General features: G+C 70.5%; 50 protein-coding genes (1 of these 50 cut by a window edge). 38 read left to right on the top strand and 12 right to left on the bottom strand.

What is annotated here, in order from left to right; translation table 11 throughout:
- Positions 1 to 803, bottom strand: partial view of an aldo/keto reductase gene (locus ACZ4XD_RS13110; protein ID WP_468041408.1) — the 5' portion only. 181 nt of this gene lie to the left of the window's left edge; the window shows 803 of its 984 coding nt (coding positions 1-803); it begins with the start codon at positions 801 to 803; its stop codon lies off the left edge, out of view.
- A gap of 127 nt (positions 804 to 930) precedes the next feature.
- Between ACZ4XD_RS13110 and ACZ4XD_RS13105 the strand changes: the two genes are divergently transcribed.
- A complete protein-coding gene (locus tag ACZ4XD_RS13105; RefSeq protein ID WP_468041407.1) occupies positions 931 to 1,986 on the top strand; it encodes an LLM class F420-dependent oxidoreductase in 1,056 nt (351 codons plus the stop codon).
- A gap of 270 nt (positions 1,987 to 2,256) precedes the next feature.
- Positions 2,257 to 3,045 (top strand): ferritin-like domain-containing protein, encoded by a 789-nt coding sequence (locus tag ACZ4XD_RS13100; protein WP_468041406.1) that lies wholly within the window; start codon positions 2,257 to 2,259, stop codon positions 3,043 to 3,045.
- 33 nt (positions 3,046 to 3,078) lie between these two features.
- Here the strand turns inward: ACZ4XD_RS13100 and corA are convergent, their stop codons facing one another.
- Positions 3,079 to 4,065: a magnesium/cobalt transporter CorA gene (gene corA, locus ACZ4XD_RS13095; RefSeq protein WP_468041405.1), complete on the bottom strand. Its 987-nt coding sequence runs from the start codon at positions 4,063 to 4,065 to the stop codon at positions 3,079 to 3,081.
- A gap of 137 nt (positions 4,066 to 4,202) precedes the next feature.
- On the opposite strand from corA, the gene ACZ4XD_RS13090 reads away from it, so the two are divergent.
- The 4 genes from ACZ4XD_RS13090 (at position 4,203) to mshC (ending at position 7,858) form a co-directional block, all read left to right on the top strand.
- The gene (locus ACZ4XD_RS13090) at positions 4,203 to 4,901 is read left to right on the top strand and encodes a histidine phosphatase family protein (RefSeq protein ID WP_042157581.1); all 699 of its coding nucleotides are present in this window, start codon (positions 4,203 to 4,205) and stop codon (positions 4,899 to 4,901) included.
- Positions 4,902 to 5,021: 120 nt separating this feature from the next.
- The gene (locus tag ACZ4XD_RS13085) at positions 5,022 to 5,612 is read left to right on the top strand and encodes a DUF3090 domain-containing protein (protein ID WP_078885892.1); all 591 of its coding nucleotides are present in this window, start codon (positions 5,022 to 5,024) and stop codon (positions 5,610 to 5,612) included.
- A gap of 5 nt (positions 5,613 to 5,617) precedes the next feature.
- Positions 5,618 to 6,502, top strand: a complete 885-nt coding sequence (locus ACZ4XD_RS13080; RefSeq protein ID WP_468041404.1) for an SCO1664 family protein — start codon at positions 5,618 to 5,620, stop codon at positions 6,500 to 6,502.
- 126 nt (positions 6,503 to 6,628) lie between these two features.
- Positions 6,629 to 7,858 carry a cysteine--1-D-myo-inosityl 2-amino-2-deoxy-alpha-D-glucopyranoside ligase gene (mshC, locus tag ACZ4XD_RS13075; RefSeq protein ID WP_468041403.1) on the top strand — a complete coding sequence of 410 codons (1,230 nt, stop codon included), beginning with the start codon at positions 6,629 to 6,631 and terminating at the stop codon, positions 7,856 to 7,858.
- A 186-nt stretch (positions 7,859 to 8,044) separates the two neighbouring features.
- Here the strand turns inward: mshC and ACZ4XD_RS13070 are convergent, their stop codons facing one another.
- Positions 8,045 to 9,163: a PAC2 family protein gene (locus ACZ4XD_RS13070; RefSeq protein ID WP_468041402.1), complete on the bottom strand. Its 1,119-nt coding sequence runs from the start codon at positions 9,161 to 9,163 to the stop codon at positions 8,045 to 8,047.
- A 261-nt stretch (positions 9,164 to 9,424) separates the two neighbouring features.
- Here ACZ4XD_RS13070 and ACZ4XD_RS13065 point away from each other — a divergent pair, with 261 nt between their 5' ends.
- The 8 genes from ACZ4XD_RS13065 (at position 9,425) to ACZ4XD_RS13030 (ending at position 18,125) form a co-directional block, all read left to right on the top strand.
- Positions 9,425 to 10,768, top strand: coding sequence for an enolase C-terminal domain-like protein (locus tag ACZ4XD_RS13065; protein ID WP_468041487.1), 1,344 nt, complete (start codon positions 9,425 to 9,427; stop codon positions 10,766 to 10,768).
- Entirely contained in the window at positions 10,765 to 11,562 is a 798-nt protein-coding gene (locus ACZ4XD_RS13060; RefSeq protein WP_468041401.1) for an SDR family NAD(P)-dependent oxidoreductase, read from the top strand. The genes ACZ4XD_RS13065 and ACZ4XD_RS13060 overlap by 4 nt, the downstream gene beginning before the upstream one ends.
- A gap of 59 nt (positions 11,563 to 11,621) precedes the next feature.
- On the top strand, positions 11,622 to 12,653 hold the full coding sequence (locus ACZ4XD_RS13055; protein WP_468041400.1) for a sugar ABC transporter substrate-binding protein: 1,032 nt from the start codon (positions 11,622 to 11,624) through the stop codon (positions 12,651 to 12,653).
- A gap of 4 nt (positions 12,654 to 12,657) precedes the next feature.
- The gene (locus tag ACZ4XD_RS13050; RefSeq protein WP_468041399.1) at positions 12,658 to 14,223 is read left to right on the top strand and encodes a sugar ABC transporter ATP-binding protein; all 1,566 of its coding nucleotides are present in this window, start codon (positions 12,658 to 12,660) and stop codon (positions 14,221 to 14,223) included.
- Positions 14,220 to 15,254 carry an ABC transporter permease gene (locus ACZ4XD_RS13045; protein ID WP_468041398.1) on the top strand — a complete coding sequence of 345 codons (1,035 nt, stop codon included), beginning with the start codon at positions 14,220 to 14,222 and terminating at the stop codon, positions 15,252 to 15,254. Before ACZ4XD_RS13050 ends, ACZ4XD_RS13045 begins: the two co-directional genes overlap by 4 nt.
- 9 nt (positions 15,255 to 15,263) lie before the next feature.
- A complete protein-coding gene (locus ACZ4XD_RS13040) occupies positions 15,264 to 16,265 on the top strand; it encodes an aldo/keto reductase (protein ID WP_468041397.1) in 1,002 nt (333 codons plus the stop codon).
- Positions 16,266 to 16,287: 22 nt separating this feature from the next.
- Positions 16,288 to 17,181, top strand: a complete 894-nt coding sequence (locus ACZ4XD_RS13035) for an amidohydrolase family protein (protein WP_468041396.1) — start codon at positions 16,288 to 16,290, stop codon at positions 17,179 to 17,181.
- Positions 17,182 to 17,339: 158 nt separating this feature from the next.
- The gene (locus ACZ4XD_RS13030; protein ID WP_468041395.1) at positions 17,340 to 18,125 is read left to right on the top strand and encodes a 3-oxoacyl-ACP reductase family protein; all 786 of its coding nucleotides are present in this window, start codon (positions 17,340 to 17,342) and stop codon (positions 18,123 to 18,125) included.
- A gap of 99 nt (positions 18,126 to 18,224) precedes the next feature.
- On the opposite strand, the gene ACZ4XD_RS13025 is transcribed toward ACZ4XD_RS13030, so the two are convergent.
- From ACZ4XD_RS13025 to ACZ4XD_RS13005, 5 genes are all read right to left on the bottom strand, one after another.
- Positions 18,225 to 18,896: a FadR/GntR family transcriptional regulator gene (locus tag ACZ4XD_RS13025; protein WP_085927015.1), complete on the bottom strand. Its 672-nt coding sequence runs from the start codon at positions 18,894 to 18,896 to the stop codon at positions 18,225 to 18,227.
- A 217-nt stretch (positions 18,897 to 19,113) separates the two neighbouring features.
- A complete protein-coding gene (locus ACZ4XD_RS13020; RefSeq protein ID WP_468041394.1) occupies positions 19,114 to 20,718 on the bottom strand; it encodes a glycerol-3-phosphate dehydrogenase/oxidase in 1,605 nt (534 codons plus the stop codon).
- A gap of 2 nt (positions 20,719 to 20,720) precedes the next feature.
- Positions 20,721 to 22,262, bottom strand: coding sequence for a glycerol kinase GlpK (gene glpK / locus ACZ4XD_RS13015; RefSeq protein ID WP_468041393.1), 1,542 nt, complete (start codon positions 22,260 to 22,262; stop codon positions 20,721 to 20,723).
- Between the two features lie 49 nt (positions 22,263 to 22,311).
- Positions 22,312 to 23,100, bottom strand: coding sequence for an MIP/aquaporin family protein (locus ACZ4XD_RS13010; protein ID WP_468041392.1), 789 nt, complete (start codon positions 23,098 to 23,100; stop codon positions 22,312 to 22,314).
- Positions 23,101 to 23,329: 229 nt separating this feature from the next.
- Positions 23,330 to 24,094 carry an IclR family transcriptional regulator gene (locus ACZ4XD_RS13005; RefSeq protein WP_042157171.1) on the bottom strand — a complete coding sequence of 255 codons (765 nt, stop codon included), beginning with the start codon at positions 24,092 to 24,094 and terminating at the stop codon, positions 23,330 to 23,332.
- A 261-nt stretch (positions 24,095 to 24,355) separates the two neighbouring features.
- On the opposite strand from ACZ4XD_RS13005, the gene metH reads away from it, so the two are divergent.
- The 4 genes from metH (at position 24,356) to ACZ4XD_RS12985 (ending at position 32,495) form a co-directional block, all read left to right on the top strand.
- The gene (gene metH, locus ACZ4XD_RS13000) at positions 24,356 to 27,865 is read left to right on the top strand and encodes a methionine synthase (protein ID WP_468041391.1); all 3,510 of its coding nucleotides are present in this window, start codon (positions 24,356 to 24,358) and stop codon (positions 27,863 to 27,865) included.
- A 258-nt stretch (positions 27,866 to 28,123) separates the two neighbouring features.
- Complete coding sequence (locus ACZ4XD_RS12995; protein WP_468041390.1) at positions 28,124 to 28,837, top strand: HAD family hydrolase; 714 nt, start codon at positions 28,124 to 28,126, stop codon at positions 28,835 to 28,837.
- 362 nt (positions 28,838 to 29,199) lie between these two features.
- A complete protein-coding gene (locus tag ACZ4XD_RS12990) occupies positions 29,200 to 30,807 on the top strand; it encodes an ABC transporter substrate-binding protein (RefSeq protein ID WP_468041389.1) in 1,608 nt (535 codons plus the stop codon).
- 89 nt (positions 30,808 to 30,896) lie between these two features.
- Complete coding sequence (locus tag ACZ4XD_RS12985; protein ID WP_468041388.1) at positions 30,897 to 32,495, top strand: ABC transporter substrate-binding protein; 1,599 nt, start codon at positions 30,897 to 30,899, stop codon at positions 32,493 to 32,495.
- A gap of 131 nt (positions 32,496 to 32,626) precedes the next feature.
- On the opposite strand, the gene ACZ4XD_RS12980 is transcribed toward ACZ4XD_RS12985, so the two are convergent.
- Together ACZ4XD_RS12980 and ACZ4XD_RS12975 are read right to left on the bottom strand one after the other, a co-directional pair.
- Positions 32,627 to 33,298 carry a response regulator gene (locus tag ACZ4XD_RS12980; RefSeq protein ID WP_018087782.1) on the bottom strand — a complete coding sequence of 224 codons (672 nt, stop codon included), beginning with the start codon at positions 33,296 to 33,298 and terminating at the stop codon, positions 32,627 to 32,629.
- Positions 33,299 to 33,311: 13 nt separating this feature from the next.
- Entirely contained in the window at positions 33,312 to 34,268 is a 957-nt protein-coding gene (locus ACZ4XD_RS12975; protein ID WP_468041387.1) for a RecB family exonuclease, read from the bottom strand.
- Between the two features lie 187 nt (positions 34,269 to 34,455).
- Here ACZ4XD_RS12975 and ACZ4XD_RS12970 point away from each other — a divergent pair, with 187 nt between their 5' ends.
- The 3 genes from ACZ4XD_RS12970 to ACZ4XD_RS12960 all read left to right on the top strand — a co-directional run bounded on the left by ACZ4XD_RS12970 (position 34,456) and on the right by ACZ4XD_RS12960 (position 37,501).
- Positions 34,456 to 35,721, top strand: a complete 1,266-nt coding sequence (locus ACZ4XD_RS12970) for a site-2 protease family protein (RefSeq protein WP_468041386.1) — start codon at positions 34,456 to 34,458, stop codon at positions 35,719 to 35,721.
- A 75-nt stretch (positions 35,722 to 35,796) separates the two neighbouring features.
- On the top strand, positions 35,797 to 36,723 hold the full coding sequence (locus tag ACZ4XD_RS12965) for a tRNA (adenine-N1)-methyltransferase (protein WP_042157160.1): 927 nt from the start codon (positions 35,797 to 35,799) through the stop codon (positions 36,721 to 36,723).
- Positions 36,724 to 36,925: 202 nt separating this feature from the next.
- Entirely contained in the window at positions 36,926 to 37,501 is a 576-nt protein-coding gene (locus tag ACZ4XD_RS12960; protein ID WP_468041485.1) for a hypothetical protein, read from the top strand.
- 46 nt (positions 37,502 to 37,547) lie between these two features.
- On the opposite strand, the gene ACZ4XD_RS12955 is transcribed toward ACZ4XD_RS12960, so the two are convergent.
- Positions 37,548 to 37,841 (bottom strand): ferredoxin, encoded by a 294-nt coding sequence (locus tag ACZ4XD_RS12955; RefSeq protein ID WP_042157156.1) that lies wholly within the window; start codon positions 37,839 to 37,841, stop codon positions 37,548 to 37,550.
- A gap of 249 nt (positions 37,842 to 38,090) precedes the next feature.
- Here ACZ4XD_RS12955 and arc point away from each other — a divergent pair, with 249 nt between their 5' ends.
- From arc to prcA, 6 genes are all read left to right on the top strand, one after another.
- A complete protein-coding gene (gene arc / locus ACZ4XD_RS12950) occupies positions 38,091 to 39,857 on the top strand; it encodes a proteasome ATPase (protein ID WP_042157154.1) in 1,767 nt (588 codons plus the stop codon).
- A gap of 276 nt (positions 39,858 to 40,133) precedes the next feature.
- The gene (gene dop / locus ACZ4XD_RS12945; RefSeq protein ID WP_468041385.1) at positions 40,134 to 41,645 is read left to right on the top strand and encodes a depupylase/deamidase Dop; all 1,512 of its coding nucleotides are present in this window, start codon (positions 40,134 to 40,136) and stop codon (positions 41,643 to 41,645) included.
- Between the two features lie 189 nt (positions 41,646 to 41,834).
- Positions 41,835 to 42,053, top strand: a complete 219-nt coding sequence (locus tag ACZ4XD_RS12940) for a ubiquitin-like protein Pup (RefSeq protein ID WP_042157149.1) — start codon at positions 41,835 to 41,837, stop codon at positions 42,051 to 42,053.
- A gap of 212 nt (positions 42,054 to 42,265) precedes the next feature.
- Entirely contained in the window at positions 42,266 to 42,523 is a 258-nt protein-coding gene (locus tag ACZ4XD_RS12935) for an endonuclease domain-containing protein (protein ID WP_328546396.1), read from the top strand.
- Positions 42,475 to 43,320, top strand: coding sequence for a proteasome subunit beta (gene prcB / locus ACZ4XD_RS12930; RefSeq protein ID WP_235467352.1), 846 nt, complete (start codon positions 42,475 to 42,477; stop codon positions 43,318 to 43,320). The genes ACZ4XD_RS12935 and prcB overlap by 49 nt, the downstream gene beginning before the upstream one ends.
- 91 nt (positions 43,321 to 43,411) lie before the next feature.
- Positions 43,412 to 44,248, top strand: coding sequence for a proteasome subunit alpha (gene prcA, locus ACZ4XD_RS12925; RefSeq protein ID WP_468041384.1), 837 nt, complete (start codon positions 43,412 to 43,414; stop codon positions 44,246 to 44,248).
- Positions 44,249 to 44,290: 42 nt separating this feature from the next.
- Here prcA and ACZ4XD_RS12920 read toward each other — a convergent pair whose 3' ends face one another.
- Entirely contained in the window at positions 44,291 to 45,397 is a 1,107-nt protein-coding gene (locus ACZ4XD_RS12920; protein WP_468041383.1) for a LacI family DNA-binding transcriptional regulator, read from the bottom strand.
- Positions 45,398 to 45,518: 121 nt separating this feature from the next.
- Between ACZ4XD_RS12920 and ACZ4XD_RS12915 the strand changes: the two genes are divergently transcribed.
- From ACZ4XD_RS12915 to ACZ4XD_RS12865, 11 genes are all read left to right on the top strand, one after another.
- On the top strand, positions 45,519 to 46,778 hold the full coding sequence (locus ACZ4XD_RS12915) for an MFS transporter (RefSeq protein WP_468041382.1): 1,260 nt from the start codon (positions 45,519 to 45,521) through the stop codon (positions 46,776 to 46,778).
- 9 nt (positions 46,779 to 46,787) lie between these two features.
- Complete coding sequence (gene pafA / locus ACZ4XD_RS12910) at positions 46,788 to 48,149, top strand: Pup--protein ligase (RefSeq protein WP_042157138.1); 1,362 nt, start codon at positions 46,788 to 46,790, stop codon at positions 48,147 to 48,149.
- A gap of 231 nt (positions 48,150 to 48,380) precedes the next feature.
- Positions 48,381 to 49,289 (top strand): FKBP-type peptidyl-prolyl cis-trans isomerase, encoded by a 909-nt coding sequence (locus ACZ4XD_RS12905; protein WP_468041381.1) that lies wholly within the window; start codon positions 48,381 to 48,383, stop codon positions 49,287 to 49,289.
- 57 nt (positions 49,290 to 49,346) lie between these two features.
- Positions 49,347 to 49,721 carry an FKBP-type peptidyl-prolyl cis-trans isomerase gene (locus ACZ4XD_RS12900; protein WP_042157134.1) on the top strand — a complete coding sequence of 125 codons (375 nt, stop codon included), beginning with the start codon at positions 49,347 to 49,349 and terminating at the stop codon, positions 49,719 to 49,721.
- 145 nt (positions 49,722 to 49,866) lie between these two features.
- On the top strand, positions 49,867 to 50,835 hold the full coding sequence (locus ACZ4XD_RS12895) for a helix-turn-helix transcriptional regulator (protein ID WP_423605968.1): 969 nt from the start codon (positions 49,867 to 49,869) through the stop codon (positions 50,833 to 50,835).
- Positions 50,836 to 50,851: 16 nt separating this feature from the next.
- Entirely contained in the window at positions 50,852 to 51,802 is a 951-nt protein-coding gene (locus ACZ4XD_RS12890) for a helix-turn-helix transcriptional regulator (RefSeq protein WP_468041380.1), read from the top strand.
- A 55-nt stretch (positions 51,803 to 51,857) separates the two neighbouring features.
- Positions 51,858 to 52,112 (top strand): hypothetical protein, encoded by a 255-nt coding sequence (locus tag ACZ4XD_RS12885; RefSeq protein ID WP_042157128.1) that lies wholly within the window; start codon positions 51,858 to 51,860, stop codon positions 52,110 to 52,112.
- Positions 52,113 to 52,128: 16 nt separating this feature from the next.
- The gene (locus ACZ4XD_RS12880; RefSeq protein WP_386689637.1) at positions 52,129 to 52,332 is read left to right on the top strand and encodes a hypothetical protein; all 204 of its coding nucleotides are present in this window, start codon (positions 52,129 to 52,131) and stop codon (positions 52,330 to 52,332) included.
- A 226-nt stretch (positions 52,333 to 52,558) separates the two neighbouring features.
- On the top strand, positions 52,559 to 52,858 hold the full coding sequence (gene tatA / locus ACZ4XD_RS12875) for a Sec-independent protein translocase subunit TatA (protein WP_468041379.1): 300 nt from the start codon (positions 52,559 to 52,561) through the stop codon (positions 52,856 to 52,858).
- A 63-nt stretch (positions 52,859 to 52,921) separates the two neighbouring features.
- On the top strand, positions 52,922 to 53,881 hold the full coding sequence (tatC, locus tag ACZ4XD_RS12870) for a twin-arginine translocase subunit TatC (protein ID WP_468041378.1): 960 nt from the start codon (positions 52,922 to 52,924) through the stop codon (positions 53,879 to 53,881).
- Positions 53,882 to 54,533: 652 nt separating this feature from the next.
- A complete protein-coding gene (locus ACZ4XD_RS12865) occupies positions 54,534 to 57,350 on the top strand; it encodes a DEAD/DEAH box helicase (RefSeq protein ID WP_468041377.1) in 2,817 nt (938 codons plus the stop codon).
- The last annotated feature ends 125 nt before the right edge of the window (positions 57,351 to 57,475 follow it).

Genomic DNA, 57,475 nt, shown 5'->3' with positions numbered 1-57,475 from the left:
AGCGCGACCTGGAGCGGGGTGACGGCCAGTCCGTCAGCGGCGGTGGTGACCGCTTCGACGACCCGGCTCGCGGTCTCGTCGAGATAGGGCGCGACGAACGCCGCCAGATGCTCCGAGGCACCACGGGAGTCCGCCGGTGTCCCATGGCGGTACTTGCCCGTCAGCACCCCCCGGCCGAGCGGCGACGACGGCAGCAGGCCGATGCCGAGGTCGAGGGCCGCGGGCAGCACCTCCCGCTCGACGCCGCGCTGAAGGAGGGAGTACTCCATCTGGGCGCTCGCGAGACGGTGGCGTACACCGGGCGCCGCGAGCTGCCAGGTGCCGGCCCGGGCGAGCTGCCAGCCGGAGAAGTTCGCCAGCCCCACATAGCGCGCCCGGCCGCTGGCGACGGCGAGGTCGAGGGCCTGGAGCGTCTCCTCCAGCGGGGTGTGCGGATCGAAGGCGTGCAACTGCCACAGGTCGACGTAGTCCGTCCCCAGCCGCTCCAGGGAGGCGTCCAGGGCGGCGAGAAGATGGCGCCGGGAGCCGTCGACCCGGCGGTCCGCCGCCAGGACGCTGCCCGCCTTGGTGGCGATCACCAGATCCTCGCGCGGAACGAGCTCTTCCGTCAGCCGGCCGAGGAGGTATTCGGCGCCGCCGTCGGCGTAGATGTCGGCGGTGTCCACGAGGCTTCCGCCGGCCTCCCAGAACGCCTTGAGCTGGTCGGCGGCTTCCTGCTCGTCCGTGTCACGCGCCCAGTTCAGGGTGCCGAGCCCCAGGCGGGTCACGCGCAGGCCCGTACGGCCGAGGTGCCTTTGCTCCATGGGCCTTGAGATTACTGGGCGGAAGCCGGCATCAGGGGACCTGTGGACAACCCGCCGATGACAGCCGGCGCGGCCGGCGGCTACAGTCCCCGGAACAGCGACGTTACTGATGGGTAAGGGGAGCGGCATGAGGCTTGGCATCAACCTCGGCTACTGGGGCGCCGGGATGGACTCCGACAATCTCGCGGTGGCGCAGGAGGCCGATCGCCTCGGCTACTCCGTCTGCTGGGCGGCGGAGGCCTACGGCTCCGACGCCGCCACCGTGCTCTCCTGGGTCGCGGCGCAGACCGAGCGGATCGACATCGGTTCGGCGATCTTCCAGATCCCGGCGCGTACGCCCGCGATGACCGCGATGACGGCTGCGACCCTGGACTCCCTCTCCGGGGGCCGGTTCCGCCTGGGCCTCGGCGTCTCGGGGCCGCAGGTCTCCGAGGGCTGGTACGGCGTCAAGTTCGACAAGCCGCTGGCCCGCACCCGCGAGTACGTGGACATCGTCCGTAAGGCGATGTCGCGCGAGCGGCTGTCCTACGAGGGCGAGCACTGGACGCTGCCGCTGCCGGGCGGTCCGGGCAAGCCGCTGAAGCTCACGGTGCACCCGCAGCGCGAGTACATCCCGCTCTACATCGCCGCGATCGGCCCCAAGAACCTCCAGCAGACCGGTGAGATCGCCGATGGCGCGCTGCTGATCTTCCCCTCGGCCGACCACCTGGAGGAGACCGCGGTCGCGCACCTCCGGGCCGGCCGCGAGAAGGCGGGCAAGACGCTGGACGGCTTCGACGTCTGCCCGACGCTGCCGCTGGCCGTCGGCGCGGACAAGGACGTCAGCGCGCTGGCCGACATGTTCCGCCCGTACACCGCGCTCTACGTCGGCGGCATGGGCAGCCCAAAGCAGAACTTCTACAACCAGCTCGCTCAGCGCATGGGCTACGGGAAGGAAGCCGCCGCGATCCAGGAGAAGTACCTGTCCGGCGACAAGGAAGGCGCCGCCGCCGCGATCCCGGAGCGGCTGATCGACCAGACCACGCTGCTCGGCTCCGTCGAGCGGATCGCCGACCGGATGCAGGCCTACGCGGCGGCCGGCGTGACCACTCTGACGCTCGCCCCGGCGGGCTTCTCCCTGGAGGACCGGCTGGCGTCGCTGCGGGCCGGTACCGAGGCCCTGGAGCGCGCCGGGCTGGCGTAACCCCCACCGGGGCGCCGGGCCCCTCGGCCCCGCACCCGGCCCGGCGCCCGGAGCGCCGGGCCGGCGAGGCCCCGCGGCCGTGGTGGGGGCTCGGGGGTCTTCCCCACCACGGCCGTCAGCAGCACAACGCGGCCACGGGCACGCTGGTTACGCCCGCGACGGGGACACCTCTCGCCCGAACGGCCGAACGGGCCGCCGCTCCGGTTGCCGCCCATGGAGCACCCCCATTGACTCTTCCTTTACGGGTGTGTCCGTTCGGAGGTGGCAAAGATGCTCTCGGCCCGAAGCCTGTTCCAGGAGATCGTCGACAACGACGACTCCTTCCGTTTGTTCTGTTCCATCGCGGCCAGCGGCGAGGCGCAGGGCGGCTGGGAGAACGGCCGGATCGCCGCGCTGCTCCCCGCGTCCCTGCGGGAGCTGGCGCCCAAGGTCACCCGGCACGGCGCCGACGAGGACAAGCACGGCCGGATCTTCCAGGCCCTGATGCGCCGGCGCGGACTGACACCGACCGACGTCCCCGTGGAGACCGACTACACCGCACTGCTGGAGCGGCGGGGCATCGGCCTGACGCACGACAAGCTGCGCCGCGACCAGCCGCTCACCGAGCGCGACATCGTCGTCTACCTCTCCCACAGCCGGGTCACCGAACAGCGCGCCGCCGACCAGATGGTGATGCTCACCAAGCACTTCGGCGACCACCCCGAGCTGGGCAAAGCGGTCCGGATGATCTCCGGCGACGAGACCAACCACCTCGCGTACTGCCATGAGGAGCTGCTGCGGCTGGCCCGCGCCGGGCACGGCCGCGTCATCCAGCGGACCCTGCGGGAGTGCGCCCATGCCGAGATCGTCGTCTACCGGGAGGTCAGCCTGGCGGTGATGGCCCACATGGGCCGCATCCTGGAGTGGCCGGCGGCGAAGTCCGCCGCGCTCGCCGCCGGGATCCGGGCGGTGTACGGCTATGAGCGGCTGGCCGGCTGGCGGCGGATGGTCAGCCTCCGGATGCCCGAGCGGCGGAACGCGCTGGGCGGACCGGCCACCTCCGCACCGGAATTCGCCTGAACGGACCGGCCCCACGGCCCGCGGAACCCGCCGTCAGAGCCAGCCGCGGCGCTTGAACAGCCGGTACAGCGACACCTCGATGATGATCATCACTCCCAGGATCACCGGGTACCCCAGATCCCACTTCAGCTCCGGCATGGTGTCGAAGTTCATGCCGTAGACACCCGCGATCAGGGTGGGGACGGCCGCCAGCGCCGCCCAGGCCGAGATCTTGCGCATGTCGTCGTTCTGCCGTACGCCCATCTGTGCGAGGTGGGCGGAGAGAATGTCCGACAACAGCCGGTCCAGGCCCTCCACCGACTCGTTGGCGCGGGTGAGATGGTCGTCGACATCGCGGAAGAACGGCCGGGCGTGCGCGTGCACGAACGGCACCCCGGGGTTCTGGAGCCGGGTCATCGGCTCCGCCAACGGGCCGGTCGCCCGGCGGAATTCGAGCACCTCGCGCTTGAACGCATAGATCTCGGCGGCGGTGTTCCGGGTGTCCCGGCCGCGCACCGGAGCGAATACCTCCGCCTCCAACTCCTCCAGATCCAGCTGGAGTTCGGCGGCCACATCGATGTAGTGGTCCACCACCGCGTCACTGACCGCGTACAGCACCGCCCCCGGGCCGTGCCGCAGGATCTCCGGGTGCTCCTCCAGCCGGTGCCGCACCGCCGCCAGCGGGCTGGCCTCACCGTGCCGGACGGTGACGACGAAGGCGTCGCCCACGAACACCATCAGCTCGGACGCGGTCACCGTGTCCGCCTGGTCGTCGTAGGTGACCGGTTTCAGCACCATGAACAGCGAGTCGTCGTAGACCTCCAGCTTGGGGCGCTGATGCGCCTTGAGCGCGTCCTCGACGGCCAGCGGGTGCAGCGCGAATTCCGACCGGACGCGCGCGAACTCCTCCTCCGTCGGCTCGTACATCCCCAGCCACAGGAAGGAGTGCCCCTCGGCCCGCGCCTCTTCCAGGGCGTGCGAGAAGTCGGTCGTGCACTCGGTGCGACGGCCCTCCCGGTAGATGGCGCTGTCGACGATCACACCGGCATTCTCGCGCGTTGCCCGGCCGCCTGCCAGGAAGGCACCCGGCCACTTGCCGGGCAGCCGCCCGTCCACTCGCCGGGAAGCCCGCCCGACCACCTGCCGGGAAGGCGTACGGGGAACGTAGGGTGGCGGTCATGCCCACGCTGATCCTGGTGCGGCACGGCCGCTCCACCGCCAATACCGCCGGGGTGCTCGCCGGGCGGGCGCCCGGAGTCGCGCTCGACGAGCGCGGCGCGGCCCAGTCCGCCGAGCTGCCCGCACGGCTGGCGCAGGTGCCGCTGACCGCCGTCGTCTCCAGCCCGCTCCAGCGCTGCCGGGAGACCCTGGCGCCGCTGCTGGACGCCCGGCCGTGGCTCACGCTGCACCTCGACGACCGGATCAGCGAATGCGACTACGGCGAGTGGTCGGGCCGGAAACTCGCCGAACTGAGCGACGAGCCGCTGATGGAGATCGTCCAGCAGCACCCCTCCGCGGCCGCCTTCCCCGGCGGAGAGTCGATGCGCGCGATGCAGGCCCGCGCGGTGGACGCGGTACGGGACTGGAACGCCCGGATCGAGGAGGCGCACGGCCCCGAGGCGACCTACGCCATGTGCTCGCACGGCGACATCATCAAATCCCTGGTCGCCGACGCCCTGGGCATGCACCTCGACCTCTTTCAGCGGATTTCCGTCGAGCCCTGTTCGGTCACCGCGATCCGCTACACCCGGCTGCGCCCCTACCTCGTCCGGCTCGGGGACACCGGTGACTTCGGATCGCTCGCGCCCCGGGAGGAAGGCGGCGCCCCGGCGGCCGAGCGGGACGCGGCAGTCGGCGGTGGTGCGGGAGCAGCGTGATCAGTCGGCGCAGTAGGGTGGTGCGACGGCGCTGCCCGCCACGCCCCTGCGATCCGCGCAGTGACCGCAGGACGTGCAGCGACCGCAGTGACCCCGCAGTCGAGCAATCGGAGCAGGACGTTGTCCCGTCAGGTGTTCTTCTACGACGCGCCGGACCGCTTCGTGGCCGGTACGGTCGGGCTGCCTGGCCGCCGTAGCTTCTACCTCCAGGCCACCGCGGCCGGCCGCACCACCAGCGTCGCCCTGGAGAAGACTCAGGTCGCCGCCCTCGCCGAGCGGATCGACGAATTGCTGGACGAGGTCGTCCGGCGCAGCGGCGGCAACGCCCCGGTGCCCGCGGTCTCGCCCGCCGAGCTGTCCGACACCGCGCCGCTGGAATCGCCGGTCGAGGAGGAATTCCGGGTCGGCACGATGGCGCTCGCCTGGGACGGCGAGGACGAGCGGATGATCGTCGAGGCCCAGGCCCTGGTCGAGCTGGAGGCGGACAGCGACGAGGACCTCGCCGACGCCGAGGAGCGGCTGCTCCAGGACGACGAGAACGGCCCCCCGATGCTGCGGGTGCGCCTCACCGGAACCATGGCCAGGGCATTCGCCAAGCGGGCGCTGGAGGTCGTCAACGCCGGCCGCCCGCCGTGCCCGCTGTGCAGCCTGCCGCTCGACCCGGAGGGACACGTATGCCCGCGCCAGAACGGATACCGGCGGGACGCCTGAACGCCATGGAGTCCGCCGCAGAGCCCGCCGCGCCGCTGCCCGGTCCCGCCCGGCCGCAGGACCCGCCGGCGGCCGCGCCGGAGCCCGCCGGACACCCGTCGGACGCGCTGCTCGCCGAAGGGGAGCTGACCGTCCGCGGCCGCATCCAGGAAGCCTCCAACGCGGTGCTGTACTGCACGGTCGCGTACGACGGCCGCAGCGCCGCCTGTGTCTACAAGCCGGTCGCCGGTGAGCGCCCGCTGTGGGACTTCCCGGACGGCACGCTCGCCCAGCGTGAGGTCGCCGCGTACGAGGTCTCCCGGGCCTGCGGCTGGGACCTGATCCCCCCGACCGTGCTGCGGGACGGCCCGTACGGCACCGGCATGGTCCAGGAGTGGATCGATCCGCCGGAGAGCAGCGACGAGGTGCCCGAGCTGCTGGCACTGGTGGAGGACGAGGAGCCGGGGCCCGGCTGGAAGGCTGTCGGGCTCGCCCAGGTCGGTGAGGACCGCACCGCGCTGCTGGTGCACGCCGACCATCCGCGGCTGCGGCGGCTCGCGGTGCTCGACGCGGTGATCAACAACGGTGACCGCAAGGGCGGCCATCTGCTGCCCGGTGCCGGCGGGGAGTTCTTCGCCATCGATCACGGCGTGACGTTCAACGCCGAGGACAAGCTGCGCACCCTGCTGTGGGGGTGGGCGGGGGAGCCGCTGACCGACGAGTCGCTGGAGGTCCTGCGGGGTCTGGAGCGGGAGCTGGAGGACGGCCGGCCGCTCGCCGCCCGACTGGCCGAACTGATCACGGACGCCGAGACCGAGGCGCTGCGGGCGCGGGTGGCGGGGCTGCTGCGCAGCGGCCGGCACCCGGAGCCGAGCGGCGAATGGCCCGCGATCCCCTGGCCGCCCGTCTGATCCGCAGGGAAGGCGTGCATGGCGGCGGGGCGCTTGCACGTATGGCTGTCGAACACAAGACCGCCTTTCCGGCCAGAGATCCGGTCCGGTTCGTATGCGGAACATCCGTCCGGTTACGCTCAAGGCATGCATGCATGGCCCGCTTCTGAGGTCCCCGCCCTGCCTGGCCAGGGCCGCGACCTGAGGATCCACGACACCGCGACCGGCGGACGGGTAACCCTCGACCCCGGTCCCGTCGCCCGTATCTACGTCTGCGGCATCACGCCCTACGACGCCACCCACATGGGGCACGCGGCGACCTACAACGCGTTCGACCTGGTTCAGCGCGTGTGGCTCGACACGAAGCGTCAGGTGCACTACGTACAGAACGTCACCGATGTCGACGATCCGCTGCTGGCGCGGGCCGTGGCCACCGGCGACGACTGGACGGCGCTCGCCGAGCGCGAGACCGCCCTCTTCCGCGAGGACATGACGGCCCTGCGGATGCTGCCGCCCCGCCACTACATAGGCGCCGTCGAGTCGATACCCGGCATCGTCCCGCTGGTGGAGCGGCTGCGCGATGCCGGCGCCGCTTACGAGCTGGACGGTGACATCTACTTCTCCGTCGAGTCCGACCCGCATTTCGGCGAGGTCTCCGGGCTGGACGCCGAGGCGATGCGGCTGCTGTCCGCCGAACGCGGCGGCGACCCGGAGCGCGAGGGCAAGAAGAACCCGCTCGACCCGATGCTGTGGATGGCCGCCCGGGACGGCGAGCCGAGTTGGGACGGCGCCTCGTTGGGCCGGGGCCGGCCCGGCTGGCACATCGAGTGTGTCGCCATCGCCCTGGACCACCTCGGTATGGGCTTCGACGTCCAGGGCGGCGGCTCCGACCTCGCCTTCCCCCACCACGAGATGGGCGCCTCGCACGCCCAGGCGCTCACCGGCGAGCACCCGTTCGCCAAGGCGTATGTGCACGCCGGGATGGTGGCCCTGAACGGCGAGAAGATGTCCAAGTCCAAGGGCAACCTCGTCTTCGTCTCCACGGTGCGGCGCGACGGCACCGACCCGGCCGCCATCCGGCTGGCGCTGCTCGCGCACCACTACCGCGCCGACTGGGAGTGGACTGACGCGGTGCTGGAAGAGGCCGCGGAGCGGCTGGCGCGCTGGCGTGCCGCCGTCTCCCGTCCTGACGGACCGTCCGCCGACGCCCTCCTGGAGGAGATCCGTACGGCGCTCGCCGACGACCTGGACTCCCCGACCGCCCTCGCGGCCGTGGACCGCTGGGCCGCCGCGCAGCAGGCGGAGGGCGGCACCGACGAGGGAGCCCCCGGTCTCGTCTCCCGCGCGGTCGACGCGCTGCTCGGCGTGGCCCTGTAACGACCCGTCATATCCGACCCTCAGGGGCGCTTCCGCCGGCCGGTGGAAGCGCCCCTTTCTCCTTACGGGCCACGGGACTTACGGCTCGGGAGGCCGGGAGGCGCGGGACGGGAAATGCCAGGGGCGCCGCGACGGCCCGCAGGCCGTCCGGCGCCCCTGGCACCCCGGGGAGTGGGTCCCCGGCGCTCAGCTTCCGCTGCCCTCCGGGCCGTCCTCCGGCCCCGGGGAGTCGGCCGGGTCCGTGCCGCCCGGGGAATCCGGGCTCTCCGACGTGCCGTTGCCCTTGGCCGTGTCCTTCGGCCCCGTCGCCGTCTCGTCGCCGGACTTCGGCTCGCGGGGCTCCTTGGAGACCGGGCGGGGCGGACGGGTGCGGCCGCTGGTGGTGTCGCGGAGGTAGGAACTGTCGCGGCCGTCGGCCAGCCCGCCCTCGGTCGCGACGCCCGGACCGGACTGCGGGTCGCGGCGGCGCAGATAGCGCTCGAACTCGCGGGCGATGGCCTCGCCGGACGCCTCCGGCAGATCCGCGGTGTCCCGCGCCTCCTCCAGCGACTGGACGTACTCGGCGACCTCGCTGTCCTCGGCGGCCAGTTGGTCCACGCCCAGCTGCCAGGCGCGGGCGTCCTCGGTCAGCTCGCCCAGCGGGATGCGGACGTCGAGGAGGTCCTCCAGGCGGTTGAGCAGGGCGAGGCTGGCCTTCGGGTTGGGCGGCTGGGAGACGTAGTGCGGCACCGCGGCCCACAGGCTCACCGCGGGGACACCGGCATGGGTGCACGCCTCCTGGAGGATGCCGACGATGCCCGTGGGGCCCTCGTAGCGGGACTCCTCCAGATCGAGCCGGGCGGCCAGGTCCGCGTCGGAGGTGACCCCGCTGACCGGCACCGGGCGGGTGTGCGGGGTGTCGCCGAGCAGCGAGCCCAGTACGACCAGCATCTCCACACCCAACTCATGGGCGAAGCCGAGGATTTCGTTGCAGAACGAGCGCCAGCGCATGCTGGGCTCGATCCCGCGGACCAGGACGAGGTCGCGCGTGCGCCCCTTGCCGTTCGTGTCGCCGACACGCACCACGGAGAGCCGGGTCGTCGGCCAGGTGATCTTGCGTACCCCGCCGTCCAGGAAGACGGTGGGACGGTTCACCTGGAAGTCGTAGTAGTCCTCCGCGTCCAGCGCGGCGAAGACCTCGCCCTTCCATTCCCGGTCGAGATGGGCGACCGCGGCGGAGGCGGCGTCGCCGGCGTCGTTCCAGCCTTCGAACGCGGCCACCATGACCGGGTCGATCAGCTCGGGTACCCCCTCGAGCTCGATCACCCAGCGCCTCCTTCCGACCGGTCCGGCCGCCTGGGGCGGCCGCCGGCAGCAGTTCCATTACGTGCGATCCCAAGACTACGGCTTCCGCGGTGCCGGTCCGTAGCCCCTTTGCGGGAAGGGGTAGCGATTCATCCGACCTGTCCCGAGGGCCGTTGGCTCAACTTCCTTACGCGGTCTGGACGCGGTCTTGCGCGCGGGTCTATACATCGGATGTCCGGCAAAGGTCCGATGTTCTTCCGCAACATCCCAGGGGGCATGCGCATGGCAGGGACCGGCACCGTCACCGAGCTGGAGGTCCACGACGTCCGCTTCCCCACCTCGGAGCAGCGCGACGGCTCGGACGCCATGAACCCGGACCCCGACTACTCCGCCGCCTACGTCGTCCTGCACACCGACGGCGGACCGCGGGGCCACGGCCTCTGCTTCACCATCGGACGCGGCAACGAGGTCATGGCCGCCGCGATCCGCTCCCTCGCGCCCTACGTCGTCGGCCGCCGCGCCCCCGCCACCGCCGCCGATCTCGCCGCCCTGCACCACGACCTCACCCACGACTCCCAGCTGCGCTGGCTCGGCCCCGAGAAGGGGGTGATGCAGATGGCGGCCGGGGCGCTGGTCAACGCCGCCTGGGACCTGGCCGCGAGACGGGCGGGGCTGCCGGTGTGGGAGTTCCTGGCCGGGCTGACCCCCGAGGAACTGGTCTCCCTCGTCGACTTCCGCTACCTCTCCGACGCCCTGACCCCCGACGAGGCGCTGGCCCTCCTGCGCGCCGCCGAACCCGGCCGCGCCGCCCGCGCCGCCCGGCTCAAGGCCGAGGGCTATCCCGCGTACACCACCTCGCCCGGCTGGCTCGGCTACGACGACGGCAAGCTGGTCCGGCTGGCCAGGAAAGCGGTGGCCGACGGTTTCGGCCAGATCAAGCTGAAAGTGGGCGCCGACCTCGACGACGACAAGCGGCGGCTGCGGCTGGCCAGGGACGCGGTCGGCCCCGACGTACGGATCGCCGTCGACGCCAACCAGCGCTGGGACGTGGCCGAGGCGGTCCGCTGGATGACCGCGCTGGCGCCCTGGACCCCGCACTGGATCGAGGAGCCGACCAGCCCCGACGACGTCCTCGGGCACGCCGCGGTGCGCTCCGGACAGCCCGTGAAGGTCGCCACCGGTGAGCATGTCGCCAACCGGGTGGTCTTCAAGCAGCTGCTCCAGGCCGGCGCCGTGGACTTCGTACAGATCGACGCCGCCCGGGTCGCCGGGGTCAACGAGAACCTCGCGATCCTGCTGCTGGCCGCGAAGTACGGGGTACCGGTGTGCCCGCACGCGGGCGGGGTGGGGCTGTGCGAGCTGGTGCAGCATCTGGCGATGTTCGACTACGTGGCGGTGTCCGGGAGTTGGGAGGACCGGGTGATCGAGTACGTCGACCATCTGCACGACCACTTCAGCGACCCCGTCGTCATCGACCGCGGCCGCTACCGCGCCCCGACCGCGCCCGGCTTCTCGGCCCGGATGAAACCCGGGTCCCTCGCCGCCCACCGCTTTCCCGACGGGCCCGTCTGGCGCGCCCGTCAGCGGCCGCGGGACCCCCACGGCGAACAGGAGGTCACCGTATGAGCGACGGACCGCGGACCGGCCACCACCCGGCCGACTTCGAGGGGATGGCCGCCCTCGTCACCGGGGGCGGCTCCGGTATCGGGGCGGCCACCGCCGCGCTGCTGCTGGCGCGCGGCGCGCGGGTCGCCGTCCTGGACCGGGACCCGGCCGGCGCGCCCGCCGGGGCGGTCCCGGTCACCGCCGATGTGACCTCCGACGCCGCCGTACGGGCCGCCGTCGCCGAGGCGGTGGGGGAGCTGGGCGCCCTGCACACCCTCGTCGGCAACGCCGGGACCGGCGCCATCGGCACCGTCGAGGACAACGACGACGCGGAGTGGAGCCGGGTCCTGGACGTCAATGTGCTGGGCCTGGTGCGCACCGCCCGCGCCGCGCTGCCGGCCCTGCGCCGCACCGCGGCCGGCGCCGCGGGCCGGGTCTCCATCACCCACACCTGCTCCATCGCCGCCACCGTGGGCCTGCCTCAGCGTGCGCTGTACGCCGCCAGCAAGGGCGCGGTGCTCGCACTGACCCTCGCGATGGCCGCCGACCACCTCCGCGACGGCATCCGCGTCAACTGCGTCAACCCGGGCACCGCCGACACCCCGTGGATCGGCCGCCTGCTGGAGCACGCCGACGACCCGGCCGCCGAACGCGCCGCCCTCAACGCCCGCCAGCCGATGGGCCGGATGGTCACCGCCGACGAAGTCGCCGCCGCCATCGCCTCGCTGGCATCCCCGTCCGCCTCGGGCATCACCGGAACGGCGCTCGCGGTGGACGGGGGGATGCAGGGGCTGCGACTGCGGGGCGAGGGGTGAACCGGGCGGGCTGCCGGGAGGAGCCGTAGGAGCCGCACACCACGACCGAGGGATCCATCATGAGATTGCGTACGACCGGCGCGGCGGCCGGTGCCGCGGTGCTTGCCATCGCCGCGCTCGCCGGCTGCAACCGCGGCAGCGACACCGCGGGCGGCAGGATCGGCATCGATCTGCCCCGTACGGACACCGACTTCTGGAACTCCTACCAGCAGTACCTGGAAAAGGACCTGGACCACGGCGGCCCGGCCGCGCTGCCGCTGTCCAACTCGCAGAACGACATCGCGAAGGTCGTCTCCAATGTGCAGGCACTGACCGACCAGGGCGCCAAGGCGATCGTGATGGCACCGCAGGACACCGGCGCCATCACCGCCGAGCTGCAACGGCTGGCGGAGAAGAAGATCCCGGTGGTGAGCGTGGACACCCGCCCCGACGAGGGCAAGGTCTACATGGTGGTACGCGCCGACAACCGTGCCTACGGCGAGAAGTCCTGCGAGTACCTCGGCAGGAAGCTGGGCGGCACGGGCCGGGTCGCCGAACTCCAGGGCGACCTCAGCTCGATCAACGGGCGGGACCGCTCCGAGGCGTTCGCCTCCTGCATGAAGCGGAAGTTCCCGAAGATCACCGTGCATGAGCTGGCCACGGACTGGAAGGGCGAGGTCGCCTCCGGCAAGCTCCAGAGCCTGCTCGCCCAGCACCCGGACCTCGACGGCATCTACATGCAGGCCGGCGGCGCCTTCCTCCGGCCCACGCTCGCCCTCCTGGAGCAGAAGAAGCGGCTCGAACCGGCCGGCTCAGAGGGACACATCACCATCATCTCCAACGACGGCATCCCGGACGAACTGGACGCGATCCGGGCCGGCACGATCGACGCCACCCTCTCCCAGCCCGCCGACCTCTACGCCAAGTACGCGCTCTACTACGCCAGGGCCGGCCTGGACGGCAAGACCTTCCGGCCGGGACCGACCGATCACGGCTCCACCATCGTGAAGATCAAGAACGGTCTGGAGGACCAGTTGCCGGCGCCCCTGGTCACCAAGGACACCGTCGATGACAAGAAACTGTGGGCCAATCAGCTAGCGCGGAAGAAGTAGCGCCGTGGAGACCCACGACCGGGCGGCGGCGGTGCATGCCGAGGGGATCGTCAAACGCTACGGGCCCACCGTCGCCCTGGACGGCGCCCGGCTGACCGTACGGCCCGGCGAGGCGCACGCCCTCGTCGGCCGCAACGGCGCCGGTAAATCCACCCTGGTGTCCGTGCTGACCGGCATGGCACGCCCGGACGCCGGCCGGGTCACCTTCGGCGGCGCACCGGCGCCCGGCTGGGGCGACACCGCCGCCTGGCAGCGCAAGGTCGCCTGTGTGCACCAGAAGTCGATGACCGTGCCGGAGCTGACCGTCGCGGAGAACCTCTACCTGGGCCGCTTCCAGGGCACCGGGACCATCCGCTGGCGGGCGCTGCACACCCGCGCCCGCGAGCTGCTCGCCGAATACGGCGTCGAGGTCGACACCACCGCCCGGATCCGGGATCTCGGCGTCGAGCAGCGGCAGTTCGTGGAGATCGCCCGTGCGCTGTCCGGCGGGGCCCGGCTGATCATCCTCGATGAGCCCACCGCCCGGCTGGACGCGCGCGGCATCGACCGGCTCTTCGCCAAGCTGCGCGGGCTGCGCGCCCAGGGCGTGGCCCTGCTGTTCATCTCGCACCATCTCCAGGAGGTCCACGAGCTCTGTGACACCGTCACCGTCTTCCGCGACGCCCGGCATGTGCTGACCGCGCCCGTCCCCGGTCTGGCCGAGGAGGCACTGGTGGCGGCGATGACGGGGGAGGAGCCGGCCGCCGTACGGAAGCCCCGGACGGTCGCGCGTCCCACGGGCGAGCCGGTATTGCGGACCGAAGCCCTGGCGCTGAACGGGCATTTCGCGCCGCTCGACCTGACCGTACGGGCCGGTGAAGTGGTGGGGCTCGCGGGCGCCACGGCCGGCGGGAGCACCGCGATCGGCGAGACCCTGGTGGGGCTGCGGACGCCGGACGCGGGGCGGATCGCGGTGCGCGGCCGCCCGGTCCGTACGGGCAGCGTCCCGCACGCCCTCGACGCGGGCATCGGCTATGTCCCCGAGGACCGGCATCGCGAGGGGCTGATCCCGGGCCGCAGCGTCGCCGAGAACGCCACCCTCACCGTCACCGGTCGGCTCGGGCCGATGGGCACCGTACTGCCCTCCCGGCCCCGGGCGTTCGCCCGGCGGATGATCGCGGCACTCGACATCAGGACCACCGGGCCCGGCCAGCCGGTGTCCGGGCTCTCCGGCGGCAATCAGCAGAAGGTCGTGATCGCCCGCGCGCTGGCCCGTGAGCCCGCGGTGCTGGTCGCCATCCGGCCCACCAACGGCGTCGACGTGAAGTCCAAGGACGCGCTGCTGGGGGTCGTACGGGAGGTCGCGGACGGCGGCAGCGGCGTCGTGATCGTCTCCGACGAGCTGGACGATCTACGGGTCTGCGACCGGGTGCTGGCCGTCTTCCACGGCCGGGTGACCGCCGCGTTCCCGGCCGGGTGGCGCGACCACGAACTGGTCGCCGCGATGGAAGGGGTGGCCGTCGTCGGCCGCGGCCCGGACGCCGCACCGGGCCCCCGGACCACGGAAGGAACGGAAGGGACCGCGCCATGACCGAGACCGCAACGCCGCCGGCCACCGACGCGGTGGACCGGCCGCCGCCGCGCCGCCGCCCCTGGACCGAGCCGGCCCGGTGGCGGGACTTCTCCCTGGTGCCGGTGATCTTCGTGCTGGGCGTCATCGGTTTCATCGTGTCGCCCGCGTTCCTCACCCAGGACAACCTCATCGGCGTCATCCAGCAGTCCACGGAACTGGGCCTGCTGGTGCTCGGCGAGGCGCTGATCCTCATCACCGGGCGGATGGATCTCTCGCTGGAGTCGACCATCGGCCTGGCGCCGGTGCTCGCCCTGTGGCTGGTGATGCCCGCGCACGGCACCCGCTTCGCCGGGCTGGAGCTCTTCCCCGCCTGGACGGCGCTCCCGCTCTGTCTGGCCGTGGGCGCTGCGGTCGGCGCCGTCAACGGCTTCCTCATGCTCACCCTGCGGGTCAACGGCTTCATCGCCACCCTCGGCATGCTGACCATGCTGCGCGGGCTGCACGTGGGCATCTCCGAGGGCCGGTCCCTCGGTGACGTTCCGGCGTCCTTCGCCTATCTGGGCAAGGCCGACTGGCTGGGCGTGCCGGCCGCCGTCTGGATCTGTCTCGCCCTCTTCGCGCTCGGTGGCGCGGCCCTGGGCTACCTCCGGCACGGACGGGCGCTGTACGCCATCGGCGGCAACCCGGAGGCGGCGCGGGCGGCCGGTATCCGGGTGGACCGCCTCACCTGGATCGTGCTGGCCCTCGGCGGGGTGCTCGCCGCCTTCGCCGGGATTCTCTACACCGGCCACTACGGCGCGGTCTCCGCGAGCCAGGGCAACGGCTGGATCTTCCAGGTCTTCGCCGCCGCGGTGATCGGCGGCATCGGCCTCAAGGGCGGCCGGGGCACCCTCTTCGGCGCGCTCACCGGGGTCCTGACGCTCCAGCTGGTGATCAATGTGATGACGCTGGGCGGGGTGCCACCGCTGTGGACCCAGTTCCTCAACGGCATGATCATCATCGTCGCGCTGGTCATCTCCCGCTTCACCAGCGGCGAGAAGCAGGACTGAGCGGCCGCCATGCGCTATCCGCCGTACGGACCAAGGGAGTTGGGGCGAAGCGGCGTCATCGTCCCGCCGCTGGGGCTGGGCTGTGCGCCGCTCGGCAACCTCTACCGCGCCGTCCCGGAGGTGCGGGCGCGTGAGGTCGTCCACACCGCCCTCGCCACCGGTGCCGGCTACTTCGACACCGCCCCCCACTACGGCGTCGGCCTGTCCGAGGAGCGCCTCGGCCGGGCACTGCGCGGCCAGGACCGCGCGACCTACACCCTCTCCACCAAGGTCGGCCGCCGGCTGCGGCCGCTCGCCCCGGGGGAGCGGGCGGCGGGCGAGGGCTTCGTGGACACCCCCGCGCGGGCCCGTGTGTGGGACCTCTCCCGCGACGGCATCCGGGCCACGCTCGACGCGTCCCTGGTCCGGCTCGGGGTGGACGCCGTCGACCTCGTCTATCTGCACGATGTCGAGGACCGGCTGCGCGAGGTGTACGAGACCGGCTTCCCGGCCCTTGCCGAGCTGCGGGCACAGGGAGTGGTCCGGGCCGTCGGGTTCGGCATGAACCACAGCGCTGTGCTGGCTCGCCTGGTCGCCGACCTCGATGTCGATGCGGTGCTGTGCGCCGGCCGCTGGACCCTGCTGGAGCACACCGCCCTCGACGATCTGCTGCCGGTCTGCGCGCGCCGCGGCACCTCGGTGGTCGTCGGCGGCGTCTACAACTCCGGCCTGCTGGCCGACCCGTCGCCCGGCGCGCCCTACAACTACGGACCGTCTCCTGGCCCGGTGCTCGACCGGGCGCGTCAACTTGCGTACGTCTGCGGGGAGTTCGATGTGCCCCTCAAAGCGGCGGCGCTCCGCTTCCCCTTCGGGCACCGTGCCGTCGCCGCGGCCGTGGTCGGAGCCGCCACACCGGACGAAATGGCCGAGAACGCAAGGCTGTTCACCCATGACATCCCCGACGGGCTGTGGCATACGCTCGTCGCCCGCGGCCTGCTCGACCCCGATCTGCCGCTGCCCCTGAACGACTGAGCGAGCCCGGAGCGCGCCCCTGATGCGTATCGACGCCCATCACCACCTGTGGGACCTCAGCCGGCGCGAACAGCCCTGGATGGACGGGCCCTGGGCCGACCCGATCCGCCGCAGCTACGCGCTGGCCGACCTCACCCCGCAGCTGACCGAGCACGGTCTCGACGGCACCCTCCTCGTCCAGTCGTCGTCCTCGTACGAAGAGACCGCCGACCTGCTCACCGTCGCCGCGGGCGAGGGCCCGGTCACCGGGGTCATCGGCTGGGCCGACCTGCGCGACCCGGCGCTCGCCGAAGTCCTCGCGGCGCTGCCCGCCGGGCTGGTCGGCATCCGGCACCAGGTGCAGGACGAACCGGACCCCGACTGGCTCACCCGCCCGGACGTGCTGCGCGGTCTGGCCGCCCTGGCCGACGCCGGGCTGGTCTACGACCTGCTGGTCACCCCGCGCGAACTGCCCGCCGCACACACCGTGGTACGCGCCCTGCCCCAGCTGGCCTTCGTACTGGACCATGCCGCCAAACCGCCGGTCGTCACGGGGGAGTGGCAGCCGTGGGCGGACGCCGTCACCGCCCTCGCCGCGCTGCCGAACGTCAGCTGCAAACTGTCCGGACTGGTCACCGAGGCCGACTGGGACGCCTGGCGGCCGCAGCAGATCCTGCCCTACGCCCGGCACGTCCTGGACGCCTTCGGCCCCGGCCGGCTGATGTTCGGCTCCGACTGGCCGGTGTGCACCCTGGCCGCCGGCTACGAGGACGTGGTGGCGCTCGCCGAGGCGGCCACCGGGCAGCTCACGGCGGCGGAACGGTCGGACGTCTTCGGGGGGACGGCCGGGCGGGTCTACGGGGTCGGGGCGCCGTCGGAGCCGGAGCCGCCCGGCCGCATGCCCTCGGAGCCGGAGCCGGAGCCGCCCGGCTGCTGACGTGGCGTCCGGATTCCGCCAGCCCCGGGCCCCCGCCGCGCCGGAAGATCGAGTCGTACCGCGGAGAAACACCCGCGACACGGTGCCGCCCGTACGGAAGCCAGGGCATTCCGCACGGCCGCGCCCGGCCACGACGACTCGATACGAAGGTGATGACGATGACGGCGACGGTGCTGACGGAGACGACGGCGGCGGCGAACGGCCCCCGGCCGCTCACCGGCAAGGCGGCCCTGGTGACCGGCGGCAGCCGGGGGATCGGCCGGGCGATCGCGCTGCGGCTGGCCGCCGACGGCGCGGCGGTGGCCCTGACCTTCCGGAGCGGGCAGGACCAGGCCGACCAGGTGGTCAAGGAGATCGAGCGGGCCGGCGGGCATGCCTGGGCGGTGCGGGCCGACAGCGGTGACGCGGAACAGATCCGGGCTTCGGTGGCCGGCGCCGTGGACCGGTTCGGGCGGCTGGACATCCTGGTGAACAACGCGGGCATCGGCGTGATCGGACCGTTCGAGGGCATCTCCCTCGACGATGTCGACCGGGTGCTGTGGACCAATGTCCGGGCGCCGTTCCTGGCGGCGCAGGCCGCGGCGGCGCATCTGACCGAGGGCGGGCGGATCATCTCCATCGGCAGCTGTATGGCCGAGCGGGTCGCCTTCCCCGGCGGCACTCTCTACGCCACCAGCAAGGCCGCGCTCATCGGCCTGACCAAGACCCTGGCCAAGGAGCTGGGGCCCCGCGGCATCACCGCGAACCTCGTGCACCCGGGCCCGATCGACACCGATATGAACCCCGCCGACGGCGAGAGCGCGGCGATGCAGGCCGGGCTCACCGCGCTGGGGGCCTACGGCCGGGGCTCGGATGTCGCGGCGACCGTGGCCCATCTGGCGGGCGACGGCGGACGGTACATCACGGGCGCCTCGATCGCGGTGGACGGCGGTTTCGCGGTCTGACCCGGGCGCGGCGGCGGGCACGACCGGTGTGCGGTGCGACCGGGACGGTGCCGGCCGGGGTGCGGCGCCGACGGGCACGGCCCCGTACGCCGGCCGGCCTCACAGCGAGGCGCGCAGCCACTGCTCCACGCTCGCGATGTGCACGGTCGCCCAGGCCCGCGCCGCCTCCGCGTCCCGGTCGCGCAGCGCGCCGAGGATCGCCCGGTGCTCGGTCAGGGTGCGGGCCACCGCGTCCTTCTGCGTCAGCCCCCGCCAGACCCGGGCCCGGGTGGTCGGCCCGGAGAGTCCCTCCAGCAGCGAGCAGAGCACGGAGTTGCCGGACGCCGCAACGATCCCCCGGTGGAACTCCAGATCGCAGGCGACCAGATCCTCCACCGAGGGGCTCGGCCCCAGCGCGTCCAACTGGGCCTCCAAAGCGTCCAGTTCCGCCGTCCCGATCCGGCCGGCCGCCATCGCCGTGGCGGCCGGCTCCAGGATGCGGCGGACGGCGAGGAACTCCAGCACCGTGTCGTCGCGGTGGAAGTCCACCACGAAACTCATGGCCTCCAGCAGAAGTTGCGGATCGAGGCTGGTGACATAGGTGCCGTCGCCCTGGCGCACGTCCAGGATGCGGATGAGCGAGAGCGCGCGCACCGCCTCGCGCAGGGAGTTGCGGGACAGTCCGAGCTCGGCCGCCAGCTCGCTCTCCTTCGGCAGCCGGTCGCCCGGCCGCAGCGCCCCGGAGACGATCATGCCCTTGATCTTCTCGATGGCCTCGTCGGTGACCGCCATGCCGACCTCCCCGCTGGACCCGCCCGGATACCGCTCAGACATCCGATGTCTGGCCGCCCATTATGACCGCTGCCGCCGGCCCCAGCCCTTCCCGTACGCGGACATGACGATGGGGCGGCCCCGTGGACCGCCCCATCGTCACTCACTGCGCACGCCGTGGCGTGCCGTCAGCCGCTCTCAGCCGCTCTCAGCCGCGCTCAGCCGTGCTGTGCCGGCGTCAGCCCGCCAGCATGTCCTTCACCTTGGCCCGCACGTCCTCCGTGTCGAGACCGCGGATCATCAGGGTCGTACGGCGGCGCAGCACATCGTCGACCGTCTCGGCCCACTCGTGGTCGCGGGCGTAGGCGACCTGCGCCCAGATCTCCGGGGCGTCCGGGTGGATGCGCTCGGCCAGCGCCGGGTTGTCGTTCGCCAGCCGGGCGATGTCGAAGGACAGCGAGCCGTAGTGGGTGGCCAGGTGCCGCGCGGTCTCCGGGGCCATCCGGGGGCCGGGCGTGCCGCCGTCGACGAGCAGCCGGTGAGCGACCGCGTTCGGGTTGGCGATACCGGGCAGCGGGAGCTTCTTCGGCAGGTGCGCGATCGGCTCCATGTCCTCGGCCAGCGGGTGGCCGGGCAGCGCCGCCAGCTTGTTCATGACCGTACGGCCGATGTGCCGGAAGGTCGTCCACTTGCCGCCGGCGACCGACAGCATGCCGCCGCTGCCCTCGGTGACGACCGTCTCGCGCTTGGCCTTGGAGGTGTCACCGGGGCCGCCGGGCAGCACCCGCAGACCCGCGAAGGAGTAGGTGATCAGATCGCGCGACAGCTGCTGGTCACGTACGGAGAAGGCCGCCTCGTCCAGGATCTGGGCGGTGTCCTTCTCGGTGACCGCGACATCCGCCGGGTTGCCCTCGAACTCCTCGTCCGTGGTGCCCAGCAGCAGCATGTCCTCCCAGGGGAGGGCGAAGGTGATGCGGTACTTGTCGATCGGGGTGGCCAGCGCCGCCTTCCAGGGCGCGGTCCGCTTGAGGACCAGGTGGGCGCCCTTCGACAGCCGGATGGAGGGGGCCGCGTTCGGGTCCTCCATCTTGCGCAGGTGGTCCACCCACGGGCCGGTGGCGTTGAGCACCAGGCGGGCGTTGACGCCGAACTCCTGGCCGTCCGTACGGTCCTTGAGCTCCGCGCCGGTGACCCGGCCCTGGGTGAAGCGCAGTCCGGTGACCTCGGCGTGGTTGAGGACCGTGGCGCCGGCCGCGGCCGCCGCGCGGACGGTCATCAGGGCCATCCGGGAGTCGTTCATCTGGTCGTCGCCGTACACGGCCACGGCCTTGAGGTTGTCCGTCCGCAGCTCCGGCACGTCGCGCTGCGCCTTGGCCGGGGATATGACATGGCCGACCCCGTCGCCGAACGCGGACAGCGCCGAGTAGGCGAAGACGCCCGCGCCCAGCTTGGCCGCGCCGTGCGGGCCGCCCTTGTAAACGGGCAGGTAGAAGGTCAGGGGGTTGGCGAGGTGCGGTGCCACCTGGCGGGACACCGCACGCCGCTCGAAGTGGTTCTCCGCCACCAGCTTGACCGCGCCGGTCTGCAGGTAACGCAGACCGCCGTGCAGCAGCTTGGAGGAGGCGGAGGAGGTGGCGCCGGCGAAGTCACCGGCGTCCACCAGGGCCACCCGCAGTCCGGCCTGTGCGGCGTGCCAGGCGGTGGAGATGCCCAGGATGCCGCCGCCGATCACCAGGAGGTCGTACGTCGCCTGGGAAAGCTGCTCCCGGGTCTCGGCACGGCTCGCGTGCGAACCACTGGCCGGGTGCGTCCCGAGTGCCGGAACGCTCTGCAGGGTGCTCATGTTTACTCCTCGTCCTCGATCCAGCCCATGGTCCGCTCGACGGCCTTGAGCCAGCTCTTGTACTCGCGGTCACGGGTGTCCGCATCCATCCGGGGGGTCCACTCGGCGGCCCGGCGCCAGTTGGCGCGCAGTTCGTCGGTGCTGGACCAGAAGCCGACGGCCAGTCCGGCCGCGTAGGCAGCGCCGAGGCAGGTGGTCTCGGCGACCATCGGGCGCACCACAGGGGCGTCCAGGAAGTCCGAGATGGTCTGCATCAGCAGGTTGTTGGAGGTCATCCCGCCGTCGACCTTGAGCGCGGTCAGCTCGACGCCGGAGTCCTTGGTCATGGCGTCGGTGATCTCGCGGGTCTGCCAGGCGGTGGCCTCAAGCACGGCACGCGCGATGTGCGCCTTGGTGACATAGCGGGTCAGGCCCGCGATGACACCGCGCGCGTCCGAGCGCCAGTAGGGGGCGAACAGGCCGGAGAAGGCCGGCACGAAGTATGCGCCGCCGTTGTCCTCGACCGTGCTGGCCAGGGTCTCGATCTCGGCCGCGCTGTTGATGAGCCCCATCTGGTCGCGCATCCACTGGACGAGCGAGCCGGTGACGGCGATGGAGCCTTCCAGGGCGTAGACCGGCTGCTGGTCACCGATGCGGTAGCCGACCGTGGTCAGCAGACCGTTGTACGAGTTGACCGGCTCGTGGCCGGTGTTCATCAGCATGAAGGTGCCGGTGCCGTACGTGGACTTGGCCTCGCCCTGCTCGAAGCAGGTCTGGCCGAACAGCGCGGCCTGCTGGTCACCGAGCGCCGAGGCGACCGGGACGCCGGCCAGCACGCCGCCGACGGTGCGGCCGTAGACCTCGGAGGAGGACTTGATCTCCGGCAGGACGGCCGCCGGGATCTCCATCGACGTGAGGATCTTCGGGTCCCACTGAAGACCGTGGAGGTTCATCAGCATGGTGCGCGAGGCGTTGGTGACGTCGGTGACGTGCACACCGCCGTCGACACCGCCGGTGAGGTTCCAGATGACCCAGGAGTCCATGGTGCCGAAGAGGATGTCGCCGCGCTCGGCGCGCTCGCGCAGGCCCTCGACGTTGTCGAGCAGCCAGCGGATCTTCGGACCGGCGAAGTACGAGGCCAGCGGCAGACCGGTCTCGCGGCGGAAGCGGTCCTGGCCGACGTTGCGGCCGAGCTCCTTGCAGAGCGCGTCGGTGCGGGTGTCCTGCCAGACGATGGCGTTGTGGACCGGCTCACCGGTGGTCCGGTCCCACAGGACGGTGGTCTCGCGCTGGTTGGTGATACCGATCGCCTTGACGTCGGCGGCGGTCAGCCCGGCCTTGTGGACGGCGCTGTCGACGACCTGCTGGACGTTGGCCCAGATCTCGGTGGCGTCGTGCTCCACCCAGCCCGGCTTCGGGAAGATCTGCTCGTGCTCCTTCTGGTCGACCGAGACGATCCGGCCGTCCTTGTCGAAGACGATGCAGCGGCTGGACGTGGTGCCCTGGTCGATGGCCGCGATGAACGGGCCGTGGCCGTGCGAGGAGGTGCTGGGGGTGTCGCTCATGGCTTGCTCCAAGAAGTCTGTGCGGGCGGAGACGGATCGGTCCGGCGGCTCAGGCGAACGCCACCTGGTAGAGGCCTCCGGCGAGGGCTCCGCCGATGAGCGGGCCGACGACCGGGATCCAGGCGTAGCCCCAGTCTGAACCGCCCTTGTTCCGCAGCGGCAGAAGTGCGTGCACGATGCGCGGACCGAGGTCACGGACCGGGTTGATGGCGTACCCGGTCGGACCGCCCAGCGACAGACCGATGCCGGTGACGACCAGGGCGACCAGGAGCGTGCCGATGACGCCGACGCCCTTGCCGTTGTCGCTCAGCCCGAGGGTGAGGATCGACAGCACGAGTACGACGGTGGCGATGATCTCGGTGAGCAGGTTCTGCGCCACGTTCCGGATCTCCGGACCGGTGGAGAAGATGCCGAGGACCGGTCCGGCCTTCGGCGCGGCCGACTGGTCGACCAGGCCCTCCTCGCTGGTGTGGTCGGCCAGGACCTCGGGGTCACTCAGATGGGCCTGGAACTGCCCCATGTAGGTGATCCACACCAGGACCGCGCCGATCATGGCGCCGAGCATCTCGCCGGCCAGGTAGACCGGCACCTGGCTCCACTCGATGCCGCCCTGAATGGCGATGCCGATGGTGACCGCAGGGTTGAGGTGTGCGCCGGACTTCGCGGCGATGTAGGCACCCGTGAGGACGGCGAAGCCCCACCCGAAGGCGATGGCGACCCATCCGGCGTTGAACGCCTTGGAGCGCTTGAACGTGACGGCGGCGCAGACGCCACCGCCGAGCAACAGCAGAACAGCGGTACCGATGGTCTCGCTGATGAAGATGTCGGAGCTGGACACCCGCGACTCCTTTGTCCTTCGTCCAGGGGAAGGCGAACCCCGGGTCCCGTCCGGTGGTCCGCACCCTCCTAGAGGGCGGTGGTCGGCCCGCGGCAATGCCCCACCATAGCGAATATTGCCGTTAGGTGTTCGACAATGCCGACCGACGAACGGCAGTTTTGTTCACCGGTAGAACCCCGTCAAGGGTTCCGTGGCGAAAAACTTAGGTGAACTTAAGGGGTGAATCTGGTCAGAATCGCCCTGCGCCAAGATCACGGGACACCGCGCGTGCGCAATCCCTCACAGCGGCGATGATTTCCGGCCGCAGTTCGCCGTCGTTGCAGACCCGCTCCACCGCCCCCGTGATGCCCACCGCGCCCACCGGCATCCGCCGCCGGTCGTGGATCGGCGCGGCCACCGAGGCCACCCCCTCCCAGGTCTCCTCCACGTCCGCCGCCCAGCCGCGCGCCCGGGTCAGGTCCAGCAGCCCCTCGATGTCCCCCAGGCCCGTCACGGTGCGCGGCGTGATCGCCTCCCGCTCCGCCTCGACGACCTCGCTGTGCGCGACCGGGTCGTACGCGCACAGCACCTTGCCCAGCGAGGTGCTGTGCAGCGGGTGCATCGCGCCCACCTCCAGCACCTGCCGGCTGTCGTCCGGCCGGAAGACGTGATGGACGATCAGTACGCCCTGCTGGTGCAGGACGCCCAGATAGACCGCCTCGCCGCTGGAGCGGGCCAGATCGTCGGTCCATACGAGGGCGCGGGCCCGCAGCTCGTGCACGTCCAGGTAGCTGTTGCCCAGCCGGAGCAGCTCCGCGCCCAGCTGATAGCGGCCGGAGGCGGCGTCCTGCTCGACGAAGCCCTCCTGCTGGAGCGTGCGCAGGATGCCGTGCGCGGTGCCCTTGGCCAGTCCCAGTGAGGAGGAGATGTCGGAGAGCCCCAGCCGCCGTTCCCCTCCTGCGAGCAGCCGCAGCATCGCTGCGGCGCGCTCCAGCGACTGGATGGTGCGTGCCATCGGGCAACCTCCGGAAGTATGCGGTTCGACAATGCTGAACGATATCGGTCCATGCCGACTGGAGTCAGCGATCTCGCGTTTCTTGATAAACGCACCGGAGTCTGTCAACGAAGACGGATAGTGCAGGCAGGGGGGTGGAGTGGTGCTGTCCACGGCGTGAAACGGGGAACACGTGTACCGGACCGGCAGCTACGCTGGCCGGGTGCGCCCTCTGGAGGAGGGTGCAAAGCCGACAGCCGTCGCAACCACGGGAGCATCTCCATGGCCTCGAACACGCCAACGTCCATCAGCACGTCCCGCGCCACATCCCTGCGGGAGGCCCTGGCCTCGCGGGTGGTGGTGGCCGACGGCGCGATGGGCACCATGCTTCAGGCGCAGGATCCGTCCATGGAGGACTTCCAGCAGCTGGAGGGCTGCAACGAGATCCTCAATGTGACCCGGCCCGACATCGTGCGGTCCGTGCACGAGGAGTACTTCGCGGTCGGTGTCGACTGCGTGGAGACCAACACCTTCGGCGCGAACTTCGCCGCGCTGGCCGAGTACGACATCCCCGAGCGGGTCTTCGAGCTGTCGGAGTCCGGTGCCCGCATCGCCCGCGAGGTCGCCGACGAGTTCACCGCCTCGACCGGGCAGCAGCGCTATGTGCTCGGCTCCATGGGCCCCGGCACCAAGCTCCCCACCCTCGGCCACGCCCCCTACGTCACCTTGCGTGACGCCTACCAGCAGAACGCCGAGGGCATGATCGCCGGCGGTGCGGACGCGCTGCTGGTGGAGACCACCCAGGACCTGCTGCAGACCAAGGCCGCCATCCTCGGCGCCCGCCGCGCCCTGAAGGCCACCGGCGCCGACCTCCCGGTCATCTGCTCGGTCACCGTCGAGACGACCGGCACGATGCTGCTGGGCTCCGAGATCGGCGCGGCGCTGACGGCGCTGGAGCCGCTGGGCATCGACATGATCGGCCTGAACTGCGCCACCGGCCCGGCCGAGATGAGCGAGCACCTGCGCTACCTGGCCCGGCACTCCCGGGTCCCGATCGCCTGCATGCCCAACGCGGGCCTGCCCGTCCTGGGCAAGGACGGCGCGCACTACCCGCTGACCGCCGCCGAGCTGGCCGACGCCCAGGAGACCTTCGTCGGCGAGTACGGCCTGTCGCTGGTCGGCGGCTGCTGCGGCACCACCCCCGAGCATCTGCGCCAGGTCGTCGAGCGGGTCCGCGGCATCGCCCCGCCGCCGCGCGAGCCGCGCCCCGAGCCGGGCGCCGCCTCGCTCTACCAGACGGTGCCCTTCCGCCAGGACACCTCCTACCTGGCGATCGGCGAGCGGACCAACGCCAACGGGTCGAAGAAGTTCCGCGAGGCGATGCTGGACGGGCGCTGGGACGACTGTGTGGAGATGGCCCGCGACCAGATCCGCGAGGGCGCCCACATGCTCGACCTGTGCGTCGACTACGTCGGCCGGGACGGCGTCGCGGACATGGAGGAGCTGGCCGGCCGGTTCGCCACCGCCTCCACCCTGCCCGTGGTGCTGGACTCCACGGAGCTGAACGTCATCCAGGCCGGCCTGGAGAAGCTCGGCGGCCGTGCCGTGATCAACTCCGTCAACTACGAGGACGGCGACGGGCCCGAGTCGCGGTTCGCCAAGGTCACGGCGCTGGCGGCGGAGCACGGTGCGGCGCTGATCGCGCTGACCATCGACGAGGAGGGCCAGGCCCGCACCGCCGAGCACAAGGTCGCCATCGCCGAGCGGCTGATCGACGATCTGACCGGCAACTGGGGCATTCATGAGTGCGACATCCTCATCGACTGTCTGACCTTCACCATCTGCACCGGCCAGGAGGAGTCCCGCAAGGACGGCATCGCCACCATCGAGGCGATCCGGGAGCTGAAGAAGCGTCACCCGGACGTCCAGACGACCCTGGGCCTGTCGAACATCTCCTTCGGTCTGAACCCGGCCGCCCGGATCGTGCTGAACTCCGTGTTCCTCGACGAGTGCGTCAAGGCCGGTCTGGACTCGGCGATCGTGCACGCGAGCAAGATCCTGCCGATCGCGCGCCTGGAGGAGGAGCAGGTCAAGACCGCCCTCGACCTGATCTACGACCGGCGCAGCGAGGGCTATGACCCGCTCCAGAAGCTGATGGAGCTGTTCGAGGGCGCCACCGCCAAGTCGCTGAAGGCCGGCAAGGCCGAGGAGCTGCTGGCCCTGCCGCTGGACGAGCGCCTCCAGCGGCGCATCATCGACGGTGAGAAGAACGGCCTGGAGGCGGACCTCGACGAGGCGCTGGGGGAGCGGCCCGCGCTCGACATCGTCAACGAGACCCTCCTGGCGGGTATGAAGGTCGTCGGTGAGCTGTTCGGATCCGGTCAGATGCAGCTGCCGTTCGTGCTGCAGTCCGCCGAGGTCATGAAGAGCGCGGTGGCCTACCTGGAGCCGCACATGGAGAAGTCCGACGACGAGGGCAAGGGCACCATCGTGCTGGCCACCGTCCGCGGCGACGTCCATGACATCGGCAAGAACCTCGTCGACATCATCCTGTCCAACAACGGCTACAACGTCGTCAACCTCGGCATCAAGCAGCCGGTTTCGGCGATCCTGGAAGCCGCCGAGGAGCACAGGGCCGATGTCATCGGGATGTCCGGACTGCTGGTCAAGTCCACGGTGATCATGAAGGAGAACCTGGAGGAGCTCAACCAGCGCAAGATGGCGGCCGACTTCCCCGTCATCCTGGGCGGCGCCGCCCTGACCCGCGCCTACGTCGAGCAGGACCTGCACGAGATCTACGAGGGCGAGGTCCGCTACGCCCGGGACGCCTTCGAGGGGCTGCGCCTGATGGACGCCCTGATCGCGGTCAAGCGCGGGGTGCCCGGCGCCAGCCTCCCCGAGCTCAAGCAGCGCCGGGTGCCCAAGCGGGACACCGCCGTGCCGGAGGTCGAGGAGCCCGAGGGCGCGGTGCGTTCCGACGTGGCCGTCGACAACCCCGTCCCGACGCCGCCGTTCTGGGGCACCCGGGTCGTCAAGGGCATCCAGCTGGCCGACTACGCCTCCTGGCTGGACGAGGGCGCGCTGTTCAAGGGCCAGTGGGGCCTCAAGCAGGCCCGCACCGGCGAGGGGCCGACGTACGAGGAGCTGGTGGAGACCGAGGGCCGCCCGCGGCTGCGCGGCTGGCTCGACAAGCTCCAGACCGAGAACCTGCTCGAAGCCGCCGTCGTGCACGGCTACTTCCCCTGTGTGTCCAAGGGCGAGGACCTGATCCTGCTGCACGAGGACGGCACCGAGCGCACCCGCTTCACCTTCCCCCGGCAGCGCCGCGGCCGGCGGCTGTGCCTGGCCGACTACTTCCGCCCGGAGGAGTCCGGCGAGACCGATGTCGTCGGCCTCCAGGTCGTCACCGTCGGCTCGCGGATCGGCGCCGCCACCGCCGAGCTCTTCGAGGCCAACTCCTACCGCGACTACCTCGAACTGCACGGTCTGTCCGTCCAGTTGGCCGAGGCGCTGGCCGAGTACTGGCACGCCCGGGTCCGCGCCGAGCTGGGCTTCGCGGGTGAGGACCCCCAGGACGTCGAGGACATGTTCGCGCTCAAGTACCGCGGCGCGCGCTTCTCGCTGGGCTACGGCGCCTGCCCCGACCTGGAGGACCGCGCCAAGATCGCCGACCTCCTGGAGCCGGCGCGGATCGGTGTCGAGCTCTCCGAGGAGTTCCAGCTCCACCCGGAGCAGTCCACCGACGCCATCGTCATCCACCACCCGGAAGCCAAGTACTTCAACGCGCGGTAACGGGCGGACGCCGGGATCGGAGCCGAGACATGGCCTCCGGTCGCGGCAGCACCACGGCGGCACCAAACAGTAACTCTGCGTGAGCAGGTCAGGGCCGTCCCGGGCAGTGCCCCGGGACGGCCCTGACCTGTATCACCACGCATTCCGGCCCGTACCGTCGTACACTTATCGGTCCGGTGGCGGCCGGTCGTATCCCCAGCCGGGGATGGCGACCGGCCCTTTCGTCCCTTGGGGGACGTCGCAGTTGGAGGTGGATGGATGACCAGCAGCATCCCCGCAGTCGGCACCCGGACGGCCGAAGCCGCGACCCTCCAGGCCGTATTCCTCGATCTGGACGGCACCCTCGTCGACACCGAGGGCTTCTGGTGGGAGGCGGAGGCGGAGGTCTTCGCCGAGCTCGGGCACATCCTCGACGACGCGCACCGCGAGGTCGTGGTGGGCGGTCCGATGACCCGCAGTGCCGGCTATCTGATTCAGGTCACCGGCGTTGACATCAGCCTGACCGAGCTCAGCGTGCTGCTCAACGCCGCCTTCCTGGCGCGGATCGGGCGCGGTGTCCCGCTGATGCCGGGCGCCCGCAGGCTGCTGGCCGAGCTGGCCGCGCACGGGATCCCCACCGCCCTGGTCTCCGCCTCGCACCGCGCCATCGTCGACCAGATGCTGCACTCACTCGGCCCGGAGAACTTCCGGCTGACCCTGGCGGGCGATGACCTGGAGCGCACCAAGCCGCACCCCGACCCGTATCTGACGGCCGCCGCGCGGCTGGGGGCGGACCCGGAGTGCTGTGCGGTCATCGAGGACACCCTGACCGGGGTGACGGCGGGGGAGGCGGCGGGCTGCCCGGTCGTCGCGGTGCCCTCGGTGACGCCGATCCCGCCGGCCCTGGGGCGTACGGTCGTCCGTTCGCTCGAAGAAGTTGATCTCCCATTTCTCCGGACGCTCATCACGGAAAGCCGTGGCGCTGTGCACTGAGCGTACTCCGGGAAAGGCGACGGGAACCGAGGGGAGCGGCCCGCTCATTTTCCGTGACGAATGCGCTGACTGAATTGTTGCTTCGCCATGGACCCTTGAACGCGTGACGTTTCTCACGTGCCGGGCCGTCGACAGCGGGCCCCACAGGTGTTCCAGGGGGTCCCCAGGAGGCTTTGCGCGGGGGTAAGTGTCCGGATTGGTGGAGCAACGTGTGAATCGTTCCGCCGTCCGGATATCGAGCAGCTTGCCATCGTTATCCAGATGCCATATCGATACAACTCCATTGAGTCCCAATGCGGCTGGCCGTTCCTACTAATGTCGACGCGAGCAACACTGCTGCGCTGATAAGGAACCCGCCGACGATGAATCGCAAGACCCTGGTGCTGCCGGCGCTGGCCGGTCTCCTCGCCCCCGTTCTTGCTGCCTGCGGCAGCTCGGACGGCGCCGGCGAGGGTGTCGATCCGATCGTCGTGGGTGTCGCCACCCACATCGAGGCGACGAAGGCGGCCCCCGCGCCGCTCGACCCGTCGCAGGCCTACGACGTCGACGCGTGGAACGTCCTGCGCAGCACGCTCCAGACGCTGCTGCGGCTGCCCCGGTCCGGGACCGCCCCGGTGCCCGAGGCCGCCCGGTCCTGCGGGTTCCGGGACACCCAGAACGAGCAGTACCGCTGCACTCTGCGTGACGGCCTGAAGTTTTCGAACGGGCATGCCCTGACGGCGCAGGACGTCAAGTTCTCCATCGACCGCATGAAGACCATCAACAACACCAATGGTCCGGTGTCTTTGCTCGACGGCATCGACAAGGTCGAGACGCCCAGCGACAGCGAGGTGGTCTTCCACCTCAAGAAGCCGGACGCCACCTTCCCGCAGAAGCTCACCACGCCCGCCGCGGCGATCGTCGACCCCGAGGTGTACCCCAAGGGCCGCCTCTACAGCGGTTTCGACGTGGTCGGCTCCGGCCCGTACACCCTCAAGACCGAGCGCAGCGACAACCGCATCACCAAGGCCGTCTTCACCAAGAACCCCGCCTACAAGGGCGGGGTGCAGGCGAGGAATGAAAAGGTCGAGATGCGCTTCTTCAACGACTCGGTGACCACGGAGAAGGCGCTGCGCAGGGGCAGCATCGACGTGATGAACCGTGGTCTGGCGCCCGCCCAGGTCAAGGGCCTGAAGAACGCCCGCGACAAGGGCATCATGCTCCAGGAGATGCCCGGTCAGGAGATCCGCTACCTGGCCTTCAACACCAAGGACCCGGCCGTCTCCAACAAGGCCGTACGGCAGGCGATGGCGCAGCTCATCAACCGCTCGGACCTGGTGCGGAACGTCTACGGGTACACCGGTGACCCGCTGTTCTCGATGGTGCCCACGGGCCTCACCGGGCACATCAACTCGTTCTTCAACAAGTACGGGGACCCCGATGTCGCGGCCGCCCGCAAGACGCTGCGGCAGGCGAACATCACCTCTCCGGTGAAGTTCACCCTCACGTACACCACGAACCACTACGGATCCAGCACCGTGAAGGAGGTCCGTGCGCTACAGAGCCAGCTCAACCGCACCAAGCTGTTCGACATCAGCATCAAGGGTGTCGACAGCTGGCAGCAGTTCCGCACCGACGCCCTGGACGGCAAGTACTCCGTCTACAACATGGGCTGGTTCCCGGACATCCCGGATGCCGACAACTACATCGCGCCCTTCATCGGCAAGCAGAACTTCCTCGGCTCCCCTTACCGCAACGGTAAGATCGAGTCGCAGCTGATCCCGTCCAGCCGCCAGCAGTCCGACCGCAACGCCGCGGGAGCCGACTTCAAGCAGGCGCAGGACATCATCGCCGACGACGTACCGCTCCTCCCGCTCTGGCAGGGCAAGCAGTACGTGGCCGCCCGCGATGACATCACGGGCCTCGAATGGGCCCTCAACTCCGCATCGGGCCTCCAGATCTGGGAGCTCAGCCGCGGCGTCGCCGACTGAGCCGGCGGATGCGACCCGTACAGCACACCACCGCCGCGGCCTCCCCACCGCGGCCCGACAGGCACGACCCAGAACGTGAGGACCGTTTAGTGAGGAAGCGTGACCAGTGGCTGGCCGCCCCGATCGGGGCGGGGCTGACCACAGCTCTGCTCGCGGTCGCCGGGTGCGGCACGGACGACTCGGGGGCGGCCGGCAACGGCGAGCCCGTGGTCATGGGAATGACGGACAAGTTCGTCTCCACCGACCCCGCGTCCGGCTACGACCCGGGCTCCTGGCTGATGTTCAACAATGTCTTCCAGTCCCTGCTGAGCTTCCCCAAGGGAGGCACCACTCCCGAGCCGGAGGCCGCCGAGCGCTGCGGGTTCACCGACAGGGAGAGCAAGGTCTACCGCTGCACCCTGAAGGACGGACTCACCTTCAGTAACGGCCACCCGCTGGCGGCCAAGGACGTCAAGTTCTCCTTCGACCGCATCAAGCGCATCAAGGACAAGGACGGCCCGGCCGTGATGTTCGCCGCGCTCGACAAGGTCGATGCCCCGGACTCCAAGACCGTGGTCTTCCGGCTGAAGACGCCCGACGCGACCTTCCCCATGAAGATAGCCTCCGGCGCCGGCTCCATCGTCGACCACGCGGAGTACCCCGCCGACCGGCTGCGCACCGACGGCAAGGCCGTCGGCTCGGGCGTCTACACCCTCAAGGACTACAACTCCCAGAAGGCCGTCTTCGCCGTCAACGGCTCCTACAAGGGCCCGGCCAAGGTCAAGAACTCCGGCATGACCGTGAAGTTCTTCAACGCTCCCGACGCGCTCAAGAAGTCCGTCGAGAAGGGCGACGTCGATGTCGCCTACCGCGGTCTGGCCATGAAGGACATCGCGGAGCTGAACAACGCCTCGCTGTCGCAGCAGCACGGCACCCAGGTCGTCGAGGGCGCCAGCGCCGAGGTCATGCACCTGGTCTTCAACCTCAAGGACCCGGTCGCCGGCAAGCTCGGCGTCCGTAAGGCGATCGCCTACCTCCTGGACCGCTCGACCCTGGTCCGGGACGTCTACCAGCGCACCGCGATGCCGCTGTACTCGATCGTCCCGGCCGGCATCACGGGCCACAGCACCTCCTTCTTCAACACCTACGGCGACCGCCCGAAGCCCGACAAGGCGAAGGATGCGCTCCGCTCCGCCGGCTACAACGGCAAGGTGCCGCTCACGCTGTGGGCCACCCCCGAGCGCTACGGCCCCGGCACCGTCCCGGCCTTCGAGGAGATCGCCCAACAGCTCAACGCCAGCGGGCTGTTCAACGCCAAGGTGCGGACCCTGCCCACCCAGGAGTACGAGCAGGGCATGGCCGACGGCAAGTTCGGCGCCTACGTCAAGGGCTGGGTCCCCGACTATCCGGACCCCGACAACTTCACCGCGCCGTTCTTCGGCAAGGACAGTGTGGTGGCCAACAACTACAGCTCGCCCACCATCACCGGCCGGCTGCTGCCCAAGACGGCCGACCAGCCGAACCGCGGCGCCACCAAGGACCAGTTCCGGGAGCTCCAGGACATCGTCGCCGAGGACGTGCCGATGATCCCGATCTGGCAGGGCAAGCAGTACGCGGTGGCCCGGGAAGGGATCTCCGGTCTGGAATGGACCCTGGACCCGTCGACCGTCTTCCGCTTCTGGGAGATCAGCAAGCCGGCCGAGGACTGACCGGACGCCTGCACACCACGGCGGGGGGGGGGGGGGGGGGGGGGGGGGGGGGGGGGGAACAAAAACCAACCCCCCCCCCCCCCCCCCCCCCCGCCGTCGTCCGTCTGCCGGGCCGTCAGGCCCCCGCCGTCCTACTGCGCGCCGGGGCGCACCAGACCGCTCTCGTACGCGTACACCGCCGCCTGCACCCGGTCGCGCAGCCCCAGCTTCGTCAGCACATGCCCCACATGCGTCTTGACGGTCGTCTCGCTCACGAACAGATCCGCGGCGATCTCCGCGTTCGACAAACCGCGGGCGACCAGCTTCAGCACCTCCACCTCGCGCTCGGTGAGCGTGTGCAGGGTGTCCGGCACCGGCTCCTCGCCCGACGGCAGATGGCCCGCGTACTTGTCCAGCAGCCGGCGGGTGATGCTCGGCGCGAGCATCGCCTCGCCCGCCGCCACCACCCGGATCGCCTGCACCAGCTCATTGGCCGGCGCGTCCTTGAGCAGAAAGCCGCTCGCCCCCGCCCGCAGCGCCTCGACGACATACTCGTCCAGATCGAAGGTCGTCAGCACCAGCACCTTCGCCGGGCCGTCCTTCGCCGGGCCGGTGATCTGCCGGGTCGCCTCGACCCCGTCCATCCGGGGCATCCGGATGTCCATCAGCACCACATCGGGCTGAAGCGCCCGCACCTGCTCCAGTGCCTGGAGGCCGTCCCCGGCCTCCCCGACGACCGCCAGATCCTGCTCCGCCTCCAGAATCATCCGGAATCCCGTACGCAGCAGGGGCTGGTCGTCGACCAGCAGGACGCGGATGGCCACGAGCTCTCCTTCGTTAGATGTCTCCCATTCTGCCCTGCGGCGGCACACCGCCCTCGGCCGGGCGGACCTGGAGCGGATACACCGGGGGAGTGCCGCCGAATTCCGGACAGTGCGCCTGGTGGTCGCACCAGCCGCACAGCTTCGTCGGCCGCGGCCGCCAGTCGCCGCTCACCGTCGCCAGCTGGATCGCCTCCCACAGCGCCAGCAACTTCCGCTCCACGCCCCGCAGATCGGCCTCGACCGGGTCGTACGTCACCACATCGCCGCTGCCCAGATAGACCAGCTGAAGCCGCCGCGGCACCACACCGCGCAGCCGCCACACCACCAGGGCGTAGAACTTCATCTGGAACAGCGCGCCCTCGGCGAACTGCGGCCGCGGCGCCTTGCCGGTCTTGTAGTCGACGATCCGCACCTCGCCGGTCGGCGCGACATCCACCCGGTCGATGAAGCCCCGCAGCTGAAGCCCCGAATCCAGCACCGTCTCCACATACAGCTCACGGTCCGCCGGCTCCAGACGCGTCGGGTCCTCCAGCGAGAACCACCGCTCCACCAGCGCCTCGGCCTCCGCCAGCCACCCCGCCAGCCGCACGCCCTCCGTATCGTCCGCGAACAGCTCGGCCAGCTCCGGCCGCTTGGCGAGCAGCTTCTCCCACTCGCCCGGCACCATCGCCCGCGCCCCGGCCGCCGTACGCTCCGCCGCCGGAGCGTCGAAGAGCCGCTCCAGCACCGCATGGACGACCGTCCCCCGGGTCGCCGCCGCGCTCGGCTTCTCCGGCAGCCGGTCGATCACCCGGAAGCGGTACAGCAGCGGGCACTGCATGAAATCGCTCGCCCGCGACGGCGACAGCGCCACCGGCGGCCGCGCCCGCTCCCCGTCGCCCGGCCCCGCCCCGGCCGCCGCCGCGCCCGGCTCGCCGCCGCTCCGCCCACTCTGCGTGTCCGCCCCGGCCTGCTCCGTGCTCCATCCCATGCCACAAAACCCTACGGCCCGCCACTGACAGGCGCGGACGGGTCACCGGCGCAACGGGGTCTCCCTGGGCCCCGCGGCCGACCGGGCCGGGCCGCTCCGCATACCATCGACGGCGGACCCCTTCGCCCTGCATGATCGAGATATCAGGCCGAGCAGGGGCGAATGCCGTAGTCAATGAGGGGACGCCGTGGACGAGAGCGGGAAGTCGCAGGACCCCGAGGAGTCCGTGCGGCCCCAGCCGCCCGAGCCGCCCGAGCGCAACAACGCACCGAAGGGGCCCACTCCGGGCAAGAAGAAGAGCGGCGGCGGCATCCTGATGGGCCGTCCCTTCGGCGTGCCCGTCTACGTGGCGCCCAGCTGGTTCCTCGTCGCCGCCCTGATCACCTGGGTCTTCGGCGGCCAGCTGGAGCGCGTGCTGCCCGAGCTCGGCGCAGCGCGCTATCTGGTCTCGCTCTTCTTCGCCGTCGCCTTCTACGCCTCGGTGCTCGTCCACGAGCTGGCCCACACCGTCGCCGCGATCCGCTTCAAGCTCCCCGTACGCCGCATCCAGCTCCAGTTCTTCGGCGGCGTCTCGGAGATCGAGAAGGAGACCGAGACCCCCGGCAGGGAGTTCGTCCTCGCCTTCGTCGGCCCGCTGCTCTCCCTCGTCCTCGCCGGGGTCTTCTACGCGGGCATGCAGCTGGTCGAGCCCGGCACCGTCCCCGGGGTCCTGCTCGCGGGCCTGATGATCTCCAACCTCATCGTCGCGGTCTTCAACCTGCTGCCCGGCCTCCCGCTGGACGGCGGCCGGATGCTGCGCGCCCTGGTCTGGAAGATCACCGGCCGTCCCATGAGCGGCACCATCGCCGCCGCCTGGGTCGGCCGCGCGCTCGCCGTCACCGTCCTCATCGGACTGCCGCTGCTGACCCACACGGGCGCCCTCGGCACCGCCCGCCCCGAGATCGGCGGCGCCGACTCGCTCACCGACGCGCTGCTCGCCGCGATCCTCGCCGCCATCATCTGGACCGGCGCCGGCAACAGCCTGCGCATGGCCCGGCTGCGCGAACGCCTCCCCGACCTCACCGCCCGCACCCTGACCCGGCGCGCCGTCCCCGTCGAGACCGACACCCCGCTCTCCGAGGCGCTGCGCCGCGCCAACGACGCCGGCGCCCGCGCCCTGGTGGTCGTCGACCGCCAGGGCACGCCCACCGCCCTGGTCCGTGAGGCCGCCATCGTCGGTGTCCCCGACCACCGTCGCCCCTGGGTCCCCGTCGGCACCCTCTCCCAGGACCTCAAGGACGGTATGCGGGTCTCCGCCGAACTCGCCGGCGAGGACCTCCTGGAATACCTGCGGGCCACCCCCGCCACCGAGTACCTCGTCGTCGAGGAGACCGGTGAGATCTACGGCGTGCTGTCCACCGGCGACGTCGAGCGGGCCTTCGTCTCGGCCATGGCCCGGAAGGTCGGGTCGTAGGGCCCGGCCGCCCCTCGGCCCCGCAGCGCCCGCCCACTGGTCGGCGCGGCCCCGACGGGCCGGTAGGCTGGTCACATGTCCGAACCGACCGGTGCCGCCCGCCGTCGCGGGCCCTTCAAGGTCGGGGACCAGGTCCAGCTCACCGACCCCAAGGGACGCCACTACACCTTCACGCTCGAAGAGGGAAAAAGCTTCCACACCCACAAGGGAGCCTTCCCCCACGACGAGCTGATCGGTGCTCCCGAGGGCAGCGTTGTCCGTACCACCGGGAACGTCGCCTACCTCGCGCTGCGCCCGCTGCTCCCCGACTACGTCCTGTCCATGCCCCGCGGCGCCGCCGTGGTCTACCCCAAGGACGCGGGGCAGATCCTGGCGATGGCCGACATCTTCCCCGGCGCCCGCGTCGTCGAGGCGGGTGTGGGCTCCGGATCGCTCAGCAGCTTCCTGCTGCGCGCCATCGGCGACGACGGCATGCTGCACTCCTACGAGCGCCGCGCCGACTTCGCCGAGATCGCCACGCAGAACGTGGAGCGCTACTTCGGCGGTCCGCACCCCGCATGGACGCTCACCGTCGGTGACCTCCAGGACAACCTCTCCGACACCGACGTCGACCGCGTCATCCTCGACATGCTCGCCCCCTGGGAGTGCCTGGAGGCCGTCTCCAAGGCCCTGGTTCCCGGTGGCATCCTCTGCGCCTACGTCGCGACGACGACGCAGATGGCCCGCACCGTCGAGGCGATCCGCGAGCACGGCACCTTCAACGAGCCGTCGGCCTGGGAAACCATGGTCCGCACCTGGCACGTCGAGGGCCTCGCCGTCCGCCCGGACCACCGCATGATCGGCCACACCGGCTTCCTGCTGACCGCCCGCCGCCTCGCGGACGGCGTTGAGCCCCCGCTGCGCCGCCGCCGCCCCGCCAAGGGCGCGTACGGCGAGGACTACACGGGCCCCGGCAAGGACGCGGCGGCGGCATCCGGGGGCGGCTCCACCGACCGCGGCTGACCGTCCGGAACCGGCCAACGAACCACCAGGCGCCGCCGACGAGTTCCCGCACGGGAATCCGCCGGCGGCGCCGCTCCGTTTCCACCCTGGATCTGCACGGAAAACTCCGGCCCTGCTGGTTCCTTGCCGCCCCCTCCTGTGGAACGATGCTGGGCACTCCCACCGCCACAGCACTTCACAGGAGTTAGCCCGCGTGCAGCCCATGGCAGGCCAGGACCTCTTGCACACCCAGCCGCGCCCCATGCACTGGCTCGCCACCGCCACCGCCATCTCGGCGGTCGTCGCGGCCGCGTCCTTCGTCCAGCCCCCCGACGCCACGGCCACGACCACCCCCGCTGCCGCCGCCGGCGGGCACCCCGCCGCGGCCCCCGACCCCAGCAAGGTGAGCTTTCCGGTCGACTGCGGCCCCAACCGCCTCGACGTGGTGAAAAAGGCCTCCGGAGACCTCGACGGCGACGGCACGACCGAGACCGTCGCGGTGGTCCGCTGCCACAGCGGGACGGGCTCCCCGCCCAGCGGTGTCTACGTCCTCGCGCAGCCGTCCGGGCGCCGGGCCGCCCCGAGGGTCGTGGCGACACTCCTCGCGCCCGCGCAGCAGCGCAGCGTCCAAACCCTGGCCGTCAAGGATGGCGCGATCTCGGCGGCGGTCCTGGGCTACTCCGCGCGCGACGTCCCGCGCTGCTGCCCGGACGTGCGCAAGAGCGTCAAGTGGCAATGGAAGGGCGGGAAGTTCGTCCAGAGCGAACTCCCCGCCGCCGTGAGCACCCGGCGCGTCTGACCGGTCACACGGTGTGCGCGCCCGGGGGCGCTCCGCTCCGGCCGGGCTACTCCGCGTCCGGGCCGTAGACCTCGACCAGGTCCTTGACGCGGCGGACGTGGATGCAGTCCCCGGGGCACTCCTTCGCGGAATCCCGCACGTCATCGAGCAGCTTCAGAGGGACGGGCGTTGTGGCCCCCTTGTCCTGGAGCAGCTCGTCATCGGTGCTCTTGACGTAGGCCAGACCATCGATGTCGAGCTCGAAGACCTCCGGCGCGTACTGCGCACAGATGCCGTCCCCGGTGCACAGATCCTGGTCGATCCATACTTCCAGCTCTGGGGCTTCGTCCTGCGCGGTCATCTCGCCTGCCGTTCCTGCGTACGTGAACCGTTTTTGTCTAAGTGGCGCCAGCCCTGACGGGTGTTGACCAAGTCGACGATACAACCGCTCGCTTTCCGATGTTGTTGGGTGGGTATTCCCTTGGCGTGAGGACGTGCGCAAGGGTGAAGATCGGACACGCCCCGACAGTCTTTTCGATCTAGGGGTTTCAACCTGCACCGGCCCAGGTAGGGTCAGGAAGCGTCCAGCTCCTTGGAGGAGGTGAGGACCGTGGCAGCCCACGACGACGACATCAACCGCGGCATCCGGCCGGGGCGAGGGTCTGAAGATCCCGCCGGCCAGGTTGCCTATCTTGAGCAGGAGATCGCCGTCCTGCGACGCAAGCTCGCCGACTCTCCGCGTCACACGAGGATTCTCGAAGAGCGGATCGTCGAGCTGCAGACCAACCTGGCCGGCGTCTCGGCGCAGAACGAGCGTCTCGCCAATACTCTCCGCGAGGCCCGCGACCAGATCGTCGCCCTGAAGGAGGAAGTGGACCGGCTCGCGCAGCCGCCGGCCGGCTTCGGGGTCTTCCTTCAGACGAACGATGACGGCACGGTCGACATTTTCACCGGGGGCAGAAAGCTCCGGGTGAATGTCAGCCCCAGTGTGGAGACCGAGGACCTCAGGCGCGGCCAAGAGGTCATGCTCAATGAAGCGCTCAACGTGGTCGAGGCCATGGAGTTCGAGAGCGCCGGCGACATCGTCACCCTCAAGGAGATCCTTGAGGACGGCGAGCGCGCCCTGGTGATCGGGCACACCGACGAGGAACGGGTGGTGAGGCTCGCCGAGCCGCTGCTGGACATCACCATCCGCCCCGGCGACGCCCTGCTCCTCGAGCCCCGCTCCGGCTACGTCTACGAGGTCATCCCGAAGAGCGAGGTCGAGGAACTCGTCCTCGAAGAGGTCCCGGACATCGACTACACCAAGATCGGCGGTCTGGGCGGCCAGATCGAACTGATCCGGGACGCGGTCGAGCTTCCGTACCTCTACCCCGACCTCTTCAAGGAGCACGAACTCCGCCCGCCCAAGGGTGTCTTGCTCTACGGCCCGCCCGGCTGCGGCAAGACGCTCATCGCCAAGGCGGTCGCCAACTCCCTTGCCAAGAAGGTCGCCGAGGTGACCGGGCAGCCCGCGGGGAAGAGCTTCTTCCTCAACATCAAGGGCCCGGAGCTGCTCAACAAGTACGTCGGCGAGACGGAGCGGCACATCCGGCTGGTCTTCCAGCGCGCCAGGGAAAAGGCCAGCGAGGGCACCCCCGTCATCGTCTTCTTCGACGAGATGGACTCCCTCTTCCGCACCCGGGGCTCCGGCGTCAGCTCGGACGTGGAGAACACCATCGTCCCGCAGCTGCTCTCCGAGATCGACGGTGTCGAGGGCCTCGAAAACGTGATCGTGATCGGCGCCTCGAACCGCGAGGACATGATCGACCCGGCGATCCTGCGCCCCGGCCGTCTCGACGTGAAGATCAAGATCGAGCGGCCGGACGCGGAGGCCGCCAAGGACATCTTCTCGAAGTACCTCACGGAAAGGCTGCCGCTGCACTCCGACGATCTCGCCGAACACGGCGACTCGCGGAAGGCCGCAGTGAGCGGAATGATCCAGTCGGTCGTCGAGCAGATGTATGCGGAATCCGAGGAAAATCGCTTCCTGGAGGTCACCTACGCCAATGGTGACAAGGAAGTCCTTTACTTCAAGGACTTCAACTCCGGTGCGATGATCGAAAACATCGTAGGACGTGCGAAGAAGATGGCCATCAAGGCCTTCCTCGAACACAATCAGAAGGGGCTTCGGGTTTCCCACCTCCTCCAGGCATGCGTGGATGAGTTCAAGGAGAACGAGGACCTGCCCAACACCACCAACCCGGACGACTGGGCCCGGATCTCCGGAAAGAAGGGCGAGCGGATCGTATACATCCGTACGCTGGTCACCGGAAAGCAGGGCGCCGACACCGGTCGCTCCATCGATACGGTGGCGAATACCGGCCAATACCTGTAACACCGCTCTCCGGCTGCGGATGTCCTGCACGGGGCGTCCGCAGCCGGACGCTTTTCCGGGGGCGCCAGAACCGCTCCCCATAAGGGCGCGGTGAACCAGGGAAAACCGGACTGGAGCAATGACTGTAATGATCTCCCCAGCGCCGCTAAGGCGTTCTAGGCTCTTCGGTACCGCTGCGTCACGCTGTGCGGGCGTGGGGCACGCACGCGGACCGGAAGCGCTGCGGTACTTGAGCGCCGACCCCATCCGGGGGCGCCGCCGGGCTAGGAGGGCCGCATGACTGTACGGCGAGTAATGGGAATCGAGACGGAGTACGGGATCTCCGTCCCCGGCCACCCGAACGCCAATGCCATGCTCACCTCGTCCCAGGTCGTCAACGCCTACGCGGCCGCGATGCACCGGGCACGCCGTGCCCGCTGGGATTTCGAGGAGGAGAACCCGCTGCGGGACGCCCGCGGCTTCGACCTCGCACGGGAAAACGCCGACGCCAGCCAGCTCACGGACGAGGACATCGGCCTGGCCAATGTGATCCTCACGAATGGCGCCAGGCTCTACGTCGACCACGCCCACCCCGAATACAGCGCCCCAGAGGTCACCAATCCGCGTGACGCCGTCCTGTGGGACAAGGCCGGCGAGCGGATCATGGCCGAGGCCGCCGAGCGGGCCGCCCAGGTCCCCGGCGCCCAGCCCATCCACCTTTACAAGAACAACACGGACAACAAGGGCGCCTCCTACGGCACGCACGAGAACTACCTGATGAAACGGGAGACCCCGTTCTCGGACATCGTGCGGCATCTGACGCCGTTCTTCGTCTCCCGCCAGGTGGTCACCGGCGCCGGCCGGGTCGGTATCGGCCAGGACGGCCACGAGCACGGCTTCCAGCTCAGCCAGCGCGCCGACTACTTCGAGGTGGAGGTCGGCCTGGAGACGACGCTCAAGCGGCCGATCATCAATACCCGCGACGAACCGCACGCGGACGCGGAGAAGTACCGCCGGCTCCACGTGATCATCGGCGACGCCAACCTCTCCGAGATCTCGACCTATCTGAAGCTGGGCACCACCTCGCTGGTGCTCTCCATGATCGAGGACGGGTTCATCGCCGTCGATCTGGCCATCGACCAGCCCGTCCGCACCCTCCACCAGGTCTCCCACGACCCCGGTCTGCAACATCTGATCACGCTCCGCAGCGGCCGCACCCTCACCGCCGTCCAGCTCCAGATGGAGTACTTCGAGCTGGCCCGCAAATACGTCGAGGACCGTTACGGAGCGGATGCGGACGACCAGACCAAGGACGTCCTGACCAGGTGGGAGGACGTCCTCGGCCGGCTGGAGAACGATCCGATGAGCCTGTCCGGCGAGCTGGACTGGGTCGCCAAGCGTGAGCTCATGGAGGGCTACCGGCGCCGGGACGGCCTGGACTGGGACGCGGCGCGGCTGCACCTCATCGACCTCCAGTACGCCGACGTGCGCCCCGACAAGGGCCTGTACAACCGTCTGGCGGCCCGCGGCAAGATGCAGCGGCTCCTGGACGAGTCGGACGTCACCCGGGCGGAGCAGAAGCCCCCGGAGGACACCAGGGCGTACTTCCGCGGCCGCTGCCTGGAGCAGTACGCGGACGATGTCGCGGCGGCCTCCTGGGATTCGGTCATTTTCGATCTGCCCGGTCGTGACTCCCTGCAACGGGTTCCCACACTGGAGCCGCTGCGGGGGACCCGTAAGCACGTCAAGGAGCTCCTTGACCGCTGTCGTACCGCAGAGGAGCTGGTCAGGACGCTCTCCGGTCGCTGAGCCGCGGCAGGTGCACGACAAATTTCATGGCGATCCGTGGCCGATCCACGGCTGAAATCGTCGCGGGGCGGGAATCATCGAGGTGACTCCCGGGCGTTGCAGCAAGTGCAGGGCCGATGTCGGACCCTGCTTGTAGGGTCGGATCTTGAAGGTCACATCGAGCGGGGCGAACCGAGCGGGGTGAGGGACATGGCGACCAAGGACAGCGGCGGCGGACAGGCCAAGGCCACGCGTTCCACCGAAGAGGTCGAGGAGCAGACGCAGGACGCGGAGGCTTCGGAAGACCTCAAGGAACGCCAGGAAAAGTTGTCGGACGACGTGGATTCCGTCCTGGACGAAATCGACGATGTGCTCGAAGAGAACGCCGAGGATTTCGTTCGGAGCTTCGTGCAAAAGGGCGGGGAGTAGAGCGGACCGGACACGTTCGATGCAGGGGGCCGAAGCGTTGCGCGCGGTGCGGAAGGGAATGACCGCGCGCAGCCTTCGGGCGACATCCGGGGAGAGGCGACGGCCGCCAGGACCGCGGCACCTCGTACGCCCGGCAATGCACCACGGCACGCGCCCGCCGCAGCGGCGGCGGGAAGGCCGAACACCGAAAGCCGGTCCGCCGGCCCCGGCGGGTGCGGGCGCCGCCGGGCGGGCGCGATGATCAAGGAGCGGCCGGTCTCCGTCCGATCCGTCCCGAGCCGGGCCCCGGGCATGTGGATCACACCCCTGATACGGGTAAGGTCCGAGGCGTACGGTGCATCAACTGCAACTCGGCACTCGGCAAGTTGAGGGATGACCCCGTCGCCATGCGCAGGGCCATCGCATATCCGGAAGGAAACGTGTGGAAGCCAATACTCGAAGCACCGGGCGTCTACCAGCTGCCTTCCTGACGCCTGGATCCTCGTCGTTCATGGATTTCCTCGGCGCGCACTCGCCTGATCTGCTGCCGGGCAATCGCCCGTTGCCGCCGGTACAGGGCGCCATCGAGGCGCCGCACGGCACGACGATCGTCGCCGCGGCGTTCCCCGGGGGCGTGGTGCTCGCCGGTGACCGGCGGGCGACCATGGGCAATGTCATCGCGCAGCGTGACATCGAGAAGGTTTTCCCGGCCGACGAGTATTCGGCGGTCGGCATCGCGGGCACGGCAGGCCTCGCGGTGGAAATGGTCAAGCTCTTCCAGCTGGAGCTGGAGCACTTCGAGAAGGTCGAGGGCGCCCAACTCTCCCTGGAGGGCAAGGCGAATCGTCTGTCGACGATGATTCGCAGCAATCTCGGGATGGCCATGCAGGGCCTGGCCGTGGTGCCGTTGTTCGCCGGCTATGACCTGGACCGCGAGAAGGGCCGTATCTTCTCGTACGACGTCACCGGCGGGCGCTCGGAGGAGCAGGGATTCGCCGCGACGGGTTCCGGCTCGGTCTTCGCGCGCAGCGCCCTGAAGAAGCTCTTCCAGGAGGACTTCACGGAGGATCAGGCGGTCACGGCCGTCGTCCAGGCGCTCTATGACGCCGCGGACGACGACTCGGCGACCGGCGGACCGGACATGGCGCGGCGGATCTACCCGATCGTCACGGTGATCACTGAGGACGGCTTCAAGAAGCTGACCGAATCCGAGGTCGCGGAGGTCGCCCGTGCCATTCATGAGCGCCGCCTGGAGCAGCCCGACGGTCCGCGCGCCGCGCTGCTCTGACGGGACGGATGTTCCGCAATGCTCCCCCAGCTCCCGCTGGGTGTGCCCCCAGCCACTGAGAGAGCTCTTGACAGGAAGGGACGGATAGCCGGTGTCGACGCCGTTCTATGTCTCACCCCAGCAGGCCATGGCCGATCGCGCCGAATACGCCCGCAAGGGCATCGCGCGCGGCCGCAGTGTCGTGGTGCTGCAATACACCGACGGCGTGGTCTTCGTCGCCGAGAATCCTTCCCGCGCCCTGCACAAGGTCAGCGAGATCTATGACCGGATCGCCTTCGCGGCCGTCGGCAAATACAACGAGTTCGAGAATCTGCGGATCGGCGGTGTGCGCTATGCCGATCTGCGGGGTTACACCTACGACCGGGAGGACGTGACCGCGCGCGGCCTGGCGAATGTCTACGCCCAGACGCTCGGCACGATCTTCTCCAGCGCCGCCGAGAAGCCGTACGAGGTCGAGCTGATCGTGGCCGAGGTCGGCAGCGCGCCCGAGGAGGACCAGATCTACCGGCTGCCGCACGACGGCTCGATCGTGGACGAGCACGGGTCGGTGGCCGTCGGTGGCAATGCCGACCAGATCAGCAGCTATCTCGACCAGCGGCACCGCGACGGAATGACGCTGGCCGAGGCGCTGAAGCTGGCGGTGGAGTCGCTGTCGCGGGACACCAACGGCGGTGAGCGCACCCTGACCGCCGAACAGCTCGAGGTCGCCACCCTGGACCGCACGCGACCGCAGCAGCGCAAGTTCAAGCGGATCCTGGGGCGGCAGCTGTCGCGGCTCCTGGACGAGCACGCCGCCGCGGGCGCCAAGGAGCCGGCGGCGGATGCGGACGCCGGGGCCGGCGAGGCCGGGGCGTCCGATGAGGGAACCGGCGGCAAGGGAGCCAAGGGCAAGGACGACTCCGAAGGGGAGTCCGGCCCGCTGCTCTGACGAGGTACCGCTTTCGAGGCCCGGTTCACGCGCCCCGGTGGGTCACTGCCCGCCGGGGCGCGTGGCGTGTCCGGGGGCGTCCTGGGGCGGGGCGGTGGAGCCGCGGGTGACCAGTTCCACGGGCAGCGTGGGGGCGTCCGCCGGGCGCCCGTCGAGCACCGTCATCAGGGCCCGCATCCCGGCCTCGCCGAACTCCTCGGCGGGCAGCCGTACGGTCGTCAGCTCGGGTTCGACGGCGACGGCCAGGGCCAGGTCGTCGAAGCCGGTGACGGAGACGTCTTCGGGGACGCGCAGGCCCAGGCGGCGGACGGCCTTGCAGGCGCCCGCGGCGATGATGTCGTCGTCGCAGAGCAGCGCCGTGGGGCGGGGGCCGGGCCCGGTGAGGGCGGTGTGCGCGGCGTGCAGCCCGGCGTCCACACCGAGGGCGGCCGGCTGACGGCGCAGCACCGCGCCGGGGACGTCCTGGAGGCTCTCGTCGACGGCGCGGGCGCGCACCTCGAAGGTCCAGGACCGGACATCGGCCGCGAGATGGGTGATGCGGCGGTGGCCGAGGGCGGTCAGATGGCCGGTCAACTGCCGTACGCCGTGGGCGATATCGAGGTTGACGGTGGCGCCGGCCCGGTCGTCGGCGGGGTCGCTGTCCAGCATGACCAGCGGCAGATCCGCGTCCCGGAGCGCGGTGAGCGCCTCGGCGGCCATGGACGAGGCGATCACTCCGTCCAGGGTGGCCGCGGCGGAGTCGAACGGGTCGCGGGCGGGGCCGATGCCTTCGGGGGAGGGGTAGAGGACCACGCCGAAGCCGTGCTCGGCGGCGACCCGGGCCGCGCCGGTGTAGACGCGGGCGAAGAACTCGGTGGTCAGGGCGGGGACGACCAGCAGCACCGTGCGGGTGCGGCCCATCCGCAGGCTGCGGGCGGCGAGGTTGGGCCGGTATCCCAGCTCGCGGGCGGCGGCGCGGACGGCTTCCGCCTTGCCGGGGGAGACCCGGCCGCGCCACTTGTCACCCAGGACGAGCGAGACGGCGGCCTGGGAGACCCCGGCGGCGCGGGCCACGTCCCGGCTGGTGACGCGGGCGGCGGCCGGGCCGCCGGGGCGCGCGGCGCCGGCCGTGTGCGCACCGGGGGACGGTGCGGCCTCGTTGCTGCTCACCGGCTGTCCTGCTCCTCACGTTCGGCCACCGCGAGTGGACCGCGGGTTGGCGTCATGATACGTATAACGGCAAAGGTTATACGTAACACGTCCGGTCCGGCCGGACAGGAAAGGGGCGCCGATGGCCGCGGGATACGCGGAGCTGCTCAGGACCCGGCATGCGGCCCGGCTCCTGGCGGGGACGCTGGTCGGCAGGCTGCCGAACGCCACCGCGGCGCTGGCCGTGGTCCTCTTCGTACGCGCCGAGGGCGGCAGCTACGCCCTGGCCGGTGCGCTCTCCGCCGTCTACGGCGTCTGTAACGCCCTCGGCCAGCCGCTGCTCGGCCGGGCCGTGGACCTCTACGGACAGCCGCGGGTGATGCTGCCCGCCTCGGTGCTCTCCGCGCTCGGCATGGTGCTGCTGGCGGCCGTCGGCCTGGATGTGCTGTGGCTCGCCTACGCCGCCATGGTGATCGCCGGTTTCTTCACCCCGCCCCTGGAAGGCGGTCTGCGGGCGCTGTGGCCCGGGGTCCTCAAGCGCGCGGACCGGGTGCACGCCGCCTACGCCCTGGATGCGGTGGCCCAGGAAGTCATGTTCGCGGTGGGGCCCTTGCTGGTGACGCTGTGCGTGGCGGCCTGGTCGGAGGGGGCGGCACTGCTGGTGATCAATCTGCTCGGGGTGCTCGGCGCGCTCTCCGTCGTCGTCTCCGCGCCCTCCCGGGAGTGGCGCAGCGGGCCCCGGGAGGCGCACTGGCTGGGGGCGCTGCGCTCGGCCGGGATGCTGGTGCTGATCGGGGCGTTCCTCTTCGTGGGGCTGGCCATGGGGGCGATCGCGGTCGCGGCGGTGGCGTACGCCGATGAGCACGGCGGCGGCATGGTCTCCAGCGCGCTGCTGTCCGCGCTCGGTGTCGGCGCGCTGGCCGGCGGGCTCGTCTACGGCGCCCGGGAGTGGCCGGGGCGGCCGGAGAGCCGGCTGCGGCTGCTGGTCTGTCTGCTGGCGGTGGGCTATGTGCCGCTGGTGCTGGTGCCGGACGTGGTCGGGATGACGGTACTGACCGGTGTCGCCGGTGTGTTCCTGGCACCGGCGCTGGCCTGCGCGTTCGTCGTGGTGGACCGGCACGCGCCCAAGGGCACGGTGACGGAGGCGTTTTCCTGGCTGGTGACGACGTTCGGCGTCGGAGCGGCCATGGGATCCGCGGTGGTGGGCCCGGTGGTGGAGAGCGGCGGCGCGGGCGGGGGCTTCGCGGTGGCGGGGGCCGGCGGGATCGCCGCGATGCTCGTACTTTTGTCGACGAAGCGATTTCTCGGGGATCCCGTACGGGGGACGGCCGGGACCGCCACGGCGGAAAATGATCGAAACGGTGCGGCCGAACCCGGTTTCAGAGCAGGCCGTCAGGCGTAATGTTCAGTCATGGACCGCCGCATTTTCGGGCTGGAGAACGAGTACGGCGTCACGTGCACGTTCAGGGGACAGCGCCGACTGTCGCCTGACGAAGTGGCGCGGTACCTCTTCCGCCGTGTCGTGTCATGGGGCCGCAGCAGCAATGTCTTCCTGCGGAACGGCGCCCGCCTGTACTTGGACGTGGGTTCGCACCCGGAATACGCAACTCCCGAGTGCGACAACGTGACCGAGCTGGTCACCCACGACAAGGCTGGCGAGCGCATTCTCGAAGGCCTGCTCGTCGACGCCGAGCGCCGCCTGCATGAGGAGGGAATCGCGGGCGACGTCTATCTCTTCAAGAACAACACCGATTCGGCGGGAAACTCCTACGGCTGCCACGAGAATTATCTCGTCGCCCGCCATGGCGAGTTCTCCCGGCTCGCGGACATCCTCATTCCGTTTCTCGTCACCCGTCAGCTGCTGTGCGGCGCGGGCAAGGTGCTGCAGACTCCGCGTGGCGCCGTCTACTGCGTCAGCCAGCGTGCGGAGCACATCTGGGAGGGCGTCTCCTCGGCGACCACCCGTTCCCGGCCGATCATCAATACGCGCGATGAGCCGCATGCGGACGCCGAGCGCTATCGCCGGCTCCATGTCATCGTCGGTGACTCCAACATGTCCGAGACGACCATGATGCTGAAGGTCGGGGCCACCGATCTCGTGCTGCGCATGATCGAGGCGGGCACGGTCATGCGCGATCTGACGCTGGAGAACCCGATCCGGGCCATCCGTGAGGTCAGCCATGACATCACCGGGCAGCGCAAGGTGCGACTGGCCAGCGGGCGCGAGGCATCCGCGCTTGAGGTCCAGCAGGAGTACTACGAAAAGGCCGTGGATTTCTGCGACCGCCGTGGAATCCGTACCGGCCTCGTCGAGCGGGTCCTGGAGCTGTGGGGCCGTACGCTCGAAGCGATCCGGGACGAGGACCTCGACCGTGTCTCGACCGAGATCGACTGGGTGATGAAACATCAGCTCATCGAGCGGTACCGGACGAAGAACAACATCACCATGTCGCACCCGCGAGTGGCGCAGATAGACCTCGCGTATCACGACATCCACCGTCGGCGGGGGCTCTATTACCTCCTGGAGCGGAAGGGCCAAGCGGCGCGGATCTGCAATGACTTGAAGATCTTCGAGGGCAAGTCGGTGCCGCCGCAGACCACCCGCGCCAGGCTGCGTGGCGACTTCATTCGCCGGGCTCAGGAGCAGCGCCGCGATTTCACGGTCGACTGGGTGCACCTCAAGCTCAATGACCAGGCACAGCGCACGGTGCTGTGCAAGGACCCGTTCCGCTCGGTGGACGACCGGGTGGAGAAGCTGATCGCAGGAATGTGACCGGCCGCGGGTCGTATGCCGCTGTCCGTATCGGAGTGGATTCCCCCGGGTAACTCAGAGTGCGGATCCGACCCGGTCGAGTGACGGTGTTCCGAGCGTGTGGTGCCGGTGAGAGTGCTGACCGGATGGGAAAGTGGCGGGGTCCGTGTGACACGGCCCCGCCACTTTCCCCTGGCGTGGCTAGAGTGGCTCCGTCCATTCATTGATCGCAGCCCGTTTTGAGGGATATACGTGCGCCGACGCCGAATCGCAGCCCTGATCGCCGTGCCCCTGCTCCTCGTTTCCGCAGCGGCCTGCGGCAATGACGACTCATCCGAGGGCGGCTCAGCGCCGAAGGTGAGTGGGCAGGCGGATGCCAAGCCCAAGGTCGAGAAGGGTGAGGGCGCCCCGCCCAAGAAGCTTCAGGTCAAGGTCCTCAAAAAGGGCGACGGGCCGGCGGTGAAGAAGGGCGAGGCTCTCAACGCCAATTACCTCGGCCAGACCTGGGAGGGCAAGGCCTTCGACAACAGCTGGGACCGCGGCGCGCCGGCGACCTTCGAGATCGGCAGCGGCAAGGTCATCAAGGGCTGGGACGAGGGCCTGGTGGGCCAGAAGCTCGGCAGCCGCGTCGAGTTGGTCATCCCGCCGGACAAGGGCTACGGCGCACAGGCCCAGCAGAACATCCCGGCCAACTCCACGCTGGTCTTCGTCGTCGACCTCAAGAAGATCATGCCGAGCAAGATCGACGGCAAGCCGGTCGCGCAGGACAACGGCGATCTCCCCAAGGTGGGCACCAACATCGACGGCAAGGCGCCGAAGATCACCCTCCCCAAGGGCCAGGACGCGCCGAAGGACGTCGAGAGCGCGACGATCATCAAGGGCAAGGGCGCGACGGTCGACCCGAAGAGCATCGTGCGGGCCCACTACACGGCGGTCACCTGGAAGGACGGCAAGGTGGTCGCCGACACCTGGGCGCCGGGGCAGCCCGGGGCGCAGGATGTGCCGGTCGCACAGCTGCCGGGCTGGAAGGAAGGGCTCAAGGGCAAGAAGGCCGGCAGCCGGGTGCTGGTCGTGGTGCCGAAGAGCAAGCTGACCGCTGACCAGCAGAAGTCCATCGGTTCCGATCTGGTGTTCTCGGTGGACGTCCTCAGCGTGAACTGATGCTGATCTGCCAGACTGGCGCCGTAATCGTAAAGATTCGTAAGTAGGAGCACATCCGTGAGCATCGACAAGCCCGAGATCGACTTTCCTGAGGGCCCGGCTCCCACCGAGCTCGAGATCGTGGACCTGAGGGAGGGCGACGGGCCGGTCGCCAAGGCCGGGGACACCGTCTCCGTCCACTACGTCGGGGTGTCCTTCAGCACCGGCGAGGAGTTCGACGCCAGCTGGAACCGCGGCAAGCCGCTCCAGTTCCAGCTGGGCGCCGGCCAGGTCATCGCCGGCTGGGACCAGGGCGTGCAGGGCATGAAGGTCGGCGGCCGCCGCCGGCTGACCATCCCCGCGCACCTCGCGTACGGCGACCGTGGCGCCGGCGGTGGCCGGATCGCCCCCGGCGAGACGCTGATCTTCGTCTGCGACCTGGTGTCCGTCTGAGACCAGGCGCCGGTCGCGCTGCGCGACCGCTGCTGACGTGACCGAGGGCCCGTGCCGCGATGGCACGGGCCCTCGTCCGGCTTTTGCCCTGACCACCGCGAGCGGTACGGTCAACGATCGGAAGTTCAAACGAGAAAGGGCGTCGATGGCCATTGCCAAGGCCGAGCGGCTGATGAATCTGGCGCTGTGCCTGCTGGGGACGCGACGCCCGCTGACCAAACGTGAACTGCGGTCGTCCATCGAGGCCTATATCGAGGCGAACAGCGACGACTCGTTCAACCGCATGTTCGAGCGGGACAAGGACGATCTGCGCGAGCTGGGCCTGGTCATCGAGACCGTCGAGGGCATCGAGGGCGACATCGGCTACCTCGCCCGCCGCGACAGCAACCGCCTGCCCCCGATCACCCTGGACGCCGAGGAAGCCGCCGCCCTGGGGCTCGCCGCCAAGATCTGGCAGCAGGCCCGGCTGGCGGGCGCCGCCAGCGGTGCGCTCCAGAAGCTGCGCGCCGCCGGGATGCCGCTGGCCGGGGACGGTGCCGACTACGACGCCGGACAGCCGCACAGCGCCCTGGAACCCCGCATCCCCGCCCATGAGGCCGCCTTCGAGCCGCTGATGCTGGCCTGCCGCGACCGCCGCCCGGTCGTCTTCGACTACCGCAAGTCGAATGCCGCCCACCCCGAGCAGCGGCAGGTCGAACCCTGGATCCTCGAATGCTGGCGGGGCCACTGGTACGTCGCAGGATGGGACCGTGAGCGACAGGCCGAGCGGGTCTTCCGGCTCTCCCGGATCACCGGCAAGGTCCGTTCCCGGCAAGGGGCGTTCACCGCGCCGGTGCCCGATCACGTCACCGTCCGCGAGACCGTCGAGAGCTGGGCCGGCGAGACCGCCACCGGCACCGCCAGGATCAAGCTGCGGGCCGAGCACGGCTACCCGTTGCGCGCCCGTGCGCTCACCGTCCGCGAGCTGGGCGACGGCTGGGACGAGCTGGAGATCCCCAACGGGCACGGACTCGACGCCTGGCTCGTGGAGTTCGGCCCCGACGTGGTCGTCCTGGAACCCGCGGAACTGCGCGCCGATGTCATCGACCGGCTGCGTGCCGTGGCCAAGGGCTGAGAGGGATACGAGACCCATGGCGACGAACGCCATCGACCAGACCCGCCGGATGCTGTCCCTGGTGACCTACCTGCGTGAGCGCCCCGGCGCCCGCGTCGGGGACGTCGCCCGCGCCTTCGGCATCACCGAGGACGAGCTGATCGCCGACCTCGACGTCCTGCCGATGTGCGGCACCAGCTTCCGCGGCGGTGACCTCCTGGACATCGACACCGACGGCGACCGCATCTGGTGGCACAACCCCGACGATGTCGCCGAGCCGCTGCGGCTGGCCGCCGACGAGGCCACCGCCCTGCTGGTCGCGGCCCGCGCGGTGGCCACCCTGCCCGGACTCCGCGAGGGCGACCGGCAGGCGCTGCTGCGGGCCACCGCCAAGCTGGAGGCGGCGGCCGGTGAGGCGGCCGGCGCCAGCTCCCGGCTCTCGGTGACCTTCGAATCCGAGGGCGGGGTGTTCGCCGACGTCGACCGCGCCATCGCCGAGCGGCGGCGGCTGTGGCTGCGCTACTACTCCCCGGCCCGCGACGAGCTGACCGAGCGCGAGGTGGACCCGATCCGGCTCTTCGCCGTCGGCCACACGTACGTAGAAGCCTGGTGCCGGCTCTCGGAGGCCCGGCGCACCTTCCGGCTCGACCGGGTCGCCGAGATCAAGCTGCTGGACGCCCCCGCCGACCCGCCCCCGGTCGAGCTGCGTGATCTGTCGGAGGGCTTGGTGCAGCCCGCGGCCGAGGACCCCGAGGTCTCCATCGAGGTCGGGCCCGGCGGCCGCTGGGTCGCCGAGTACTACCCGCACGACAGTGCCGAGGAGCTGCCCGACGGCGGCCTGCGCATCACCCTGCGCACCCCTGACCCGGCCTCGCTGCGGCGGCTGGCCCTGCGGCTGGGCCGGGACGGCCGGATCGTGGCGCCGCAGGCCCTCGCCGACAGCGCGCGGCAGGCCGCCGAGCAGGCCCTCGCGGCGTACGGCGAGTGAGCGCGGCGGGCCGGGCGCGCCGTGCGGCGCGGGCCGAAGGACGAGGCAGCGAAGGATGACGATGGTGACCACCACCTTGCCGGGCCGGCCCGCTCCGGTGCTCTACAAGGCAGCCTGCCCGGACTGCCGGGGCCGCTTCGAACTGGCCTCGGACGCGTTCCGGCTGGCGATCGGCGCCAGCCGCCGCACCACCTTCTACTCCTTCACCTGCCCCGACTGCCGCCGTGCGGTGCGCAAACCGGCCGGCGAGCGGATCATCGAGCTGCTCACCGGCGGCGGGGTCCGCACGCTGCGGCTGCACACGGGCTGACCGTTAGGCTCGTCCCATGCTCTGGCCCATGATCGCAATCGCCCTCGGCTTCGCCGGGATCGCCGTGCTCGGCATCCTCGCCGTCCGCGTCTTCGTCGAAGTGCGACGGCTGGCCCGCCAGGTCGGGGCCACCTCGGAGCGGATCCAGCGGGCCAGCGAGGACCTGGAACGGGCGGCGGTGCCGCTCGCCTCCCGGATGCACGAGGCGGGCCGGGACTGAGATGCCGCGGTGCGGATGCGCGCCCTGCTCCGTGGGAGAGCGGAAGGGTAGGCTTTCCTCTGCGGTTCACGGTGCGCGACAGTCGAGGCAATTCGGAAGATGCACGGGCATTGCCCGGCGTTCACCACCGAACGTTACGATCGAGCGAGCCAGCACCAGGACGCCAGTCCGACCCCATTCGGCAGGCACCACAGCAGACGCCGCCCCGGCGAGAAGGTAGTCGCAGATGTTGAGCAACTTGAGGGCCCCCGAGATCATTCTGATCCTCGTCGTCATTGTGCTGCTGTTCGGTGCGAAGAAGCTTCCGGACATGGCGCGTTCGCTCGGCAAGTCCGCTCGCATCCTCAAGAGCGAGGCCAAGGCGATGAAGAAGGAGGGCGACACGGACGGTGGCGCCACCTCCGGCACCTCCTCCGAGGCTTCCGCCGATGCCGCTCAGCAGGCCCCTCGTACGATTCAGGCGGCTCCCGGTGATGTGAGCAGCTCGCGCCCCGTGGCCGAGCCGAACCGCACCAACCAGAGCTGACCGATCCGATCCAGTCGCCCCGGCGCGGTCGGCGGCGGCTGATGTACGAGACGAGGAAGTGGGTTGCTCAAGTCTGCCCGCAAGCAGGAGAAGGACCCCGAGGGGCGGATGCCGCTCGCGGCACATCTGCGTGAGCTGCGTAACCGGCTGCTGAAATCGGTGCTGGCGATCATGGTGATCACCGTCATCGCGATGTGGCAGTACGACGCGATCGCCCACTTCGTCACGGGCCCGGTCATCGAATCGGTCGGCTGCCCCAAGACACCCTCCGGGCCGCGCACCCACCCCTGTGCCCAGGTCGTGGCGAACGGTCTGCTCGCACCGTTCACGATCATGCTCAAGGTGTCCCTCACCACCGGTGTCGTCATCGCCACCCCGGTGTGGCTCTACCAGCTCTGGGCCTTCCTCGCGCCGGGCCTCCACCGGCACGAGAAGAAGTACGCCCTCGGCTTCGTCGGTGCCGGTGCCCCGCTCTTCCTGGGCGGCGCGTACCTCGCCTACGCGGTCCTGCCGACCACCGCGGGCGCGCTGGTCGGCCTGACCCCCAGCGACTGGGCCAACTTCTTCCCCGCTGACGAGTTCTTCGACATCGTCACGCGGATGGTGCTGGTCTTCGGCCTCGCCTTCGAGCTGCCGCTGCTCCTGGTGCTGCTCAACTTCGGCGGGGTGCTCACCGGCAGCCGGATCCTGAGCTGGTGGCGGTTCATGGTGCTGGGCATCACGGTGTTCGCGGCCCTTGCCACGCCGACCGGTGATCCGCTGACGATGGGGCTGCTGGCCGCGCCGATCGTGGTGCTGTACTTCGGAGCCGTCGGCGTCTGCCTCTTCAACGACCGGCGCCGCAAGCGCGGCAACCCGGACGCGGAGCTGAGCGACGACGAGGCCTCGGAGCTCGATCTGACGCCCGGCGAGGTCGGGGAGATCGAGCCGGTTGCCTCCCGGCGGATGCTGCCGGAGCAGGCGAGTGGTGAGGCGGGCGAGAGCGGTGCGGGGCGTCGTGGGGGGTACGACGACTTCACGTGATGGGTTGTGACTTGGCGTAGTTGGCGGCCGTCGTTTGGCTGCGGCGCCGTTGTGGCTGGGCGCGCAGTTCCCCGCGCCCCTGTGTTGGCGCCGTACGTTGTTTGGTGCGGCGCCGTGGTGGCTGGCGCCGTTGCGGGTTGCGTGGGTGCCGCGGGGGTCGGAGGGGACGCACCGGGGCCCGTCCTCGGCGCGGGCGACGCGGCTACGTGCGTTTGATTGCCCCGGTGTTTGCTCCGGTCCTGCGGGCGGGCCCCGGTACATCCCCTCCGACCGTCCCTCGTTGCCGTCTGCCGGGCGGTGGCACCGTCCGTCACGGCCCAGCTCGGCCCGCGCCCAAGCCGCGGGGGCTAGTTCGGCCAGGTGCCTGCCAAGAGGTGCCGTGTACGGCCGCCGTAACGGTCATCGGTACGGCGGGACGGCCGCGCACGGACGGTGGTCGGAGGGGATGTCCAGTGCCCCGCCCGCAGGACCGGAGCAGACGCCGGGGTGCCTTACCTCTGGGACCAGGGCCGCCCGCGCCGAGGACGGGGTACTGGGCGTCCCCTCCGACCCGCCACCCACAAGCCAAAGGCGAACGGCGCCCAGCCACTGGCAAAAGCGCGGCATAAAGATCGGGTCGTTGTCAGAGGCGGCCGGTAGGCTCGTAAGCACGATGACCGAGGACATGTCCCCTGCTGAGCGCTATGCCGCCGCCAAGCTCCGGGCGGCCGAGCAGGCCACCGCACTCGCCCCTTTCCGCGAAATGTACGACTTCGGGCTGGATCCGTTCCAGATCGAGGCGTGTCAGGCCCTGGAGGCCGGCCAGGGCGTGCTGGTCGCGGCTCCTACTGGATCCGGCAAGACGATCGTCGGCGAATTCGCCGTCCATCTGGCCCTGGAGCAGGGCCGAAAATGCTTCTACACCACGCCCATCAAGGCGCTGTCCAACCAGAAGTACCAGGATCTGGTCAGGCGTTACGGTGCCGAGAAGGTCGGTCTGCTGACCGGCGACAACAGCGTCAACTCCGAGGCTCCGGTGGTCGTGATGACCACCGAGGTGCTGCGGAACATGCTCTATTCCGGTTCGCAGTCGCTGGTCGGCCTCGGCTATGTGGTCATGGACGAGGTGCACTACCTCTCCGACCGCTTCCGTGGCGCCGTCTGGGAAGAGGTGATCATTCATCTTCCCGAGTCGGTGACGCTGGTGTCACTGTCGGCGACGGTCTCCAACGCCGAGGAGTTCGGCGACTGGCTGGACACGGTGCGCGGCGACACCGCCGTGATCGTCTCCGAGCACCGGCCGGTGCCGCTGTGGCAGCACGTCCTCGCGGGGCGCCGGATATACGACCTGTTCGAGGAGCGGGACGGGCAGAGTGGCGGGCGCCGCGAGGTCAATCCCGATCTGGAGCGGCTGGCGCGGATGGAGAACAGCCGGCCGACGTTCGGGCGGGACAAGCGCCGGGGCCGCACTATGCGGGAGGCGGACCGGGAGCGTGAGCGGCGGCAGCGCGCCCGTATCTGGACGCCGAGCCGGCCCGAGGTCATCGACCGTCTCGACAACGAGGGCCTGCTGCCCGCGATCACCTTCATCTTCAGCCGGGCCGGCTGCGAGGCGGCCGTCCAGCAGTGCCTGGCTTCGGGCCTGCGGCTCAATGACCAGGAGGGCCGCGAGCAGGTCCGTCGCATAGTGGAGGCGCGGACGGCCGGGATCCCGGATGACGACCTTCATGTGCTGGGCTACTTCGAGTGGTTGGAGGGCCTGGAGCGGGGCATCGCCGCGCACCATGCCGGCATGCTGCCGACCTTCAAGGAGGTCGTCGAGGAGCTGTTCGTGAAGGGCCTGGTCAAGGCCGTCTTCGCCACCGAGACACTGGCGCTGGGCATCAACATGCCCGCGCGTTCCGTGGTGATGGAAAAGCTGGTGAAGTGGAACGGTGAGCAGCACGCCGACATCACCCCCGGCGAGTACACCCAGCTGACCGGCCGGGCCGGGCGCCGCGGTATCGACATCGAGGGCCACGCGGTGGTGCTGTGGCAGCGGGGGATGGACCCGGGCGCGCTGGCCGGGCTCGCCGGGACGCGTACCTATCCGCTGCGGTCCTCGTTCAAGCCGTCGTACAACATGGCGGTCAACCTCGTCTCGCAGTTCGGCAGGCACCGTTCGCGGGAGCTGCTGGAGATGTCCTTCGCGCAGTTCCAGGCCGACAAGTCGGTGGTCGGGATCTCGCGGCAGGTGCAGAAGAACGAGGAGGGGCTGGAGGGTTACCGCGGCTCGATGACCTGCCACCTCGGTGACTTCGAGGAATACTCCCGGCTGCGGCGGCAGTTGAAGGACCGGGAGACGGAGCTGGCCAAGCAGGGCGCGGCGCAGCGGCGGGTGGCGGCCGCGGCGGCTCTGGAGAAGCTGAAGCCCGGCGATGTCATCCATGTGCCCACCGGCAAGTACGCGGGCCTCGCGCTGGTCCTCGACCCCGGGATGCCCTCGGGGCGGACGAACGGCCACCGCGGTTTCGACGCGCAGGACGGGCCGCGGCCGCTGGTGCTGACCGCCGAGCGGCAGGTCAAGCGACTGGCCTCGATCGACTTCCCGGTGCCGGTCAAGGCGCTGGACCGGATGCGGATCCCCAGGTCGTTCAACGCCCGCAGCCCGCAGTCGCGCCGCGATCTGGCCTCCGCGCTGCGGACGAAGGCCGGCCACATGGTCCCCTCGCGGCACCGTAAACCCCGTTCGGAGGCGGCCGACGACCGTGAGCTCGCCCGGCTGCGTACGGAGATCCGGGCGCACCCCTGCCACGGCTGCGCCGAGCGGGAGGACCACGCGCGCTGGGCGGAGCGCTATCACCGACTGCTGCGCGACACCCGCCAGTTGGAGCGCCGGATCGAGGGCCGGACGAACACCATCGCCCGTACCTTCGACCGGATCTGCGCCCTGCTGACCGAGATGGACTACCTCGAAGGCGACACCGTCACCGACGAGGGCCGCCGGCTCGCCCGGCTCTACGGTGAGCTGGATCTGCTGGCGAGTGAGTGTCTGCGCGAGGGCGTCTGGGAGGGGCTGGGCCCCGCGGAGCTGGCGGCCTGCGCCTCGGCGCTGGTCTATGAGGCGCGGCAGGCGGATGACGCGGTGGCGCCCAAGCTGCCGGCCGGCAAGGCCAGGGACGCCCTGGGCGAGATGGTCCGCATCTGGGGCCGGCTGGACGCCCTGGAGGAGGATCACAAGATCAACCAGGCGGAAGGCGTCGGCCAGCGGGAGCCGGACCTCGGCTTCGCCTGGGCCGCCTACCGCTGGGCCTCCGGCTTCGGCCTCGACGACGTACTCCGCGAGGCCGAGATGCCTGCCGGTGACTTCGTCCGCTGGTGCAAGCAACTGATCGACGTCCTCGGCCAGATCGCGGCCGCGGCCCCGCCCGGCGGCACGGTCGCCCGCACGGCCCGCAAGGCCATGGACGGGGTACTGCGCGGCGTGGTGGCCTACTCGTCGGTGGGCTGAGCACGACGGGCCGAGCCGGCCCGAGCAGTTGCGGCGGGGGGGGGGGGGGGGGGGGGGGGGGGGGGGGGGGGGGGGGGGGGGGGGGGGGGGGGGGGGGGGGGGGGGGGGGGGGGGGGGGGGGGGGG

Source organism: Streptomyces sp. NPDC029466, from assembly GCF_055574515.1.
Note: the sequence above shows the minus strand (reverse complement) of the source record. Positions and strands in the feature narration are given on the sequence as shown.

Coding starts and splice junctions, on each gene's coding strand:
- ACZ4XD_RS13080 (WP_468041404.1), top strand. CDS start 5,618: ATGGAGTCCGCCGCAGAGCCCGCCGCGCCGCTGCCCGGTCCCGCCCGG.
- ACZ4XD_RS13040 (WP_468041397.1), top strand. CDS start 15,264: ATGCGCTATCCGCCGTACGGACCAAGGGAGTTGGGGCGAAGCGGCGTC.
- ACZ4XD_RS12865 (WP_468041377.1), top strand. CDS start 54,534: ATGACCGAGGACATGTCCCCTGCTGAGCGCTATGCCGCCGCCAAGCTC.
- ACZ4XD_RS13005 (WP_042157171.1), bottom strand. CDS start 24,094: ATGGCACGCACCATCCAGTCGCTGGAGCGCGCCGCAGCGATGCTGCGG.
- glpK (WP_468041393.1), bottom strand. CDS start 22,262: ATGAGCGACACCCCCAGCACCTCCTCGCACGGCCACGGCCCGTTCATC.
- ACZ4XD_RS13055 (WP_468041400.1), top strand. CDS start 11,622: ATGAGATTGCGTACGACCGGCGCGGCGGCCGGTGCCGCGGTGCTTGCC.
- ACZ4XD_RS12880 (WP_386689637.1), top strand. CDS start 52,129: ATGCTCTGGCCCATGATCGCAATCGCCCTCGGCTTCGCCGGGATCGCC.
- metH (WP_468041391.1), top strand. CDS start 24,356: ATGGCCTCGAACACGCCAACGTCCATCAGCACGTCCCGCGCCACATCC.
- ACZ4XD_RS13045 (WP_468041398.1), top strand. CDS start 14,220: ATGACCGAGACCGCAACGCCGCCGGCCACCGACGCGGTGGACCGGCCG.
- dop (WP_468041385.1), top strand. CDS start 40,134: ATGACTGTACGGCGAGTAATGGGAATCGAGACGGAGTACGGGATCTCC.
- ACZ4XD_RS13090 (WP_042157581.1), top strand. CDS start 4,203: ATGCCCACGCTGATCCTGGTGCGGCACGGCCGCTCCACCGCCAATACC.
- ACZ4XD_RS12995 (WP_468041390.1), top strand. CDS start 28,124: ATGACCAGCAGCATCCCCGCAGTCGGCACCCGGACGGCCGAAGCCGCG.
- ACZ4XD_RS13025 (WP_085927015.1), bottom strand. CDS start 18,896: ATGGCGGTCACCGACGAGGCCATCGAGAAGATCAAGGGCATGATCGTC.
- ACZ4XD_RS13105 (WP_468041407.1), top strand. CDS start 931: ATGAGGCTTGGCATCAACCTCGGCTACTGGGGCGCCGGGATGGACTCC.
- mshC (WP_468041403.1), top strand. CDS start 6,629: ATGCATGCATGGCCCGCTTCTGAGGTCCCCGCCCTGCCTGGCCAGGGC.
- ACZ4XD_RS13035 (WP_468041396.1), top strand. CDS start 16,288: ATGCGTATCGACGCCCATCACCACCTGTGGGACCTCAGCCGGCGCGAA.
- ACZ4XD_RS12955 (WP_042157156.1), bottom strand. CDS start 37,841: ATGACCGCGCAGGACGAAGCCCCAGAGCTGGAAGTATGGATCGACCAG.
- ACZ4XD_RS12965 (WP_042157160.1), top strand. CDS start 35,797: ATGTCCGAACCGACCGGTGCCGCCCGCCGTCGCGGGCCCTTCAAGGTC.
- ACZ4XD_RS12940 (WP_042157149.1), top strand. CDS start 41,835: ATGGCGACCAAGGACAGCGGCGGCGGACAGGCCAAGGCCACGCGTTCC.
- ACZ4XD_RS12975 (WP_468041387.1), bottom strand. CDS start 34,268: ATGGGATGGAGCACGGAGCAGGCCGGGGCGGACACGCAGAGTGGGCGG.
- ACZ4XD_RS13020 (WP_468041394.1), bottom strand. CDS start 20,718: ATGAGCACCCTGCAGAGCGTTCCGGCACTCGGGACGCACCCGGCCAGT.
- ACZ4XD_RS13065 (WP_468041487.1), top strand. CDS start 9,425: ATGGCAGGGACCGGCACCGTCACCGAGCTGGAGGTCCACGACGTCCGC.
- pafA (WP_042157138.1), top strand. CDS start 46,788: ATGGACCGCCGCATTTTCGGGCTGGAGAACGAGTACGGCGTCACGTGC.
- tatA (WP_468041379.1), top strand. CDS start 52,559: ATGTTGAGCAACTTGAGGGCCCCCGAGATCATTCTGATCCTCGTCGTC.
- ACZ4XD_RS13060 (WP_468041401.1), top strand. CDS start 10,765: ATGAGCGACGGACCGCGGACCGGCCACCACCCGGCCGACTTCGAGGGG.
- ACZ4XD_RS12885 (WP_042157128.1), top strand. CDS start 51,858: ATGACGATGGTGACCACCACCTTGCCGGGCCGGCCCGCTCCGGTGCTC.
- ACZ4XD_RS12960 (WP_468041485.1), top strand. CDS start 36,926: ATGGCAGGCCAGGACCTCTTGCACACCCAGCCGCGCCCCATGCACTGG.
- ACZ4XD_RS13030 (WP_468041395.1), top strand. CDS start 17,340: ATGACGGCGACGGTGCTGACGGAGACGACGGCGGCGGCGAACGGCCCC.
- ACZ4XD_RS13100 (WP_468041406.1), top strand. CDS start 2,257: ATGCTCTCGGCCCGAAGCCTGTTCCAGGAGATCGTCGACAACGACGAC.
- ACZ4XD_RS12895 (WP_423605968.1), top strand. CDS start 49,867: ATGGCCATTGCCAAGGCCGAGCGGCTGATGAATCTGGCGCTGTGCCTG.
- ACZ4XD_RS12990 (WP_468041389.1), top strand. CDS start 29,200: ATGAATCGCAAGACCCTGGTGCTGCCGGCGCTGGCCGGTCTCCTCGCC.
- ACZ4XD_RS12890 (WP_468041380.1), top strand. CDS start 50,852: ATGGCGACGAACGCCATCGACCAGACCCGCCGGATGCTGTCCCTGGTG.
- ACZ4XD_RS12915 (WP_468041382.1), top strand. CDS start 45,519: ATGGCCGCGGGATACGCGGAGCTGCTCAGGACCCGGCATGCGGCCCGG.